The organism is Pseudomonas sp. PB105, assembly GCF_009764655.1.
GTDB classification, from domain to species: domain Bacteria; phylum Pseudomonadota; class Gammaproteobacteria; order Pseudomonadales; family Pseudomonadaceae; genus Aquipseudomonas; species Aquipseudomonas cyclaminis.
In genome coordinates, this window is the sequence record NZ_RWIO01000093.1 from 53578 (window position 1) to 109892 (window position 56315).

The 56315-nt window shown below is 57.6% G+C and carries 55 protein-coding genes, 2 pseudogenes and 1 riboswitch (2 of these 58 only partly in view); of the genes and pseudogenes, 22 read left to right on the top strand and 35 right to left on the bottom strand.

The window, feature by feature from the left end; genetic code table 11:
- From EJD88_RS23380 to EJD88_RS27635, 3 genes are all read right to left on the bottom strand, one after another.
- Positions 1-267 carry the beginning of an IS66 family transposase gene (locus EJD88_RS23380; RefSeq protein ID WP_083376068.1) on the bottom strand. The gene continues 1269 nt to the left of window position 1, outside the view, so the window shows 267 of its 1536 coding nt (coding positions 1-267); it begins with the start codon at positions 265-267; the stop codon falls past the left edge of the window.
- 61 nt (positions 268-328) lie between these two features.
- A complete protein-coding gene (gene tnpB, locus EJD88_RS27330) occupies positions 329-664 on the bottom strand; it encodes an IS66 family insertion sequence element accessory protein TnpB (RefSeq protein WP_009684097.1) in 336 nt (111 codons plus the stop codon).
- Positions 661-993 carry a transposase gene (locus EJD88_RS27635; protein WP_083376067.1) on the bottom strand — a complete coding sequence of 111 codons (333 nt, stop codon included), beginning with the start codon at positions 991-993 and terminating at the stop codon, positions 661-663. Before EJD88_RS27635 ends, tnpB begins: the two co-directional genes overlap by 4 nt.
- A gap of 689 nt (positions 994-1682) precedes the next feature.
- On the opposite strand from EJD88_RS27635, the gene EJD88_RS23395 reads away from it, so the two are divergent.
- The 4 genes from EJD88_RS23395 to EJD88_RS23410 are packed head-to-tail and all read left to right on the top strand — an operon-like array spanning position 1683 to position 4316.
- A complete protein-coding gene (locus EJD88_RS23395; RefSeq protein ID WP_032894820.1) occupies positions 1683-1982 on the top strand; it encodes a metal-sensing transcriptional repressor in 300 nt (99 codons plus the stop codon).
- A gap of 7 nt (positions 1983-1989) precedes the next feature.
- Complete coding sequence (locus EJD88_RS23400; protein WP_158879135.1) at positions 1990-3126, top strand: nickel/cobalt efflux protein RcnA; 1137 nt, start codon at positions 1990-1992, stop codon at positions 3124-3126.
- Positions 3127-3138: 12 nt separating this feature from the next.
- Positions 3139-3576 (top strand): YqaA family protein, encoded by a 438-nt coding sequence (locus EJD88_RS23405; protein WP_158832388.1) that lies wholly within the window; start codon positions 3139-3141, stop codon positions 3574-3576.
- On the top strand, positions 3573-4316 hold the full coding sequence (locus tag EJD88_RS23410; protein ID WP_158879136.1) for a TraX family protein: 744 nt from the start codon (positions 3573-3575) through the stop codon (positions 4314-4316). Before EJD88_RS23405 ends, EJD88_RS23410 begins: the two co-directional genes overlap by 4 nt.
- A 40-nt stretch (positions 4317-4356) precedes the next feature.
- On the opposite strand, the gene EJD88_RS23415 is transcribed toward EJD88_RS23410, so the two are convergent.
- Entirely contained in the window at positions 4357-5667 is a 1311-nt protein-coding gene (locus EJD88_RS23415; protein ID WP_158879137.1) for an MFS transporter, read from the bottom strand.
- A 254-nt stretch (positions 5668-5921) separates the two neighbouring features.
- Between EJD88_RS23415 and EJD88_RS23420 the strand changes: the two genes are divergently transcribed.
- Positions 5922-6074: a YHYH domain-containing protein gene (locus EJD88_RS23420; RefSeq protein ID WP_223656464.1), complete on the top strand. Its 153-nt coding sequence runs from the start codon at positions 5922-5924 to the stop codon at positions 6072-6074.
- 96 nt (positions 6075-6170) lie between these two features.
- Here the strand turns inward: EJD88_RS23420 and chrA are convergent, their stop codons facing one another.
- The 5 genes from chrA to EJD88_RS23445 form a co-directional block, all read right to left on the bottom strand.
- Complete coding sequence (chrA, locus tag EJD88_RS23425) at positions 6171-7529, bottom strand: chromate efflux transporter (RefSeq protein WP_032894815.1); 1359 nt, start codon at positions 7527-7529, stop codon at positions 6171-6173.
- The gene (locus EJD88_RS23430; protein WP_032894813.1) at positions 7522-8466 is read right to left on the bottom strand and encodes a chromate resistance protein ChrB domain-containing protein; all 945 of its coding nucleotides are present in this window, start codon (positions 8464-8466) and stop codon (positions 7522-7524) included. The genes chrA and EJD88_RS23430 overlap by 8 nt, the downstream gene beginning before the upstream one ends.
- Positions 8467-8598: 132 nt before the next feature.
- Positions 8599-9075, bottom strand: coding sequence for a hypothetical protein (locus EJD88_RS23435; RefSeq protein WP_032894812.1), 477 nt, complete (start codon positions 9073-9075; stop codon positions 8599-8601).
- On the bottom strand, positions 9072-9281 hold the full coding sequence (locus EJD88_RS23440) for a hypothetical protein (protein WP_033898334.1): 210 nt from the start codon (positions 9279-9281) through the stop codon (positions 9072-9074). The genes EJD88_RS23435 and EJD88_RS23440 overlap by 4 nt, the downstream gene beginning before the upstream one ends.
- Before the next feature lie 191 nt (positions 9282-9472).
- Positions 9473-10153 (bottom strand): competence protein CoiA, encoded by a 681-nt coding sequence (locus EJD88_RS23445; RefSeq protein WP_033898335.1) that lies wholly within the window; start codon positions 10151-10153, stop codon positions 9473-9475.
- Between the two features lie 547 nt (positions 10154-10700).
- Here EJD88_RS23445 and EJD88_RS23450 point away from each other — a divergent pair.
- The 4 genes from EJD88_RS23450 to EJD88_RS23455 all read left to right on the top strand — a co-directional run bounded on the left by EJD88_RS23450 (position 10701) and on the right by EJD88_RS23455 (position 14336).
- Entirely contained in the window at positions 10701-11108 is a 408-nt protein-coding gene (locus tag EJD88_RS23450; RefSeq protein ID WP_038448081.1) for a hypothetical protein, read from the top strand.
- 18 nt (positions 11109-11126) lie between these two features.
- On the top strand, positions 11127-11342 hold the full coding sequence (locus EJD88_RS27335) for a hypothetical protein (RefSeq protein ID WP_007246723.1): 216 nt from the start codon (positions 11127-11129) through the stop codon (positions 11340-11342).
- A 518-nt stretch (positions 11343-11860) separates the two neighbouring features.
- A complete protein-coding gene (locus EJD88_RS27050) occupies positions 11861-12028 on the top strand; it encodes a hypothetical protein (RefSeq protein ID WP_010203399.1) in 168 nt (55 codons plus the stop codon).
- 94 nt (positions 12029-12122) lie between these two features.
- The gene (locus EJD88_RS23455; protein WP_010203400.1) at positions 12123-14336 is read left to right on the top strand and encodes a hypothetical protein; all 2214 of its coding nucleotides are present in this window, start codon (positions 12123-12125) and stop codon (positions 14334-14336) included.
- Positions 14337-15309: 973 nt separating this feature from the next.
- Here EJD88_RS23455 and EJD88_RS23460 read toward each other — a convergent pair.
- From EJD88_RS23460 to EJD88_RS23475, 4 genes are read right to left on the bottom strand one after another with little or no spacing between them, the layout of a single operon-like run.
- Positions 15310-16770 carry a site-specific integrase gene (locus EJD88_RS23460; protein WP_064361038.1) on the bottom strand — a complete coding sequence of 487 codons (1461 nt, stop codon included), beginning with the start codon at positions 16768-16770 and terminating at the stop codon, positions 15310-15312.
- Complete coding sequence (locus EJD88_RS23465; RefSeq protein WP_064361037.1) at positions 16763-17368, bottom strand: hypothetical protein; 606 nt, start codon at positions 17366-17368, stop codon at positions 16763-16765. The genes EJD88_RS23460 and EJD88_RS23465 overlap by 8 nt, the downstream gene beginning before the upstream one ends.
- A gap of 2 nt (positions 17369-17370) precedes the next feature.
- The gene (locus EJD88_RS23470; RefSeq protein ID WP_064361036.1) at positions 17371-19458 is read right to left on the bottom strand and encodes a hypothetical protein; all 2088 of its coding nucleotides are present in this window, start codon (positions 19456-19458) and stop codon (positions 17371-17373) included.
- Positions 19442-21730: a hypothetical protein gene (locus EJD88_RS23475; protein WP_064361035.1), complete on the bottom strand. Its 2289-nt coding sequence runs from the start codon at positions 21728-21730 to the stop codon at positions 19442-19444. Before EJD88_RS23475 ends, EJD88_RS23470 begins: the two co-directional genes overlap by 17 nt.
- A gap of 78 nt (positions 21731-21808) precedes the next feature.
- Between EJD88_RS23475 and EJD88_RS23480 the strand changes: the two are divergent.
- Positions 21809-22216, top strand: a pseudogene (locus EJD88_RS23480) (cation:proton antiporter); the annotation flags it as partial.
- Here EJD88_RS23480 and EJD88_RS23485 read toward each other — a convergent pair.
- From EJD88_RS23485 to EJD88_RS23495, 3 genes are all read right to left on the bottom strand, one after another.
- The gene (locus tag EJD88_RS23485; protein ID WP_158879138.1) at positions 22210-23097 is read right to left on the bottom strand and encodes a formate/nitrite transporter family protein; all 888 of its coding nucleotides are present in this window, start codon (positions 23095-23097) and stop codon (positions 22210-22212) included. The pseudogene EJD88_RS23480 and the gene EJD88_RS23485 overlap by 7 nt on opposite strands.
- A 71-nt stretch (positions 23098-23168) precedes the next feature.
- The gene (locus tag EJD88_RS23490) at positions 23169-25085 is read right to left on the bottom strand and encodes a patatin-like phospholipase family protein (protein WP_158879139.1); all 1917 of its coding nucleotides are present in this window, start codon (positions 25083-25085) and stop codon (positions 23169-23171) included.
- Positions 25086-25185: 100 nt separating this feature from the next.
- Positions 25186-25590 carry an acyl-CoA thioesterase gene (locus EJD88_RS23495; protein WP_099585803.1) on the bottom strand — a complete coding sequence of 135 codons (405 nt, stop codon included), beginning with the start codon at positions 25588-25590 and terminating at the stop codon, positions 25186-25188.
- 198 nt (positions 25591-25788) lie between these two features.
- Positions 25789-25895, top strand: a riboswitch (S-adenosyl-L-homocysteine riboswitch).
- 21 nt (positions 25896-25916) lie between these two features.
- Here EJD88_RS23495 and ahcY point away from each other — a divergent pair.
- The 5 genes from ahcY to EJD88_RS23520 all read left to right on the top strand — a co-directional run bounded on the left by ahcY (position 25917) and on the right by EJD88_RS23520 (position 32480).
- Positions 25917-27326 carry an adenosylhomocysteinase gene (ahcY, locus tag EJD88_RS23500; RefSeq protein WP_017735703.1) on the top strand — a complete coding sequence of 470 codons (1410 nt, stop codon included), beginning with the start codon at positions 25917-25919 and terminating at the stop codon, positions 27324-27326.
- Between the two features lie 178 nt (positions 27327-27504).
- Entirely contained in the window at positions 27505-28350 is an 846-nt protein-coding gene (metF, locus tag EJD88_RS23505) for a methylenetetrahydrofolate reductase [NAD(P)H] (RefSeq protein ID WP_099586237.1), read from the top strand.
- Positions 28351-28433: 83 nt separating this feature from the next.
- Positions 28434-29516, top strand: a complete 1083-nt coding sequence (locus EJD88_RS23510; protein WP_099585804.1) for a hypothetical protein — start codon at positions 28434-28436, stop codon at positions 29514-29516.
- Positions 29517-29579: 63 nt separating this feature from the next.
- On the top strand, positions 29580-30371 hold the full coding sequence (locus EJD88_RS23515) for an ABC transporter substrate-binding protein (protein ID WP_099585805.1): 792 nt from the start codon (positions 29580-29582) through the stop codon (positions 30369-30371).
- A 222-nt stretch (positions 30372-30593) separates the two neighbouring features.
- Positions 30594-32480, top strand: coding sequence for a DEAD/DEAH box helicase (locus EJD88_RS23520; protein WP_099585806.1), 1887 nt, complete (start codon positions 30594-30596; stop codon positions 32478-32480).
- A gap of 94 nt (positions 32481-32574) precedes the next feature.
- Here EJD88_RS23520 and EJD88_RS23525 read toward each other — a convergent pair whose 3' ends face one another.
- Together EJD88_RS23525 and EJD88_RS23530 are read right to left on the bottom strand one after the other, a co-directional pair.
- Positions 32575-33153, bottom strand: coding sequence for a YceI family protein (locus EJD88_RS23525; RefSeq protein ID WP_099585807.1), 579 nt, complete (start codon positions 33151-33153; stop codon positions 32575-32577).
- Positions 33154-33185: 32 nt separating this feature from the next.
- A complete protein-coding gene (locus tag EJD88_RS23530; protein ID WP_112192650.1) occupies positions 33186-33737 on the bottom strand; it encodes a cytochrome b in 552 nt (183 codons plus the stop codon).
- Between the two features lie 272 nt (positions 33738-34009).
- Between EJD88_RS23530 and EJD88_RS23535 the strand changes: the two genes are divergently transcribed.
- Together EJD88_RS23535 and EJD88_RS23540 are read left to right on the top strand one after the other, a co-directional pair.
- Entirely contained in the window at positions 34010-35416 is a 1407-nt protein-coding gene (locus tag EJD88_RS23535; RefSeq protein WP_112192651.1) for an adenosylmethionine--8-amino-7-oxononanoate transaminase, read from the top strand.
- Positions 35417-35448: 32 nt separating this feature from the next.
- Positions 35449-36168: a 16S rRNA (uracil(1498)-N(3))-methyltransferase gene (locus tag EJD88_RS23540; protein ID WP_158879140.1), complete on the top strand. Its 720-nt coding sequence runs from the start codon at positions 35449-35451 to the stop codon at positions 36166-36168.
- 73 nt (positions 36169-36241) lie between these two features.
- Here EJD88_RS23540 and EJD88_RS23545 read toward each other — a convergent pair whose 3' ends face one another.
- The 3 genes from EJD88_RS23545 to EJD88_RS23555 are packed head-to-tail and all read right to left on the bottom strand — an operon-like array spanning position 36242 to position 38769.
- Positions 36242-37144, bottom strand: coding sequence for a transporter substrate-binding domain-containing protein (locus EJD88_RS23545; protein WP_158879141.1), 903 nt, complete (start codon positions 37142-37144; stop codon positions 36242-36244).
- 16 nt (positions 37145-37160) lie between these two features.
- Positions 37161-37511: a RidA family protein gene (locus EJD88_RS23550; RefSeq protein ID WP_158879142.1), complete on the bottom strand. Its 351-nt coding sequence runs from the start codon at positions 37509-37511 to the stop codon at positions 37161-37163.
- 10 nt (positions 37512-37521) lie between these two features.
- Positions 37522-38769, bottom strand: a complete 1248-nt coding sequence (locus EJD88_RS23555) for a D-amino acid dehydrogenase (protein WP_158879143.1) — start codon at positions 38767-38769, stop codon at positions 37522-37524.
- A gap of 97 nt (positions 38770-38866) precedes the next feature.
- On the opposite strand from EJD88_RS23555, the gene EJD88_RS23560 reads away from it, so the two are divergent.
- Positions 38867-39769: a LysR family transcriptional regulator gene (locus EJD88_RS23560; protein ID WP_112192656.1), complete on the top strand. Its 903-nt coding sequence runs from the start codon at positions 38867-38869 to the stop codon at positions 39767-39769.
- Here the strand turns inward: EJD88_RS23560 and EJD88_RS23565 are convergent.
- Positions 39764-40381 carry a hemolysin III family protein gene (locus EJD88_RS23565; protein WP_150674393.1) on the bottom strand — a complete coding sequence of 206 codons (618 nt, stop codon included), beginning with the start codon at positions 40379-40381 and terminating at the stop codon, positions 39764-39766. The two genes, EJD88_RS23560 and EJD88_RS23565, sit on opposite strands and share 6 nt — an antisense overlap.
- Before the next feature lie 144 nt (positions 40382-40525).
- On the opposite strand from EJD88_RS23565, the gene EJD88_RS23570 reads away from it, so the two are divergent.
- The gene (locus tag EJD88_RS23570; RefSeq protein WP_099585816.1) at positions 40526-41440 is read left to right on the top strand and encodes a LysR substrate-binding domain-containing protein; all 915 of its coding nucleotides are present in this window, start codon (positions 40526-40528) and stop codon (positions 41438-41440) included.
- A gap of 110 nt (positions 41441-41550) precedes the next feature.
- On the opposite strand, the gene madM is transcribed toward EJD88_RS23570, so the two are convergent.
- The 10 genes and pseudogenes from madM to EJD88_RS27640 form a co-directional block, all read right to left on the bottom strand.
- Positions 41551-42315 carry a malonate transporter subunit MadM gene (gene madM / locus EJD88_RS23575; protein ID WP_099585817.1) on the bottom strand — a complete coding sequence of 255 codons (765 nt, stop codon included), beginning with the start codon at positions 42313-42315 and terminating at the stop codon, positions 41551-41553.
- A 5-nt stretch (positions 42316-42320) separates the two neighbouring features.
- Positions 42321-42713 carry a malonate transporter subunit MadL gene (gene madL, locus EJD88_RS23580; protein WP_112192657.1) on the bottom strand — a complete coding sequence of 131 codons (393 nt, stop codon included), beginning with the start codon at positions 42711-42713 and terminating at the stop codon, positions 42321-42323.
- Between the two features lie 67 nt (positions 42714-42780).
- Positions 42781-43680 carry a malonate decarboxylase subunit epsilon gene (gene mdcH / locus EJD88_RS23585; protein ID WP_099585819.1) on the bottom strand — a complete coding sequence of 300 codons (900 nt, stop codon included), beginning with the start codon at positions 43678-43680 and terminating at the stop codon, positions 42781-42783.
- Positions 43677-44273, bottom strand: a complete 597-nt coding sequence (locus tag EJD88_RS23590; RefSeq protein WP_158879144.1) for a malonate decarboxylase holo-ACP synthase — start codon at positions 44271-44273, stop codon at positions 43677-43679. The genes mdcH and EJD88_RS23590 overlap by 4 nt, the downstream gene beginning before the upstream one ends.
- The gene (gene mdcE / locus EJD88_RS23595; RefSeq protein WP_099585821.1) at positions 44267-45025 is read right to left on the bottom strand and encodes a biotin-independent malonate decarboxylase subunit gamma; all 759 of its coding nucleotides are present in this window, start codon (positions 45023-45025) and stop codon (positions 44267-44269) included. Before mdcE ends, EJD88_RS23590 begins: the two co-directional genes overlap by 7 nt.
- Positions 45022-45861, bottom strand: a complete 840-nt coding sequence (locus tag EJD88_RS23600; protein WP_158879145.1) for a biotin-independent malonate decarboxylase subunit beta — start codon at positions 45859-45861, stop codon at positions 45022-45024. The genes mdcE and EJD88_RS23600 overlap by 4 nt, the downstream gene beginning before the upstream one ends.
- Positions 45854-46153 (bottom strand): malonate decarboxylase subunit delta, encoded by a 300-nt coding sequence (locus EJD88_RS23605; RefSeq protein ID WP_099585823.1) that lies wholly within the window; start codon positions 46151-46153, stop codon positions 45854-45856. Before EJD88_RS23605 ends, EJD88_RS23600 begins: the two co-directional genes overlap by 8 nt.
- The gene (locus tag EJD88_RS23610; RefSeq protein ID WP_099585824.1) at positions 46153-46986 is read right to left on the bottom strand and encodes a triphosphoribosyl-dephospho-CoA synthase; all 834 of its coding nucleotides are present in this window, start codon (positions 46984-46986) and stop codon (positions 46153-46155) included. The genes EJD88_RS23605 and EJD88_RS23610 overlap by 1 nt, the downstream gene beginning before the upstream one ends.
- On the bottom strand, positions 46987-48657 hold the full coding sequence (gene mdcA / locus EJD88_RS23615) for a malonate decarboxylase subunit alpha (RefSeq protein WP_158879146.1): 1671 nt from the start codon (positions 48655-48657) through the stop codon (positions 46987-46989).
- Between the two features lie 258 nt (positions 48658-48915).
- Positions 48916-49047: pseudogene (locus tag EJD88_RS27640) on the bottom strand (DUF6124 family protein); the annotation flags it as partial.
- A 41-nt stretch (positions 49048-49088) separates the two neighbouring features.
- On the opposite strand from EJD88_RS27640, the gene EJD88_RS23620 reads away from it, so the two are divergent.
- Positions 49089-49376 carry a HigA family addiction module antitoxin gene (locus tag EJD88_RS23620; protein ID WP_020301914.1) on the top strand — a complete coding sequence of 96 codons (288 nt, stop codon included), beginning with the start codon at positions 49089-49091 and terminating at the stop codon, positions 49374-49376.
- A gap of 19 nt (positions 49377-49395) precedes the next feature.
- On the opposite strand, the gene EJD88_RS23625 is transcribed toward EJD88_RS23620, so the two are convergent.
- The gene (locus EJD88_RS23625; RefSeq protein WP_158879147.1) at positions 49396-50088 is read right to left on the bottom strand and encodes an NBR1-Ig-like domain-containing protein; all 693 of its coding nucleotides are present in this window, start codon (positions 50086-50088) and stop codon (positions 49396-49398) included.
- Between the two features lie 230 nt (positions 50089-50318).
- On the opposite strand from EJD88_RS23625, the gene EJD88_RS23630 reads away from it, so the two are divergent.
- Positions 50319-51125, top strand: a complete 807-nt coding sequence (locus tag EJD88_RS23630) for a 2OG-Fe(II) oxygenase (protein WP_158879148.1) — start codon at positions 50319-50321, stop codon at positions 51123-51125.
- A gap of 22 nt (positions 51126-51147) precedes the next feature.
- The gene (locus EJD88_RS23635) at positions 51148-51774 is read left to right on the top strand and encodes a LysE/ArgO family amino acid transporter (protein ID WP_158879149.1); all 627 of its coding nucleotides are present in this window, start codon (positions 51148-51150) and stop codon (positions 51772-51774) included.
- 64 nt (positions 51775-51838) lie between these two features.
- On the opposite strand, the gene EJD88_RS23640 is transcribed toward EJD88_RS23635, so the two are convergent.
- Together EJD88_RS23640 and EJD88_RS23645 are read right to left on the bottom strand one after the other, a co-directional pair.
- Entirely contained in the window at positions 51839-52294 is a 456-nt protein-coding gene (locus EJD88_RS23640; protein WP_099585829.1) for a chemotaxis protein CheW, read from the bottom strand.
- Positions 52287-56315: the 3' portion of an Hpt domain-containing protein gene (locus EJD88_RS23645; RefSeq protein ID WP_158879150.1), read on the bottom strand. 1791 nt of this gene lie beyond the right edge of the window; the window shows 4029 of its 5820 coding nt (coding positions 1792-5820); the start codon falls outside the window, past its right edge; its stop codon occupies positions 52287-52289. Before EJD88_RS23645 ends, EJD88_RS23640 begins: the two co-directional genes overlap by 8 nt.

The following is a 56315-nucleotide window of genomic DNA, read 5'->3' on the forward strand; positions in this document are numbered from 1 at the left end:
CTTCAGCTCGGCTTCGATAGCTGCGATATCGGTATCGAGCAGATCATCGAGCAGACTGCCTTGGTCGGGGCTCAGTTGCTCGCTGCGCTTGGCGAACTTGTGTCGCTTGAGGATGGCGATTTCATGAGCCAGTTGCTCGTTGACCGTTTCGAGGCGTTGGATTTTCTGGCTCATGGAGTCGACCTGGGACAGCAACTGCATAGCCTGTTCGGCCAAGCCGCGCAGCTGTTCCGGTGTCATCTGGTCGAGATTGGGCGAGGAAGTCATGCCGCTGATTGTGTCAGAGCAGGTCGTCAACAGCGATAAACCGATGGGCTAATGGCAGGGGCTAAAGCACTGTGATCGCGCTGCCTGCGCCGACCCGCTGCCACGGCAAACCCAGTACCAAGGCTTGAAGTTGCTCGTTATCGAGTTCGACTTCCGATCCGTGACGGATGCCGGGCCAATGAAACTTGCCTTGGTTCAATCGTCGCGCTGCCAGCCAAATGCCCACACCGTCATGCACCAAGACTTTCATTCGGTTGGCACGGCGATTAGCGAAGAGGTATGCGCAGTGCGGCTTCGCCACACCGAACACCGCGATCACCCTGGCCAGCGCGGTCTCGGTACCGGCGCGCATGTCCATAGGCTCGGTGGCAAGCCAGATGGCATCGATCCGAATCATACCAATAGGTCTCGCAGAAAGGTGGCACAGGCGACAGCGCTTTCGGTCGGCCAGTTCACTTTGACGGTGCCACGCGGGTGCTGGATTTCAATGCAGATACTCGATGAAGCTGCCTGCGAATGTCCTCCGGCTAGCGGCAAGGGCACTGGAATGAAAGCAGGTTGCAGCGCCATGGTTTTGTTCGTGAGTACCCTAATCCATTTATGGACGAGGTTCGCGTTAAGGCTGTGCTTCTGCGCGACGCTGGCAATCGATGCGCCGGGCTGGGCGCACTCTTGGACAACTTGGGCCTTGAAGGATTTTGAATAGGAACGGCGTTGTGACTGCATGGAAAGACCCGCTTAAAAGGCTAGAAATGGTGTCCACTTAAATTAGGTGGACACCATCGCCTTTGGCGTCGGGGTCAGGAAGGTGAGTTGGCCGGACGGTTACAAAACAACAGCAATACGGGGCGGTGCAAAGGCGCAGTAATCGCGCCGACGCCGCTCATCAAGTACGAATGCATATATCAATCCTATGTTGCAGAGATCGAAGGCCGTAGTGCGGCCAAGGTCAAGATGCGAACGAAGGACGGGGTGGACGCTCGATCAAGAATATCGGCGGCAGGGGAACAGAGTGTCGAAGCGCATCGACCCGGATGGATAGCATCGGGGATGTCGCCAGCATCAACGCCGCTGTGAGTTGCGGTGTTTCGTGCTGGTGATCAGGGGTCAATGGCGAATGGTAGTGATCTGAAAGACTCGAATAGCTTGATGAAGCCTCTTCGCCGTGGGAGTGATGGGCGTCTTGCGTGATCTCCCAGGCTGGCTGTTTCGACGCCACTGATAACGAATAGGTATGCCCGGCCCAAGCCACCAATATGGCGAGAGCAAGCGCGATTACCACCGTAGTTGTCAGTGTTCTGCTGAACATGGCGTTAGGGTTTCAACTCGGTTTATAGGGCTTTTACGCGTTTGACCGGATCCCCCTAGGGGGGATAGGATGCCAGCGTAATTCATTGAGGCCTGAGGCTCAAGTCATGAGTGAGCACGAACACGAACACAGCCATCCCCACACCCACCAAAGTCATGAGGCGATCATCAAACGTCTCAAACGGGCGGATGGGCATTTACGCGGCATCATCACCATGATCGAAGAGGGTCGTGAGTGCGTGGACATCGCCCAGCAGCTGCATGCGGTTGAAAAAGCAGTGTGCCAGGCCAAACGTACGCTCATCCAGGATCACATTGATCACTGCCTGGAGGACACCGTTTCGGCGCTAGGCAATGGCGAACGCGCACCACTGGAAGCTTTCAAGCAAATCACCAAGTACCTCTAGGTCTGTCATGCCCAATTTTGCTGAACTGCTGCAACAAGGCGGGGCTCACGCCTGGCTGTATTTCCCGAGCGCGATCCTGCTCGGCGCCTTGCATGGCCTGGAGCCGGGACATTCCAAAACCATGATGGCGGCCTTCATCGTGGCCATCCGTGGCTCGGTCAAACAGGCTGTTTTGTTAGGTTTGGCCGCGACGTTGTCGCATACCGCAGTGGTGTGGTTGGTCGCCATCGGCGGCATGTACCTGGGCAAAGGCCTGGATGCGCAAACCACTGAGCCGTACTTCCAGCTTGCCTCTTCTGCACTGATTATCGTGATTGCGCTATGGATGCTCTGGCGTACTTGGCGCGGCGAGCAGATGTTCAAGTTCGAGCAAGGTGATGATCATCACCACGGCGAGCACGACCATGGTCATCATGACGAGACCCATCGAATCGATACCGGCCATGGCCGCATCGAGCTGTCGATCTTCGAGGAAGGCATGCCACCGCACTGGCGCCTGAAGACACTGACCGGGCACGCTTGGGCTGCCTCAGATGTTCGCCTGATGACTACTCGTCCCGACGGTAGCAGCCAATCGTTCTCTTTCGTTGAGCGCGACGGCTTCCTGGAGTCGACGGTCGATATTCCGGAACCACATGAGTTCAGTGCTCGCTTGAGTCTTGGACATGCAGATCACTCCCATGATTACGATCTCCAGTATCAGGAACACGATCACGGGCATGCTCATTCCGAATTGGAAGGCTTAGAGTTGTCGAATGATGGCTACCAGGATGCGCATGAACGTGCGCATGCCAGCGATATCCGCAAGCGCTTCACCAATCGCGAGGTCACTACGGGCCAGATCGTTATGTTCGGCCTGACTGGCGGTCTGATTCCTTGTCCGGCAGCCATCACCGTTCTGTTGCTATGTCTTCAGGTTAAAGAAGTTGCGCTGGGAGGCATGCTTGTCCTGTGTTTCAGCATCGGATTGGCGCTCACCTTGGTCACTGTAGGTGCTGCGGCGGCAATTGGTGCTAAGCAGGCCTCCAACCGTTGGCCTTGGCTGGGCACCGTGGCTCGTCGTGCTCCGTACCTGTCCAGCGTGCTGATCATTTGTGTTGGTCTGTACGTGGGTTTCCATGGCTGGATCGGCCTGAACGCTTGAGGCAAGTCTTTCGTGCTTGAACTTACGAGCTACATTGGTCTGTTCGTGGCGGCATTCGGTGCCGCGACGTTATTGCCAATGCAGTCTGAAGCCGTGCTGGTCGGGATGTTGCTCTCCGACCGGTACGTCGTTTCTACGCTATTGGCGGTAGCCACTGTTGGCAATGTGCTTGGCTCCGCACTGAACTGGCTTCTGGGCCGTTCCGTTGAGCGATTCCGCCACAAGCGCTGGTTCCCCGTGAGCGAGAGCAAGTTAGAAAAAGCCCAGCAGTCCTATCTGCGCTACGGGCGCTGGTCACTGTTATTGAGCTGGGTGCCCATCATTGGCGACCCGCTGACAGTCGTCGCTGGAGTCATGCGCGAGCCGCTCTGGAGTTTCCTGTTGATTGTCACCCTGGCCAAGGGGATGCGTTATCTCGTGCTGACCGCCGTCACTTTGGGATGGACATGACGACTGCTCATACAAATCCGCCTTCTTCACTCAAGAGCCGAAACGCCAGCCTGGATCTGATCAAATGGCTGGCAATGCTCACCATGGTTATCGATCACTTACGATTGGTCTGGCCGGAAATGAGCAACCTGTTCATTCCAGGAAGGCTTTCATTCCCGCTGTTCTGTGTCGCCATTGCGGCAAACGTGGCACGCTCTAAACAGGGGGAATTGCTGACTACTGCGAACGTTCGATACCTTGCGTTGATGCTCTTGTTCGCCGTCATATCAGAAGTGCCTTACCGCTACATCAGCACCTCAGGATCATTCAATGTGTTGGTGACGCTGGCATTGGGGCTGGTGATTGCCTGGGGATGGCAACATCGCACCCTATTGAGCAGCGCTATGGCATTATTGGCCGCCGCGATTGCCTACGTGCTGGATGATCCACTTATGTACGGATTCTACGGTGCACTTGTTCCAGCGGCTGTCTTAATAGCAATCAAAGGCCCCGGTGTTCTTTGGCTGCTGCCAGCGGCTCTATGCCTGATGAGCAATACTCGAAGTAGCATCGTAACCAGGGCGCTGGACTTGGAAGTCTATTCAATGGTGGCGTTGAGCACCGCGTTCGCGGCGCCGCTGATAGGACTCTGGCTACTGCGTCAGACCTTCACCTTCAAGGTCTGGCCGGTGCGGCAATGGGGATATTGGTTCTATCCGGGCCACCTTGCCGCTTTGCAAGCGCTACGGTTGCTGGTCTGAATACCGGTCACCAGCTTTAGCAAGCCCTAGGAACTCACGATCATCTGTTGGGCCATCGGCGATGCTGATCATCGATCACGTATGGATGTTCGTGATCCACACCGTCCTGGCCGTCGATGTGTGCGTGATCGCCCGGCAGATTCTCATGGGTGTGTTTGATCGACTCCTGATCATGAGCTGGGCGCCAGATCACGATGCTGACCAGTAGTGCACTGCCTGCCACCACGGCGAGGCCAACAAACGACGCCGTGAGGCTGATGTTGGCTCCCAGCCATCCCGCCAGTGGATAAGTAATCAACCAGCAAGCATGGGACAGCGCAAATTGGGCGGCAAACAACGCCGGGCGATCTTCGGCATGTGCCGAGCGACGCAACAGGCGACCGCTCGGAGTCTGGGCCAGCGAATAGCCCACCCCGAGCACCATCCACAGCGGCAGCAGGAAGTTGTAGGTGGTCAGGTTGATGCCGACGGCCAAGCCTACGACCAGTATTCCTCCGCCAAACAACATGGCCGTTCGGTCTTTGATGTTTTTCAGCAGGCGAGGCAAGACCAGGGCCGAGATCATGGAACCACCACCAAACGCAGCCAGCGCCAATGCCGTTGAGCTTTGAGGCAGAGCGAAGCGCGACTGAACCATCACCACGGTATTGACGATGACCATGGCACTGGCAGCCGCTACCGTCAGGTTGAGAGCCAGCAGCCCTCGCAGGCGGGGCGTCGCTAGGAATATGCGCATGCCACGAGTAGTTCGTTCATAGATGCTGCGTCGTGGTACTTGCTTCGCCTTTGGCAACAACACCGTGGCGACTAGGGCGGCAGAAGCGAGGAAGCCGATGACCGTGCCGGCGAAAAGGCTGTGGAAGCTGATCACCGTCAGGAGCGCGGCAGCGAGCATCGGGCTCGCGACACTTTCGAGATCGTAAGCCAGACGCGATAGCGACAAGGCACGGGTGTAGTCGTCTTCATCCGGCAGGATGTCTGGAATGGTCGCTTGGAACGTTGGAGTGAACGCTGCCGATGCGGACTGAAGGACGAAAATCAGCACGTAGATTTGCCAAACCTCGGTCACAAACGGGAGAGCAAGCGCGACCAGCGCCCGCACCAGATCCAGCGAGACCAGCATGGCTCTGCGAGGCAGGCGCTCTGCAAAAGCCGCTGCAATGGGCGCTACGCCAATATAGGCCGTCATTTTTATAGCCAACGCCGTGCCGAGAACGGCACCTGCTTGGGCGCCTGCTAGATCGAACGCCAGTAAACCGAGCGCGACGGTGGCAAGGCCAGTCCCTAAGAGTGCAATCACCTGAGCCAGGAAAAGATGGCGATAGGTTCGGTTGGCTAGGATTTTCAGCATGAGAAATCTCAAAAGGAAGCGCGTACGACTATCTGGTTACTGAGATTTCCCGAAGATAAAAGAACTACGAGTTTCTCGTTTTCAGATGAATTCATATCCCCCCTAGGGGGATATGAATTCATCCTAAACCAGAGCCAGAAGTAGCTCAAGAAATAAGCATTCGACCTTTGATCGAGTCTCCGGAGAAGTAGCTTGCTCAGTGAAGGCACTTAGCCATACGCTGCCGGGCGTGAGACCTCTCACGGATATAAAATATGAGCAAGGAGCAAGCCCTGATGAAACTGTCCGCCATTTTGATCGCCGCTTTACTTTCGATTACGTCCGTTGCTGCCTTCGCACACAGCGGCGGTACTGATTCAAAAGGTTGCCATCGCAACCATAAAACCAACGACTACCACTGCCATTAAATGGCCAAAGCCCAGCGTCAGGCTGGGCTTTGGTGTGAGCTGGTCACTTCAGATCTCTGGGTGTCTGACGGACGCTGTTTAATCCGCTCGTGATCGCTAGCGCAACAGATGTACTGCCAGACCAGCGAGCGCACAGGCCATCAGTACCTGAATGACGCCGCGCTTGAAGCGGAACAATGCTATTGCGGCTGCGATGGCGATCAATGCAGAGGGCCAGTCGAGGTTACCGCTGAAGCCTTTCGGCCAAAGCACGTGATACCCGAAGAAGCACGCCAGATTGAGGATCACCCCAACTACGGCGGCGGTGATGGCGGTAAGCGGTGCAGTGAACTTGAGTTCGTTGTGGGTCGACTCAACCAGAGGGCCACCCGCAAGGATGAACAGGAACGAAGGTAAGAAGGTGAACCAGGTCACCAGGGCAGCTGCGACAGCTCCGGCCAGAAACACCTGATCAGCCCCGAACACTTGCGAGACATAGGCCCCGACGAAGCCGACGAAAGCCACCACCATGATCAGCGGCCCTGGCGTGGTTTCCCCCAGCGCAAGGCCGTCGATCATCTGTGTCGGGGTTAGCCAGCCATAGTGACCGACTGCGCCTTGATAGACATACGGCAGTACGGCATAAGCCCCGCCGAAGGTCAGCAATGCAGCTTTGGTAAAGAACCAGCTCATCTGGGTCAGGGTTCCTTCCCACCCAAAGAGCGCGGTCAAAACACCCATCGGCAAAGCCCATAGCACGGCACTAATCAGTGCGAGTGAGGCCAATTTCAACCAGCTGAACCGAGCATGTTCGGGGGACGGCGTGTCGTCATCGATTAAGGCCGGGCCGAAGGATTTTTTGGCGGCGCTATGGCCACCGGCTCTGAATTTTTCGGGTGCCATTCGCCCCCCGAAATAGCCAATCAACGCTGCCCCTAAGACGATCAGCGGGAACGGAACATTGAATGCAAAGATGGCGGCAAATGAAGCCGCTGCTATCGCCCACAGCCAATTATTCTTCAGTGCCCGAGAGCCGATTCTATGCGCCGCCTGCACCACGATGGCCGTCACGGCGGGCTTGATGCCGTAGAAAAGTCCGGCTACCACGGGTACTTCGCCGAACGCGATGTACATCCACGACAGCGCGATCAGGATGAATAGTGAGGGCAGTACAAACAGCGCGCCGGCGATCACGCCTCCCCACGTTCGATGCATCAGCCAACCAATGTAAGTCGCCAATTGCTGAGCCTCGGGCCCTGGCAACAACATGCAGTAATTGAGGGCATGTAGAAATCTGCGTTCTGAAATCCAGCGTCGCCGCTCCACCAACTCCTGATGCATGATCGAGATCTGGCCCGCAGGCCCGCCGAAGCTAATGAAACCGAGCTTCAACCAGAACCAGAACGCCTCACGCAGACTAATCTGTTCAGGCCTCAACGGATTCGCTTCAACCTCTGGTGCCATAACTTTACTCATTGGGTTGCTCCTCTTTCACAAACCCGGCGAGCAGGCCGTCGAAGATGGCGCTCGCGGCAGCCAGAAGTTGGTCGTCGTCGGAAATGGTCTCTCGCAGCCCAGCAAGCACCCGCTCAATCCCGGCAGCCTCCACCGGCTGAATACCGCCAACATCGAGGTAATGCACAAGGGCAGCAATGCGACCTAGACCTTGTATCTGGATTTGAAAACTGGCCTGTAGGGTTTCAAAGGTGACGCGGTTACCAACATGGCTGAAGGTTGCGTCATCAAAATCAAACCCCAAGGCGTTGACTGGGCAGTCCTGTGGAGTGTTCAGCCAGACGATCTGAGCTTGCGGGTCGATGAAGCGGCGGATCAACCAGGCACAGGCGAGCCGGTCGACCCAGGGACGTTTACGCGTTGCCCAGATACGGCCCTGATAATCGCTGAGATTGAGTACCGATATCGGTTGATTACTGCTGTGCGGCTCATCCGGCGACAGGGCTCTACTGACTGCCGTCTCTAACTCCTGTAGAGCCGCATCAATCTGGTGCTTTGGTTCACCTGGGAAGTAATCGATGCTCGCTATCTGATCGTAGGCTTTGCGCAGCTTGCGGATTTGTTTGGTCGTCGCCAGCGCATTTTCAGCATTCAACTGCTCACGGCAGCCTTCGATCTCTCCACCAAGTTTGGTGTAGTCATCCTTGCGGTCGAAAAACTCGATAAAGCGCTCACCGTTGGGATCAACTACAGGCAGGAGGTAGGCGGTGCCATTGATGGCCAATATGTCTCGTTCGACAGAAGTCAGAGCTTCGCGGCAAGCGCTGGTATCAGGGAGCAGGTAAACACCGTCACGGAGTACAGCGGCACCTGAAGCTTTCAAGGCACGCCAGGCTCGCATGCGCTCGGTGGCGTTGGCGGTGGGTAAGCCAAGGATCAATGCGAGCCAATTTTTCATGTAGGAATATCTACTCGATATGTAGTAATCGCTACGCTACTCCTTGCTGCAAGGCTTGGGAAGCGGTGCTCAACAAAAGCAGTTGTTCAGAGGGCATTCGGAAGAAGGAACAGACACGCAGACTTGCGGTGGTCATTGCGAGCGAAGCCAAGCTTCCATTTTTTGCAACCTTCCTCTACGTAAAAGCACCGGTTTCCCTAAATCCAACATCACCAACAATCCCTGCCTTTCGCATGTTGAAGGGAACCAATCAGCGATTTCGACGTTGCAGCGTTTGGCGTCACCTACCGCCCACTTAATAATCATGTCTGCTGCGGCACGGTAGTGATCCGCCATGAACAGCCTTTTGCCGTCTTCTGACCAGCCTCTCATCGCAAGCTCGTCGGTTACGTCGATGAGTCCAGCGTCTCCAAAGAAATCGGTCGTATCTGGATAATGAATACCTGCCAAGGACACCTTGGCCACGCCGGATTTTCGGTCGAAGTAAGACAGGAAATGCCATCCTCCCGTTGTACTACCTGGATCTGGAAAATTGATCGCAGCTTTGCCAGTGATGTAGTGCGTGCGGGAAACGCGTTTGAGATCAAAATCGAAAAGCGGCTGGTTCATGGGAGTGTTTTGAGCCGGGCCAGCCCCTGTTTGATATGACCAGCGTTCTCACCAATTGTGTAAAGCGCACCACGGACGTTGTCGCCGACTTCCGCATGTCCCTGGGCTTCCACCTGGAGGGTCAGCTCCATGAGCGCAGCCTCAAGGGCCAGCTGGTTTTGGTACATCCTTTCCAGCACATCTGATAGCGAGTATTCACTGGGCATCTACATGGACTCCTTGATGTCGACCCAGCATAGCTCGATGATGAGTCAGCAAGTGTCTTGCGGGTATAGGCATACCCTGAGAGCACCTTATGAGCGTCCCGTCCCTAAGTAGTCTCAAGGTGTTTGATTTGCAAGCTAGAACAGCAAGAAGCCCGAAGGACAGAGATGCCCGCTAGACACTTGGTCGGTTTTTATTGACCCGCCGTACCGGATTTATCAGAGGCCGGGCCTCCATTGAAGCTAAAATCGGTGGTGCCGTTGGTGATCCATTCGACCAGCTTTTCCTTGTGAGTGTAAGCCACCACTCCACGTTTTTGAGTCGGATCGAATCTTAAGACGCGCCATATACCGAAATCGGGGCCGAAGTCGATGAACACGGGTTTGGAAACCCACCAGCGAGCAAAAAGCTTGCTGCGGGAATGCCAGCTAAATGAAGCCAGTCCATTCTCCGACACTTTCGACAAACCCATTCTGAAGTTGTACCTGTCGAACTCAGTCCGCGTGCCATCGATCACCCAGATCATATTTTGATAGTAGTTTTGCCTCGCGATTACCTCTTCAGGATGTATCGTCGATCTCTGAAACTCAATAACCATCCCTGAAGGCGTTCGGACATCTGCTATATGTCTCTCCCCTGAGGACGCTTGCAACACAACTTCCTGCCACTCGGTTGGGAACATATTCTTCCAATCGCGATGCCATGCCGTTTCCGTTTCCCACCACGGATCGCAATTGTCCAAACGTTTATGAGCCCAATGCCAGACGACATGGTTCCCGCATTTAGCGACAGTCTGGGAACCACAAAAACTGCAAACACCACGTGCTTTTGGAGTGGCCTCTACACGAGCGCCTTCAAGCAATGAGTATTTCATTTTCTTCCTTGATGATAAAAATGAGGGGCGGTAGCTCTTAACTTCCTAGTTGTCAGTACCTTGTGACCCACAGGACGAAAGACAAATATCTGAACACGGTAGTCGTCGTGTCGCTCTGGCCTCTTTCAACAATTGCTCAGCGTACATAGCCGGATCATCATCTGGCAGCGGGTAGCCTGCAGCAGATAGAGCTTCGGCGCGCTCTTCAATGAGCAGACGCTCGGGATCGCGAACCGTTTGGTAGGCTCTGCCTGGTACGCGTCGAGTCGTGTCCATTCTCGGCTCCCCAGAAGGCTGATGGCTAAGAGCGACTAAATTACTTTTAGAACGATAACAGAACGCTCTGAATAGCGATGCTCCGCTGCGAGTCACGAGGGAGGGTGCGTTACGATCTATGTTTCACAGAGACGCAAACACCAAGCAAGCGGAGCGCGCAGGCGTGAGGGATGCGAGCCCGCAGGGTCGAGACACGCCTTGGCGGGGCTCGATTTACGGCAGCCTGACGCCGCAGGCGGCACGCCATCAACGCCAACAAGAGGTAACTCAAATGCCCGACGATGAACTGCGCGAACTGGAGGCCAAGAGACGAAAGGCTTTGTGGATACTTGCGCACATATCTCCAGGCGATTCGAAGGCGTTCGATGCCTTATCCATCCTTGATGACCTTGACCTTCAAGAACGGAAATACTCCCCCAATGCTGACAAGGCACTTGATCTCAACCAGCTTCGGGATTGTGTCACGCTGCAGCATCACAACTCCGGAATCGACATCATTTTGGAGCAGACTATCCCCCAGCCCTGGAGGGAGCGCTTCAATCAGGCGAGTATCGGGTCGACCAGATTGTTAGATGGGCCTTACGCTGCGGACTGGTATAAATTCCTGGCTTGTTGGGAATCAGAGATGCAGCACCTCGAGGCACACAGAACTGCCAGAAGTAAGCCCAAGCTGGATTGATGCAGACGGAGAATAGACGTGGAACGAGACAGCGATGACACCGTGTATTGCGACATCCAAATGCCGGTGGCTCAAGGGCGTGAGCTATTGGCGTTAGTGAATGCCCTGCGAGAGTCGAAAGCTCATCCAAGTCTCGACAGAGTTTTTGAACACATGCAGGACGAGCTCAGCACCTCAATCGACATCGTTAAGAATCCGCCATCGTGGGGCCCATGGGGGCCGACGCATAACTGAGCCTTTAGTCGGCTATCCTTTCCATTCAGACGAGCAAACGCTGACTGGGAGCATGGAAGACTCAAAAAACGTCGCTCCGGCGCCCTATAACGGGGCGAAAATAACGGCAAAATACACTTTAAGTGGGTGATTGCCATATGCCATACTCGGTTATCAACGATTTTTCGCCCAGCTTGGCCACCTCCCTGATGGAGGTTTTAGTCGCTATGGTAACGACTAGCAGGAGAAGAGCCTTAATGGCGTTCCTGAGAAGCGGAGCTGTGACGGGGCTGCCGTTTGCCGAGTTCTGAGGCTGCTTGTTTATTGAACCTTGGGGGCTTTCGCCAAGTCTGAACTATAGTCGTAAAGCCGCTTGTCGGCTGACGGCAGGTACTGCTTGTGAAGCTTGGTGAACGAGCTCGATAATCCGCACCGCTTTTGCTAGCGAGGCAGTATTACGTTTTTTTCCATTGAAAGCAGTGGTCGCGCATTGGAATTCGTTGATGCACCGTGGAACAAAATTCTTAGAGGATGGAGCTATGACTCTTGAGCGTATGATCGAAGAGGCCCGTAACCGTAACGGTTCTCATGAAGCCAGCCTAAAGGCGGCTCGTGATCGCATGGCCGCGACTAACCACCGTCTGGCACGTGAATTCGCTAAACAAGAAGTCACTGCGACGCTGCTTGCCAAGACCTGCAGCCTCTAATAAATCCCTTCATCCGAAAGCAGCCTAATGGGCTGCTTTTTTTTGCGCGATCACAATGACTCCATACCTCATCACCAGCTTCGAAGAGGCGACGATGGCAGCGTTGATTCATGAGCCATACGGCTATGATCACGCTGACATCTTCAAAAAACCTCAGATCAAGTACATCTATAACTACTTGAAGTCCTTCATGCCCGAGATTCCGAAGGGTAAGAAGACGGTAGGAAGCATCCTGCTTGAGCACGAATACATCGACCGAGACTTCCTCGAGGACTACTCGCGTTTTTACCTGGGGCGTTTCGGCAACGATGGCTACAAGTGCGCTCGGCTTCACTTCTTCAGTTGCGATCTGACTCACAAGCGGCTCGACGCTCTACTGGCGGGTGACGTGGGAGAAATGTTAGATGATGCTGAGGATGACAATGCTGTAAAAACTCTAGAGCAACTCCAGTCGCACTACCTCGGTTTCATGGTTATCAAACCTCTCACCAGGACATTCGTGGGGAAAACCTGCCTTCGTGTCAGTGGTGACCGAGGTGTGGGCAAGAAGAAAATTGACAAGCCTTATGATGTGAATCTCTTTGGCATCAAGCTGACAATCGACTCAATTGCATTCCAAGAACAGGACAAGGTGGTTGCCGCGTGTGCTACCACCGCCATTTGGACAGCGTTGCACAGTTCGCCTGGTCGTAGTGTTAAGGACATTAAATCCTGCAGTGAGATCACCACCGCCGCCCTGAATTTTGTGGACGGTTCCAGTAATGGATTCCCAAATAAAGAGCTTACCAATAAGCAGATCCAGCGAACGCTTGATATTGAGGGGCTGCGATATCACAACAATAGCCTTGAGGAATCAACTCCTGAATCTTTCCGAGAGTCCCTCGTTGCTCACATTAATAGCAACCTGCCCGTCATTTTGACGGGAAAAGTATACGGCGTGGAACCCAACGAAGCTGGTGAGTACGTCAAAGCTGGGCACGCAATTACCGCCCTTGGTTATGACTTCCGGGGTGATTCGAAATGGGTATACGTTCATGACGACCGACTCGGGCCGTACGCACGAGCAGAAATGGTCATGCTTGACGAATTTTTCGGGGAATCCACTCCTGAGGCCGTAAAAGGTCGTTGGGGGCTGGCGATGTCCATTCGAGAACCGGATGCCACTAACTGGGTGGCTCCCCATGAGATTATTGTTCCAGATATCTCGATCATCCCGGCAGATAGAAAGACGCGCATCGACTTCAAGTTCGCTCATGGCACAGCAGAGCGTATTCGTGATCAGGTATTGGGATACCTGGAAGATGAAATGTGTCCTCTGCTTGAGATCCCGGTTCCTTCGGTCAGGTACGAGATCAAACTGGCATCGATTGCTCAAGCGCGAGACGATGTCCGTAAACATTACACCCACCGCAAGGTCAATGACGTGTTGGGTACTTACACCCTCGATGAAGAGAGAATGATTCGCTGGCGTAAGGAAAAACTCAGTTTCTTGACTGGCAGCCTCGCACGCTTACAGTGGCAAATTGATGTCTACTGGGATTCCGAGTGTGCTTTCCAGGTGTTCTTGGATGCGACTGACATTCCCTTGGGCAACGCTGTATCTGGCATTTACATTCATGACCCAATTTATGCAGATGCGATGCTGGCCGGCTTCAAGGGGCAGGAGAGCCAGATCGCCGGTCTAGATGATCAGCACTTCTTCCCGGCGTTCACCAGGGCTGTGAAGCAGCGCCGAGATGACTACGAAAGTCATCTCAATAGCATGTATGGGACATTGCGTGCGCCCAACCACATTAAAGAGAACGAGGTCTCGCGGAACGGAAAAGGCACCAACAAGACCGCGAAAAAATTCTGGGATCCGCAACAAATCCGTTTGGTTGATGTTCACGAGGCCTACAAGAAAGTGGCCGATTCAGTGGCTAACGACCCATCCTCTGAGAGTAAGCTTATCTGGGCCATAGGTAAGGACGGCGTGTTATTCGTCGCTGAGGACATTCCAAAACCTGATGAGCTCGGTCACCCAAGTATGACTGGGATGCAGGCCGCTCGGATTGCGGGAGAAATACGGCCAAAGGCTGGCTATTGGGAGGTCAACTTCTTCTCTGGAAGGTACAGCGGTGATTACGCCGATATAGAGAAGACTCAGTTTCTTACAAACGCCGTGTACAAAATTCAGTCACTCTTCCCGTATGACAAGTTTGAAGCTTTTTACCCTTATGCCCCTTCCTCCCAAGGTCTGGTTTCGCCTGATCTAGCGGCACAGGGAGGCGGTGACGATACGGCGGAACCCGCTGCTGTGCTCGCTTAATCCGAATAAACCCGGCTTCAGGGCATCGCCCTCGGTCGGGTTCACTCCTATCAAGCTGTTCACCGCACTGGTGAATGCCCTTTTCTCAGCCTGCATCCAATCTGGGCGTTTATCCCTTCAGAAAGCCAGTGCCAGACTCACGTTTGACTTTTCAATGGATCAGAATGTGCGAGCTACAGGCACTGTCCAGGGAGGAACTGATCTCTGCATACCGCAAGCGGAGCGCGCAGGCGTGCGGGATGAAAGCCCGAAGGGCCGAGACGCAGGCTTTGCCAAGGCTCGGTTCACGACAGCCGCTACCCGCAGGGGCACGCCGTGACCGAAAACTCAGGGTCATCAGAGCTCCGCATTCCATGCATCCATAGCCTCGCTCACAGTCGCGTACCAGTGGAGCTTACCGAGCTGTAGGGCATTCGCGATTTGCCTGTTGGTATTGCCGTCGACCCAAGTCGGGAGACTCTCTATCGCTTCTGTGAACAGACTGGCTGTAGCGACAGCGAATCGCCCCGTACTTGTAGACTGGAGGCACACGTAGCGCACAGCAGCGCCACTAGAGAGCCGACGCCAAACTACCACCTCCATACAGTCCAATGCGCTCACCGGAGCCTCTAAGGTAGGACTCTCTTCCTGATCCACCGTGACGTGTACCGCTGCTTTTAATGACCTGCCAGGCGCACCAGGTGTGTGGACGAGATGCTTGAGTTGCTCACGTGAGGCGATTATCTGATCGCGGAGTTCTTCAGGATCGATGGACATTCCGCCCTCTGGTGTCACCTTGAGGGTGTTCAAGGAGTTCGCCACCCGGATGAACTCGCGTTCACGCGCTTTCTCCCACTCTGGGCGGCGGTCGGGGCTGATAAGGTTCCAGAGGCGTGAAAGCAGCAGCAAAACGTTCTCCTGACCTACAGCCTAAGGCTTGAATCCATTGGTAATGAACAATGGTATCTCAACACTCGTCCCAGAATTCATCGAATCATTCGTGGCCAGGCAGAATCGGAGCGATTCCTTTGACCGTTTTCTCTCTCGCAAGCTCACGTGCAAAGTCATCATCCCTTAAAGTCTCAAGCTTCTCCATCTCTACGTTATACTCTTGAATTGTAAGGGTAGAGCCGAGCTGAGCCCGGAGTTTGCGAGAGTATTTATCGAACTGCTCCATGGCTCGCATTAGGAAAACATTGCTAACTGTAGTGCTATATCCCTCAATCTGCTTGAATGCCGCATGCACATAGCCCATGACAGTCGCAACTGATTTCTGACCGGTATACATCTTAACTTCCTCAAGATAGCTCTCATCAGAAAGCAACCTGACTTCAAAATCTCCGGCACGCCTATATCTATCCCGCTGCACGAACTCCATTACTAAATTCGTGATAAACGAGTGGCGAAACATGTGTGCGCAGGCCTGCTCCTCGATACCAGCAAACCTGCGCACTGAACCGATCTCGTTGCCCAGGGAGGTTTCTGAAATCGGAGTTCCGGTTGATGATGATACAAAGACGAAACCATGATCTTTAAAACTGGAAAATTTATTTCTTACAATTTTATCCCTGTGAAACTCAATGTATGATACCAGCTCATTGAGAAACATCTTATTTACGGGTACTTCTCTTTCCTCATTATCGTCACCCTTTAGCGTGATAAACCTTAGCATAGGATGTTTCATTTTATACGCGGCCAGGACATCTACTACTTTAAGACTCGCCACCTCTGACAGCCTAGCTCCAGAGTTTTCCAAAGTTGAGATAAATGCATGCCGTCGAATCTTGATGAAACGCGAGCCACCCATTTCATCAACAGCTTTCCTGAGCTGGTCGATATGAACAGCTGGAATTGCATTCCGCTCGTGCCTCCTACCACCAGGTGGAAATGCGTGATGCCACACGCTATGCACAGCATAATCACGACCACGCTTATCTTTCTTCACCGTAACATTTTCAGTAACTTTTATTCGCCCTCCAGTCGCGACGAAATTGGGCTGCTCATAAAGCCCGCCAATGTACTTCAGGAAGTCTATGCATACAGTCCCAACGTCTACAACCGTGAGTGTGGCTTTCCTCTTCTCACGAAGATTTTTGGGGTCAACTTCCGTCCCTAGATGATGAATAAAACGCGTAAAATCATTATCTGATAGATCTATAAAATCAATATTTGAAGCATAACAGAATCTCACCAGTTGACTGATTTTCTGAGCGTATTCACCAATCGTCCCACCTTTTCTGCCCGCACGGGCTAACCCCTTACGCTTCATCCTATTGGGCCGAACCGTAAGGGACAGCATGTACAGATTCGCGCTAAAACAGGGCGCCCCGTTTGGCCAATTGATGAATGTCAGGTTGCTCGCATCCCTAGTCACAAGCTTCCCCAGTGCGTTGTGGTCAAACAACTCAAGCTCAGGAATCACTGAATAAAGCTTACGCTCAGGGAAATTACTCACCCCGCACCACCTTTAAAGATTGGATATTCTCGTGAGACGGGATCACATCAAAAGGAGACTCATTAAGCGAGACTATTGCCAGCAGTGCATTTATAGCTTCGCTGGCGCTTTTATTTCTAACAGCCTCACTAGAACCATCCCTGGTTTCTTTGATGCCTGAGATAGCAGCGGAAAGCCCTTGGAGCAACCTGAAATTAGAGCGGCGTAGTGCGACCACTGCGCATTCCAACTCGCTATTAATCTGCTCCAACCCGTACTTGGTCTTTTTGGTGGGTTTGCTGTCCTTTCCGGCATACGCAGCAACTGCATCTTTAGCCACCCCCCTAAGACGCTCTAGCCCTGCAAAACCGTGATGACCAAGCAGTTCATCAGATTTCTTTTTGAGAGTGTTCAGACTTGTAGAGTCAATCGCGTATTGCTGTCCAGCCAGATCGAATTTATAAGAAAGGGAAGCCAAAGCGCCCTGATTTTTTAGAGCAGCAATGACAATCTCATTTAAGGCGTATTTTTTTATATCGGAAAGTACATCTTCCAACAGAACCTGCCGCGCCTTGATTGATTCATTATGAACTTGAATTTCTGATCTAGGCTTACCCATGACTATGCGCCCTTTACGTGAACAAGAACCTGCATTTCTTTGCCATTAGTTCCAATAACAAATACGGGTTCAAATCTTACAATACCTTTACTCATCAAGTGTTCCAAGCGCTCTGAAAAGGACTCTTGATCTACAAGGCGAAGATCATCCGTTCCAAACTGCTCCTTCATCAACGCACGTAATGACTTATAATTATGCACATCACCAGAAAAGAATTTCTCAGCAATTATTTGAGCTTCCGCACCACGGAGGGATGCTCCATCTGTAGCAGATGTAATGTACCTCCATGCGTGCTCGATATCGTTATGCCCGAGAATCCAACGCAGTGTATCTATGCGTCCTTTCCCATACGCGTGAAAAAACAACAAAGCTGCTACACGTCGCAACTGGTGTTGTCTGATGTAATACCGAAGACCGACCTCATTAACTTCGCTCTCGAAATAATCACAAAAGAAGTCGAAGCAGGTACTCATGCTTGTTTTCGTGGCCGAATATAGTACCTTTCTTCCATGCAGAGAAGGAACAGAGAAAATAGTAGGAGCTTCAGCCGAGAAACCCGCATTAATCAGCTCCTCTTGGAGCCGCACTAATTGCGCAAGCATCTGTACAGCAAGAGGATCTATAGGCCTAGCATCATACTTACGGAGACCATACGTATTTACTGTGCTCTTTTCTCTCTTAAACATCAGCCATGTATTCGTGGAGTCGAATGCTTGTGCTGATGGGATCTGCAAAAGCTCGTCGATTCGCCGAGCCATAAGTAAACCAACAACGAATTGAATAACTCCAATATAAACATAGACAAGTTCTAGCAAGCCTACATTGGATCTGAGCCGCTCAAAATAGTCCTCTTTCGCTCCCTTGCGATTTTCAAGACCACTGCCATCGACATCACTTGTATTTCTACAACCAAGCCCCAGCTTCGTTACGCCGTGACGCTCCAAATCACTTCCTACAATTGAAACAACCTGTTCATCTGTTAGGCTTGTAAGCGACTTGTCATGCTCATCACAGTATCGAGCCAACCTGCAAAATCCCTCAACCACGAGCGGGCCCAGCTCGTAATGAAACTCGACAGCACCTTTGAATAACTTAAAAATGGTGCCAGACGGGATTGTCACAAAACGACCAGGCTTGGCGAGCTCTGGCGTGTAACCTTTAATTCGATCCAAGACTCGCTCACTAGGCCCTGGCATACCAAGATCTTTAAGCAGCCCCATTCCATATAAGAAATTGTAAAATAGCCTGTACTGGGACTCAGCCATAAGACTCCCCGAACTAGAAACAACCTTGACCCCCTCCATCTCACGCTTATAGGATTCTCCAAGCGGATAAAAACTAAGGATTTCATGCCTCGGTTTGGCCAAGCTGCCACGGATAGTATTTTTGTAAATTTCGTTTGAGATACGTACAGAGTTTACCGTATAGCCAGCACCTCTATGTCCGTCGTAGTGGCCTTTATAGTATAAAGCGGCCCGAATACGTGGAACATTATCAACCGTAATATCAAGCTCGTTAGACTCGAGCTGAGTAGAACTTATCTCTGACATCGACGGATTCGCTTCCAATAGGGAAGCAATCGTCTCGCTCGGGATCTCATTCAACAGTGCTAGAGCATACTCACACAATTTGCCTGACCAATCATACAGCGCTTCGGCCACGGAAGATTCTGAAGACAGCTTATTTAGTATCCATTTTATATCGCCTTCAGACAAACCTGCCAACCCTGCACTTGAAAGTTTAAGCGCACGTGAATGTATTAGCAGACAGTCAATAACACCTACAGCTGCGTGAAACTTCCGCCTTAATGTCTCAACACATTGAGAGTTAGCCATTTCAACCAGGCTATTTCGCGTGGCGCCAATGAGCGAATATTTGAGACCATTCAATAGATCTAGATTCTCGTCATCAGTCAGGTATGAATTGTTGTCTAGAGCGACCTTCCAGTTGAGTGGGATGGGATCACCGCTGAAATTCACATGCCAGACGGAAGCATTAAAATCAGTGGTCAGCCAGGAAGCTTTGCGAAAAGCTTCTGCCGGCGCCAAGCGAGGCTCACTTAGGAAGCCAAGTTTAGAGGGCGCATTCATAAACAAATCTCTCCATAGACTCTGCGTTTGCTATTAATGACGCCCTGTAGAGTTCGCTCCGATAAGTTGCATCTCGATGCTTACTGATCTCCCTCTCAAGAAAGCCTGTGTAGGTCGCCCAGTACACGGCCTTAGCATTAACTTTCTGATTGGTTGGCGCTTGCTCAACAGCCTGTTTTATCGAAAGCAGCACGCTCAAAATATCTGCAGACACTAACGCATATACAGTCCCGTCGTTCTCAAGCTTTTCATGGCGGCCCTCTGGATCTTGAAGATATGCAGGGACATCCCCAAAAGCATGATTCACTAGGAAAGTATCTAATTCAGCCACGCTTGAAAAATTACTCGCCCGAAATAAAAACGGGCTATCTTGAAGGCTATGACAAATTAATATTTTATTGAATACTCGCATGCGCCTCTCATGAAGGAAATCGATGATCACTTTGGGGAGGTAGTGATCCATGAGATTAGGATCGTAGCTCTCATGACCTAAAGCCTGAGAGGTAGTTTCAGCGCTGTGCGTCTTAATAAATATCTCGGCGACTCGGGATGCGCGCACTGAAGATGCACTCACCATCTCCAAAAACTTAACGAGGTCATCTTCGGGCATTTCTGTGTGAGGACGAAACTGAGTTAAAAGATTAGTTCTCAAGTATGTACCAGGTCTGAGTGTTGACCTCGACCACGGTGCTAGGGTGCTCTTGACTGGCGGAGAAAATGCGTTACCGCATGTGATGAACAATTTTCTCCATATGGGATTACCCTGCGACTTCAGATACTCACGTAGGGGCGCAGTAATCTCAATAATTTGGTCGACCAAAGCTTTAGTTTCTGGGGTTAGCGTAATTTTCTGCTCAGACCTTCCTGCCCCCTTACGATCTTTGTACCCCACCAGCTTATATACCGCCCCATCCAATACATATCCTGATCTCTGCCCCAGCTTATTCCAGAGATCGAAATCAACCAGAAACTCTGACGTAATTATCGGATGCCTTAGGATAAGTAGGAGCTGAAATGGCATGAGGCTTCCGGCCAGTGGCATCCCCATGTAACTAGCCAAATCATAAGCAGGCGTCTGAGAATCTTTTGTATCCACTGATAAAGAAGCGTAGTGACTGTAAGGCTCTCCGTAGCCGTACGTCTCAAAAATGCAGCAAATATTGGGAATTATTAATAGGTGTCCCTTCTTACGCTTAGTCGTGTCTACTAATTCGCCCTGCGCAGCGAGCTGTTTACGACGAAGAACCCTACCATATAGATCAGCAATCTGCGCTGTGGCCCAGCTCTCAATAATCTTCAGCCGCTTAGATATGGAAATGAATAAAACTTCAATAGCTTCAGACTCAGTAAGATGTAACGGTATTTCCAGTACGAGCTTTACCTTTACATCAGCACCATCATCATTCGTTCGAATGTTAGTCGACTGACCATCAATTCGCTTCGCAGGTGCCAAAGGCAGTTTTCCGCCCAAGGGCTCGACCCATACACCTGGAAGAATAAATATCTTCTCGACGAACCCAATATATTTATTCCAGGTTTTCATTTGTGCGTCGATATCCAGCCCTAGGGCCTCGCCACTCATGAAAAAACTCTTTCTGAAATCCCAGAAGAAATTATAAATCATTGTCGAATCGTTAAACGTGTCCTCAGGCCAGGAATCACTATTCTCACTCAGGAAGTCAGCCATCTTATTGGGCATAGTCAACTGTGTCGTCCCATACCCGGAAATATGGAATCGCAACTGCTCATACAGACCATATGTAAAATCATGACCATGGCTGTTATACATATTGGCAAAGTGACAATACAAAGTGGTGCCTTTACGGTTCTCTACAGGCCATCCAGTCCAATATTTGACTTTACCCAGGTCAACACCAAGAAGTATTTTTCTCCACTTCGGATTATATTTTTTTCTTAGCCCGCTCCCAAATTCAGTCGGCGGCATGGAAGGGACGTAATTACGTGCTTCGAGCAGAATATCTTGTAGATAAACGGAAATCTTCGCGCGCGTCACGTCAGACGTACCGACCAAATCCTGTTCAAACAACGCTCCTTGAAAACCCGCAACGATGTCAGTCAGCGCTGATGATGAGAGCTTCAAAAAAGACAAGGTCTGGTTGGTGATGTCACAAAAGCATTCGAGAAGCTTCAGTGTCGTTGTTGACGGCACCTTCCTAAGCTCAGCGCAGCGCTGAAACAACTCCACCACCTCAGGCGCCAGGGCTCGGAAGGGATAGGTTTCGATGGGTGACCCTTTTTTGACGATTGTCACTTACGAAATCCGTGCTCAGCTGGCTAAGATGCCTAGTCTACAGGCAACACAGGCAACTGACAAAAAAATGCGAATGGCAAAATTTGGGAGTTGCTCGACGACATGCTCAACGCCTTGCTGTTTGCACTGATCGGCATGGAACTGCTGCTGTTGCCGTTCAATTGGCTGCACGTATTTGCGGCCAGTTTGCTGGCAGTGGCGATCCTGCTTTCGCGCTTGCTGACCGTAGCCCCGGCGATCCTGCTGCTGCGCCGCTGGCGCGCGGTGCCGCGCGGGACCATCCGCATCCTGACCTGGGGCGGCTTGCGCGGCGGGGTTTCGGTGGCATTGGCGTTGGCCCTGCCGCTGGGCCCGGAGCGCGACTTGCTGCTGAGCATCACCTACATCGTGGTGCTGTCCTCGATCCTGTTGCAGGGGTTGAGCATCGGCAAGCTGGTCAAGCGCGTGACCCGGGACGAGCCCCAAGCCACGCCTGACGCTCACTGATCCTGGTCGATACGCTGCGGATGCCTTGGGTCCGCAGCCTTCTTGCCCGGCAGGCTGCCTTCGCTGCGAATCTGCGCATGGCTGATCAAGGCAAAGATAAAGCTGCCCCCGATGATGTTGCCGGCCAGTGTCGGGCCGGCAAACACCAGCCAGAAATCCTTCCACGGCAGCTCGCCGGCAAACACCAGATAAGACACTTCTGCCGAACCCACCACGATATGGGTGAAATCCCCCAGCGCCATCAGGTAGGTGATCAGGATGATGATCCACATCTTGGCGCTTTCCATCGATGGAATCATCCACACCATGGTGGCGATCATCCAGCCGGAGATGATGCCCTTGGCGAACATCTGACCGGGGTCGTTTTCCATGATCTTGCGCCCGATCTCCAGGAAGGCCATGTCGGTCTTGGTATCGAAGATCGGCAGGTGCAGCATCACATAGGCCACCAACAGGGTGCCGCAGAGGTTGCCGACCAGCACTACTGACCACAGCCGAAGCAGACGCCCGGCATTGGCCAGAGTTGGCTTGCTCATGACCGGCAGCACGGCGGTAAGAGTGTTTTCAGTGAACAGTTGCTGGCGCGCAAGAATCACCGCCAGAAAGCCCGCACAGTAGCCGAAGCTGGCAATCACCTTGAATGCTTCACCCTCGGGCAGGCGTGAATTGAGCAGCCCCATGGCCATCAGCGACAGGCCCATGGTCAACCCGGCGGCCAATGCCGACCACCACAAGGCGGCCACGTTGCGCTCCAGTTCCTGGTCACCCTGGGTGCGGATGATTTCATGCAGCACCGCTGCACGGGGTGGCTGGTTATCGTCCACATCCTGCTGCTCTTCCTGCGAAAGGTTGGGAGTTTTGCCGTCTTCGTGTTTGGCCATGATGGTCCAGAGTCCAAGGGGTGCCTGTAGCTACGACACGCCCCAGCGATGGCTGTTCAGTGGCCAGGTCACTAAACCGGAATACGCCAGGCCCTGGCCTGTTCCACAGTCGTGGAATTGACCGGCTTACCCCAGGGTTTATTGCGTGCTCCGTAATTTTGAACAATGCCGTCAAGCACGCGGTTGAATGCTGCCGGCGTGGTCGCTTTGGCCAAGTCACGCGCCGCCGCTTGCAACAACTCGACATTGGCATCTGGCTGGCCCGGGCGGTACTGCGATGGGTAAATGACCTCACGGGTGAAGTTCTCAGCCCTCACCGCGAGATCACGCCTCTGCATTTCGGCGACAGCACTGGTCATGACCTTGGAGATTGGCGTTTTAACCAATGCCTGCATGGCGCCCATCTGCAAAAGCTGCTGGAAGTTACGCTGCCCACCGGCATTAAGGCGCTGCCCCAGCCACTCGACTTGTTCGGGCCGACGAGCAAGTGCGTCCAGGTTACGTAGCGCCGATGCCAACTTCGGCGTGAGCGCAAGCGCTCCTGCAGATTGATTGGCATCCGTAATCGCACCGTCCAGCACCCCCAACGCCTCGTAAGCATCCTCGCGAAACTTCAGTACGGCTCCGGCAGCCGGATCATTCTCCAAGTGACCCTGAACACGGGTGATGTGTTCATCATCCATCGCCAACAGCGCGCTTTCCAATGAGGCGAACGGATGATGCTCACGTGTTGTGTCACGCCTTTCCAGATGGGCCGCTACCGCTTGACGCGCCAGCGCCTGCAGATAATTTTTCTGTTCAGGGGTCATGGTGAAGTTGACGGTGCCATTGAGCAGGCCGCGGAAGTCACCTTTTGTGGTGTTCAGCGGCAACGTCACGGTCTGATCAGCGAGTGTTTTGAGCCGATCATCTTGATAAGCCTCGGCCGCCGTGTGCGGAGTATCGGTAAAGGTGTCGACCAGATGACTGAAAAAACCACCGCTTTTTTGCGGCGTTGCAGGCTTTTCGGATTCGAATTGGACGATCAGCGGCTCGTCTCTGCTCCAGATGCTCTCTGGCGCCGAACGGTCAATGACATTGGGAGCCGGGGTATTGAGGAGCAGCCCACCATCGCGAAAGGCCGTAACTTCTGAACCCTCCTGAAATCCTTGGCCCTGCTCGACCGGGCTCTTGAACAGCATCGGCAACGAACCCGAAATATGGGCAGCGCGGGCGATGTCCATGTCTGGGGTCAGGTTGGCGTTGAACACCACCAACTGCGGGCGACCGTCGAACATAGCTGTGCCGGTGATATTGAGTTGCTTGATTGCAGGGATAACGCGATTCAACACCTCAAGATCGCGAAAGGTGGGCGCCCCTCCGGCACTGAGCCGGTCGGCAATCTTCATGAGTTCTGCTGGCCGGGTGGCCCTGGGCGTGTCGGCGATATGGGCGAGAATTGATTTGCGCGACTCATTGCGCATCATCTCTACCAATAGGGGTGCCTCGCTTTGCAGGCGCGGCATCATGGTCAATAAGAGCTGGGAAATATTACCAACCGGACCAGGCAGTCGCTTGGCGAGCTTGCCAAGGGTCGAACTTGCATCTTGCAACCAGGCTGTTACCGGGTCTTGGCTGTTGAGCAAACCGGGCAGGTCGATACGATCCAGCAGGCTATCGAACGCCTTGCCGCCTATTCCGCTGGCAAGCAATACGCCAGAAATCGCCCCCGCGGATGAGCCGGACACCACCTTGATACCCTGCATTTTCCCGACATCTTCAAGCGCCTGCGTCATCCCGGAAAAGGCCACACCTTTGGCACCGCCACCGCTGAGCACCAGGTGTCCAGGCGCAGGCGGTGACAAAACCACCTCCACTGCGCCACTACTGTCGCGATAGAGGCTCAACTTACGGGGCCCTAGACCCTCGACCAACGAGGTGCTACTGCTTGGGTCCAAAGGACAAGGCAACGGCGGCTGAACCTGATGAACGGAACCGGACACTTTCATACGCAAGCCTCTCACTGCAGGGTGTGAGACTGAGTGATGAGCACGCTACAAAAAGATCCACGCAGAATGACCCGGTAACTAAAATCCAAGCGCTGCCGTGTTATTCACGAAGGCTGTCATCCTGGAACTGGTCTTTCACGTATTTGATCTCTGTACGGCCGTGAGGGGCCGGCAGGCCGTCTTCGCCGAGGTTGACGAAGACCATTTTTTCCACGGTGAGGATGCTTTTGCGGGTGATCTTGTTGCGCACTTCACAGGTCAGCGTGATGGAGGTGCGGCCGAACTCGGTGGCGGTGATACCCAACTCGATAATGTCGCCCTGGCGCGACGCGCTGACGAAGTTGATTTCGGAAATGTATTTGGTCACCACCCGTTGGTTGCCCAGTTGGACGATGGCGTAGATAGCTGCCTCTTCGTCGATCCAGCGCAGCAGGCTACCGCCGAACAGGGTGCCGTTGGGGTTGAGGTCTTCGGGCTTTACCCATTTGCGGGTGTGGAAGTTCATGGTCACTCCAAAGCGTCTTGCCGAATGATGGGCAACATCATGGCAGAGCCCAGGCCCAAGCTCTATGAGCCATTGCCTATCAAGCCCATGAACGATCTTCATGCCGCCGACAGAAAGGCTTGGGAAGTCTGGCGCACACGGCTATAATCGCCCCCGTTTCAAAACGGTCATTTTCAATTGATACCGTTCTCCCGCCACCTGTCCGAGGGGCGCTGCAGCAGGTTCAACCTGTCAGGCTCGGATGGGGCGTTGTCCGGCCTGATTCCCCTGGCCTGATACTAAACGCACAACGGCGCCCATTCGCACACTACGAATGGAGGCTCTTCATGAGCGCTGTCAACACGCCTGCAGATTTCACCGACTACAAAGTCGCCGACATGTCCCTCGCCGCCTGGGGCCGTCGCGAAACCTTTATCGCCGAATCCGAGATGCCAGCCCTGATGGGCCTGCGTCGCAAGTATGCCGGCGAGCAACCGCTCAAGGGCGCGAAGATTCTCGGCTGTATCCACATGACCATTCAGACTGCCGTACTGATCGAAACCCTGGTTGCCCTGGGTGCCGAAGTGCGTTGGTCGTCCTGCAACATCTTCTCGACTCAAGACCAGGCCGCCGCTGCGATCGCTGCTGCCGGTATCGCGGTTTACGCCTGGAAAGGCGAAACCGAAGAAGAGTACGAGTGGTGCCTGGAGCAAACCATCCTCAAAGATGGCGCGCCTTGGGATGCCAACATGATCCTCGATGACGGCGGCGACCTGACCGAGTTGCTGCACAAGAAATACCCGGCGATCCTGGACCGCGTCCACGGCGTCACCGAAGAAACCACCACTGGCGTACACCGCCTGCTGGACATGCTGGCCAAGGGCGAGCTGAAAATCCCGGCCATCAACGTCAATGACTCGGTGACCAAGAGCAAGAACGACAACAAGTACGGCTGCCGTCACAGCCTGAACGACGCCATCAAGCGCGGCACCGACCACCTGCTGTCGGGCAAGCAAGCCCTGGTGATCGGCTACGGTGACGTGGGCAAGGGTTCGTCCCAGTCCCTGCGTCAGGAAGGCATGATCGTCAAGGTCTCCGAAGTTGACCCGATCTGCGCCATGCAAGCCTGCATGGACGGTTTCGAAGTGGTTTCGCCGTTCATCGACGGCCAGAACGACGGCACCGAAGCGAGCATCGACAAGGCCCTGCTGGGCAAGATCGACCTGATCGTGACCACCACCGGCAACGTGAATGTTTGCGACGCAAACATGCTCAAAGCCCTGAAGAAGCGCGCCGTTGTCTGCAATATCGGCCACTTTGACAATGAAATCGACACCGCTTTCATGCGCAAGAACTGGGCATGGGAAGAAGTGAAGCCACAGGTGCACAAGGTTCACCGTACCGGTGCTGGCGATTTCGACCCGCAGAACGACGACTACCTGATCCTGCTGGCTGAAGGCCGTCTGGTTAACCTGGGTAACGCCACTGGCCACCCAAGCCGCATCATGGATGGCTCGTTCGCCAACCAGGTACTGGCCCAGATCTTCCTGTTCGGCCAGAAATACGCCGACCTGTCGCCTGCCCAGAAAGCAGAGCGCCTGACCGTGGAAGTACTGCCGAAGAAACTCGACGAAGAAGTGGCCCTGGAAATGGTCCGCGGCTTCGGCGGCGTAGTGACTCAACTGACCAAGACTCAGGCCGACTACATCGGCGTGACCGTTGAAGGTCCGTTCAAGCCGCACGCTTACCGCTACTGATATGCCTGCTGCCTGCTCTCCTAGTGGGGGCGGGCTTCTAATGTGGGAGGGGGCTTGCCCCCGATGGCGGTGGGTCAGTCGATATATTTACTAACTGACACTCCGCTATCGGGGGCAAGCCCCCTCCCACATCGACGGTGTGCATATTGCGCAATTATGAGCTTCCAAGGGTATGACCATGTCCCAAGACCGTCGCTACAGCTTCGAGTTCTTCCCGACCAAGACCGATGCTGGGCATGAAAAACTGATGGCGACTGCCAAGCAGTTGGCCAGCTACAACCCTGATTTCTTCTCCTGCACCTACGGCGCCGGCGGTTCGACACGTGATCGCACGATCAACACCGTGTTGCAGCTCGAAAGCGAAGTCAAAGTTCCCGCCGCTCCGCACTTGTCGTGCGTGGGCGACAGCAAGGACGACCTGCGCGGCCTGCTGACCCAATACAAGGCTGCCGGCATCCAGCGCATTGTCGCCCTGCGTGGCGACCTGCCCTCCGGCATGGGCATGGCCAGCGGTGAGCTGCGCTACGCCAATGACCTGGTGAGCTTCATCCGCGAAGAAAGCGGCGATCACTTCCATATCGAAGTGGCGGCTTACCCGGAGATGCATCCTCAAGCGCGCAATTTCGAAGACGATCTGCAAAACTTCGTGCGCAAGGCCAACGCTGGCGCCAATAGCGCGATCACCCAGTACTTCTTCAACGCCGACAGCTACTTCTACTTCGTCGAACGTGTACGGGCGATGGGTGTGAACATCCCAATCGTGCCGGGCATCATGCCGATCACCAACTACAGCAAGCTGGCGCGCTTCTCCGACGCTTGCGGTGCCGAGATCCCACGCTGGGTACGCAAGCAACTGGAAGCCTACGGCGACGACGTCAAGAGCATCCAGGCGTTCGGTGAGCAGGTCATCAGCGAAATGTGTGAGCGTTTGTTACAAGGTGGCGCACCAGGGTTGCACTTCTATACCCTGAACCAGGCTGAGCCGAGCCTTGCTATCTGGAACAACCTTAAACTGCCACGCTAGGCCAGTTTAATAGCAGTATCCGGCCCTCGTTATCACGGGGGCTTTTTTTGCCTGTATATCCTCGGAAAGGAAACCAGCAGTAAATGAATACAGCGTCCCCGACTCCCCGCCCGCAGCTGATCTACCTGGTATTCGGCGCCGAGACCTACCATCAGGAAGCCGTATTCAGTATCGCCAGTGCCCTTTCTCACCTGGGCGGCCCCCAGGACATGCCATTGGATATCCAGGTCTTCAGCGACAATCCGGCGCCCTACCGTGGCCTGCCGGTGCAGGTCCATGTATTGGACGACGCGACGCGCCAGCGCTGGAGCGAGCCCCACGGCTACCACTTCCGCACCAAACATGTGCTGTTGCGCCAGGTGCTGCAAACGGCTGAACGGGCGCTGCTGATCGACACCGACACGTTTTTCCACGATTCGCCCATGGCGCTGTTCGAACGCGTCGCACCTGGCGCCGTGCTGTGCAATGCCTTCCACGCCAAGTACGGCGATAACCACGAAAGCGTGCTGTATGAAGCCCTGGCCAAACACTTGGCCGACAAAGGCCTGGCCGACGACGAAATGTGGCTGCTCAACTCCGGCGTCATGGGCCTGACCCGGCAAGACGCGCACATTCTGGATCGCTCGATCGAGCTGATGGACGAACTGTTCCCCATGGCCCGCGGCGCCTACACCCTGGAAGAGTTCTGCCTGTCGGTGGCCGCGTACCGCACACTCGACGTCCGCCAGTGCCCCGACCTCATCCATCACTACTGGAGCCGCAAGCAGTTGTTCCGGGCCAAGGTCAAGGCGTGGGTGACCAAGCACGCCGCCGACCCGCTCTGCGCCCAGGCCCTGGCCGATACACGCAAGGTCTCCGCGCACCTGCCCCGTCCGCCACGCCTGCAACGCTTGATGTACAAGCTGATCACCCTGGCGCTGCCCAAGCGCAAGCAGCAGTTCATCCGCGAGATTCTCTACGGCTGCTACGAGCACGAAAATGAATTCGACCAAGCCTGTGGCCCGGTTTGGTGGGACAAGGCGCTGCAGAACCAGGAAGAACGCCAGAAATCCCCCGTCGACGCGCACCAACTCGAACATTGGTTCGCCAACCCTGTGGTGCGGCTGATTCTCGGCGAGCGACGTGCAGCCATCTACGAACACCTGATGACCTCGCCCACAAAATAGCAGCGCCCGCAGAAGCTTGCGCCAGAGCTTCTCTTTAGCTCACGGGCGTCGTAACCTCAGGGTATGCCCGTCATTCTGAAGCTGTTGACCGCTGCATTTTTTACTTGCCTGAGCCTGGCCGCTTACGGCGAGAAATTGCGTATTGTCACCGAGCCGTGGGCGCCTTATGTCTATGAGGAACACGGCGCCATGCACGGGCTGGACTACGAAACCACGGTGATCGTATTCCAGCGCCTGGGGGTCGAGGTGCAATGGCAGTTCCTGCCCTGGAAGCGCTGCCTGGCCATGCTTGATCAAGGTCATGCTGACGGTGCGCTGGATATTTTCCACAGTCACGACCGCGACGCGCTGTTGCTGTACCCCAGCGAACCCCTGTCGCAGGTGGAGTTCGTAATGTTCTACGCCAACGAACGTCCGCATCCGATCCAAAGCCTTGACGAGCTGCGCGGCCTCACGGTCGGCACGTCGCCAGGCTACCTGTACGGTTCGCCCTTTATCGACTCCACCGAATTCAACCGCGAGCCGGCCCCCAGCCATGAAGCCAACTTCGGCAAATTGCTGCTGGGGCGCATCGACCTGTTGATCACCGACCGCCGGGTGGGCCAGCACGTGATCAAGGCACTGGGCCTGGAAAACAAAGTCAGCCAGGCCCCCGTGGTGGTCAGCCGCCAGCAACAATACCTCGCCGTACGCCGTGGCGCGGGCATGGACCTGTTGGTGCAACGTTTTGCCGCCGAGCTCAAACGCTTCAAACAGGAGCCGGCCTACACGCAATTGAGCGTCAAATATGGTGGAATCCAAGCGTTTACAGCGTTCGGACACGCCGTTGAGCAGCAGGAAAGCGGCGCGCCGTGATTGCTCTGTTATACTCCGGCCTTCCCGCCAGGCTTACGCCCGGCCGCTGAGGTCTTGAAAAAGGCACCCAACCCCGCTACTGCGCAGCTTTGAAGCCCGCGCGAGCCGGTGGAGTGCCCGCCAGACGCAGCAGGACCGGACGGGATTGCGCTCCCCTAAGCGCCATTCACGCCCGGCAAGATTATCCCTTTGGGCCAAGCCCTAACTAAAACAGGATTACTCATGTCCTTTGCTTCCCTCGGTCTCTCCGAGGCTTTAGTCCGCGCCATCGAGGCAGCGGGCTATACCGAGCCTACTCCGGTGCAACAGCGGGCCATTCCCGCCGTGTTGCAAGGTCGCGACCTGATGGTTGCGGCTCAGACAGGTACTGGTAAAACCGGCGGCTTCGCCCTCCCGATTCTGGAGCGGTTGTTTCCCAATGGTCACCCGGACAAATCCCAGCGTCACGGCCCGCGCCAACCGCGCGTACTGGTCCTGACCCCTACCCGCGAACTCGCCGCCCAGGTGCACGACAGCTTCAAGCTGTATGCCCGCGACTTGAAGTTCGTCAGCGCCTGCATCTTCGGCGGCGTCGGCATGAACCCACAAGTTCAGGCCATGTCCCGTGGTGTTGACGTGCTGGTGGCATGCCCTGGTCGCTTGCTCGACCTGTGCGGCCAAGGCAGCGTCGACTTGTCCCACGTGGAAATCCTCGTGCTGGACGAAGCCGACCGCATGCTCGACATGGGTTTTGTCCATGACGTGAAAAAAGTCCTCGCCCGCCTGCCGGCCAAACGTCAGAACCTGCTGTTCTCGGCAACGTTCTCCCAGGACATCACCGCCCTGGCCGGCAAGCTGCTGCACAACCCGGAACGCATCGAAGTCACGCCACCGAACACCACGGTCGAGCGTATCGAGCAACGCGTGTTCCGCCTGGCCGCCAGTCACAAGCGCTCGCTGCTGGCCCACCTGATCACCCACGGCGCGTGGGAACAGGTGCTGGTGTTCACCCGTACCAAGCACGGTGCCAACCGTCTGGCTGAATACCTGGACAAGCACGGCCTCACCGCCGTCGCCATCCACGGTAACAAGAGCCAGAACGCGCGCACCAAGGCTCTGGCTGACTTCAAGGCCGGCAGCGTACGTATCCTGGTAGCAACCGATATCGCCGCACGCGGCCTGGATATCGACCAGTTGCCACATGTGGTCAACTTCGAACTGCCAAACGTCGACGAAGACTATGTACACCGTATCGGCCGTACTGGCCGTGCCGGTCGTTCGGGCGAGGCCATTTCCCTGGTCGCACCGGACGAAGAGAAACTGCTGAAAAGCATCGAGCGCATGACCAAGCAGAAAATCGCCGACGGCGACCTGATGGGCTTCGATGCCAGCGCCGTAGAGGCCGAGAAGCCTGAAGTGCGCGAACGTCCGGACGTGCGTAACCCACGCAACCCACGCGGTCCGAAGGGCGATGGCCCGAACGGCGGCGGTGGCGGCGGTGGTCGTCGTGACAAAGGCAAAGACAAAGGCGGCAAGGAAAAAGCGCCCGCCAACGGCCGTGGCGAACGCCCTGCCCGCGAGCAGAAACCCCGTGAAGGGACCCCGGCCCGCGAACAGCGTCAGCCAAGCCAGCCGCCCCGCGCTACCGCCGACCGTGCCCCGGACGAGTTCCTCGACGACGACGTGGATAACTTCGGTAACCGCGTTGACTACGTACCCCAGGCCAAACCGGCCCAAGGCCGTGGTCGTCGTCCAGGTGCGCCAGCACAGGGCGCAGGCACGGGCGCACCCCGTGGCGGCCAGCCACAGGGCGCTCGCCAAAACGGTCCGCGCAACAGCAGCGGCGGCACCACCGGCACTCCACCTGCCAAGCGCAGCGGCCCGCGTAGCGGTGCACCGCGTGACGGCCAGGCCCGTCGTGAAGACTCGCGCAGCAACAACCGCCGACCGGCCCGTGACGACCAACCTCGTTCGTCCGAGCCAGCCGTGCAAAACCCGCGCGGTGGCCCGGCGCCGAAGATCATCCACAAGGAGTCGAAAGCTGACCGCTTCCCGACACCTGAGCAGTTGGATCAACTGCCAGGCCGCCCTCGTGGTGAAAAACCAGCGCTGCTGACCCGCAACCGCTGAGTTTTAAAGCCCCATAAAAAATGCCCCGCCTCTTTCGAGACGGGGCATTTTTTTGGACTCAGCAAAAACGAATGAGCCCTGCTGTGGGCAGAAATTACTTCTGCTTGACGCCTTCCAGCGAGATGTCCAGGTCAACAGTCTGCGACGACGGGCCTGGGCCTTTGATGCCGAAGTCATTCAGGTTCAGCGTGGTCTTGGCGTTGAAGCCAGCACGCTCGCCACCCCATGGATCCTTGCCTTCACCGTTGAAGGTAGCCTTGAAGGTCACAGGCTTGGTCACGCCGTGGAAGGTCAGGTCGCCGGTCACGTCAGCGGTTTTGTCGCCGGTGGATTTAACAGCGGTAGACACGAACTTGGCGTCAGCAAACTTGGCAACGTCCAGGAAGTCCTTGCTGGCGATGTGCTTGTCACGTTCAGCGTGGTTGGACCACAGGCTGGCGGTTTTCACGTCGACGGCGATTTTGCTGGCTTCAGGCTTGGCGGCATCCCAGCTGAACGAGCCATCCCAGTCCTTGAAGGTACCGTGGATGAAGCTGTAGCCCAGGTGGCTGATTTTCCAGTCGATGAAGGCGTGCTGGCCTTCCTTGTCGATTTTGTAGTCAGCGGCCATCACCTGACCGGCAGACAGCAGAGCAGTACCGAGTGCCAGAGCAGCGAGTGTCTTTTTCAACATGCTTTATATTCCTTGTGAGTCGAGGTTGAACATCAGGCTTTGCGCCCCAGCATTCGCGTGAGGGTCGCATCACGATCGATAAAGTGGTGTTTCAACGCAGCCACGCCATGTAGGCCAGCGAAGACCACGAGCACCCAGGCCAGGTACAGATGCACCAGGCCTGCGTTGTCTGCCTGGTCCGGTAGACCGGAAACCACGGCAGGAATTTCAAACAAGCCAAACACCGGGATACCGACACCGTCTGCGGTGGAAATCAGGTAACCGGCAATCATCACGGCAAACAGGCCGAAATAGAGGAACCCGTGGCCAAACGCAGCACCGAGGCGGGTCAGGCGGCTGTAGCTGGCCAACGGTGGCGGTGGCGGGCTGAGCAGGCGCCAGACGATACGCACCAGCATGATGGCGAACAGCGTGATACCGATGCTCTTGTGCAGGTCCGGCGCATCTTTGCGCCAGGCGCTGTAGTAGTCGAGCCCGACCATCCACAAGCCCAGGGCGAACAGACCGAATACAACCAGGGCCACGCCCCAGTGCAAAATCATACTGACCCAGCCGTAACGGGCTGGAGAGTTACGTAGCTGCATGTACTTAATCCCGTAAGAGCCGCGCCCAAGATTAGCGTTTTACCTATCGAATTAAAGCGGAAAATTTCGCTTTGAAATATCGAGAAATACGATCTGGAGCGTATGCACAATAAGTTAACCAAGGATTAAGGACTATTCCTAAGAAACGTGACAGTCCGTCCTGTGTTTACTCCGAATTCCCGACAATGGCTTGTGACCCAGGCCACCATTGCATAGGCTTGCGCGATTGTTTCGCCTGCGCCGCTCGCAGGACCGCTTCGAGGAGATCACCGATGGGCTTGAACAACCAGTGGATGCAACGCGACCTCGCCGTGCTGTGGCATCCCTGCACCCAGATGAAAGACCACCAGCAACTGCCGCTCATCCCGATCAAGCGCGGTGAAGGCGTCTGGCTGGAAGACTTCGAAGGCAAGCGCTACCTCGACGCCGTCAGTTCCTGGTGGGTCAACGTGTTCGGCCACGCCAACCCGCGCATCAACCAGCGCATCAAGGACCAGGTCGATCAGTTGGAACACGTGATCCTCGCCGGTTTCAGCCATCAGCCGGTGATTGAACTCTCCGAGCGCCTGGTGGCGATGACGCCCGAAGGCCTGACCCGCTGCTTCTACGCTGACAACGGTTCGTCGTGCATTGAAGTCGCCCTGAAGATGAGCTTCCACTACTGGCTCAACCGCGGCCTGCCGGACAAAAAGCGCTTCGTCACCCTGACCAACAGCTACCACGGCGAAACCATCGCGGCGATGTCGGTGGGCGACGTGCCGTTGTTTACCGAGACCTACAAGGCGCTGCTGCTCGACACCCTCAAGGTGCCAAGCCCGGACTGCTACCTGCGGCCCGAAGGCATGAGCTGGGAAGAGCACTCGCGCAACATGTTCCTGGCCATGGAACAGACCCTGGCAGAAAACCACGCCACCGTCGCCGCCGTGATCGTCGAGCCGCTGATCCAGGGCGCAGGCGGCATGCGCATGTACCACCCGGTGTACCTCAAGCTGCTGCGCGAAGCCTGCGACCGCTATGGTGTGCACCTGATCCACGATGAAATCGCCGTAGGCTTCGGCCGTACCGGCACGATGTTCGCCTGTGAGCAGGCCGGCATCCGCCCGGACTTCCTGTGCCTGTCCAAGGCCCTGACGGGTGGCTACCTGCCGCTGGCGGCCGTGGTCACCACGGACGACGTCTACGACGCGTTCTACGATGACTACCCAACCCTGCGCGCCTTCCTGCATTCCCACAGCTACACCGGCAACCCGCTGGCGTGCGCGGCGGCTCTGGCAACCCTGGATATTTTCGAAGAAGACAACGTCATCGAAAACAACAAGGCCCTGGCCCAGCGCATGGCTACCGCCACTGCCCACCTGGTCGATCACCCCCATGTGTCGGAAGTGCGCCAGACCGGCATGGTATTGGCCATCGAAATGGTCCAGGACAAGGCCACCAAGACCGCCTACCCGTGGCAGGAACGCCGTGGCTTGAAGGTGTTCGAACACGCCCTGGAACGTGGCGCGCTGCTGCGGCCATTGGGTAGCGTGGTGTATTTCCTGCCGCCGTATGTGATTACGCCGGAGCAGATCGACTTCCTCGCCACCGTCGCCAGCGAAGGCATCGATATCGCGACCAACAGCAAGGTCAGCGTCGCCGTGCCAACAGACTTCCACCCAGGCTTTCGCGACCCGGGCTGATGGCTCCTACCTAAATTCTTCAGAGAACAGACATGAGACTGTCCCGCTTTTTCACCGACACCCCGCTGAGCCTCGGTGACCATGAACTGCCCGAAGCCCAGGCGCACTACATCAGCCGCGTGCTGCGCATGGTCGACGGCGACGCCGTGCAATTGTTCGACGGCTCCGGCCAGGAGTTTCGCGGCACCTTGCTGGAGGTCGGGAAAAAACGTGTCACCGTAAACCTCACCGAAAGCTTCAACGGCCAGGCTGAATCGCCGCTGCACATCCACCTCGGCCAGGGCCTGTCCCGAGGCGAGCGCATGGATTGGGCGATCCAGAAAGCCACTGAATTGGGGGTCAACCAAATCACGCCGATTTTCAGCGACCGCTGCGAAGTGCGCCTCAAGGACGAACGCGCCGACAAGCGCCTGCTGCACTGGCGCCAAGTGGCGATCAGTGCGTGTGAGCAATGCGGACGCTCCACGGTGCCGCTGATTCACCCACCGCTGTTGCTGGCGGACTGGCTGAAACAGGCCGAAGCCGACCTCAAGCTGGTGCTGCACCCGGTGGCCGAGCCGATGATCAGCCATGTCAAGCCGTCGAGCCTGGCCTTCCTGATCGGGCCGGAAGGCGGCTTGACCGACCATGAAGTCGACACTGCCCAAAGTGCCGGCTTCCATGCAGCGCGCCTGGGTCCGCGGGTGTTGCGCACCGAGACCGCGCCCGTCGTCGCATTGGCCGTCGCCCAACAACTCTGGGGCGACTTCTAACCGTCTTTGCCAACCCAGTCAAAAATGTGAGAGGGAGCTTGCCCCTCCCACATTTGGATTGGGTTACCCCGTCTTACTCGACAGGGTCGCTGACCGGTTTGGCAATGATCGCCTTCAACTCACTGGTCATCGGGAACTCCAGGTTCAGGCCCTTGGGCGGAATCGGCTGTTCAAACCAGCGCTGGTAGATCCCGTTGATCTCGCCGCTGCGGTACAACTCACCCAAGGTGTCGTTGACCACCGCGAGAAACTGCGGATCGTCCTTGCGCACCATGCAGCTGTAGATCTCCCGCGACTGCTCCTCGCCCACCACGACCCAATTGTGCGGGTCCCTGGCTTTGGCGCGTTCGCCATAGAGCAGCGCGTCGTCCATGTAGAACGCCACTGCGCGGCCCGTCTCCAGCATCTTGAACGCCTCGCCGTGATCCTTGGCGCTGATCACGAACATATTGGTTTTGTGCTCGGCGTTGTAGCTCTTGAGAAAACGTTCGTTGGTGGTGCCGGCGGTGGTCACCACGTTCTTGCCCGCAAGATCGCTGAAGCCTTTGATGCCACTGTCTTTGGCCGTCAGCAACTGGCCTTTCACGTAGATAAACCCATAGGAAAACGCCACCTGCTTCTGCCGCTCGGCGGTCACGCCGGTGGAGCCGCACTCCAGGTCGACGGTGCCGTTCTGCACCAGCGGAATTCGGGTCTGGGACGTCACCAGGTTGTACTTCACCTTGAGGTCAGACAACCCGGTTTTCTGCTGGACGCGCTCGACAATCCTGCTCGCCAGGTCCACCGAATAGCCCATGGGCTTGCCGCTGTGATCCCCCACATAGGAAAACGGCACCGACGCATCGCGATAGCCCAGGGTGATGGACTTGGCGTTGGCGATCTTGCTCAACGTGCCGTTCAGCGCCGGTTCATTGGCCTGAACCTGAGCCCCGAACAACAGCCCCAATGTACAGCCGGTCAACAGGATTTTTTTCATTGTTATGCTCCGTTGGTTATTTACGTACAGCAATGACGCTGATTTCCACCAGCACGCTCGGCCGTGCCAGCTCCGCCTGCAAGGTGGTGCGAGTGGGCGCCATCCCCGGCGACAGCCACGCCGACCACTCCTCGTTCATCGGTGCAAAGCCGGTGCCGATGTCTTTCAGGTAAATGGTTGCATTGAGCAGGTGATCCTTGTCACTGCCCGCATGGGCCAGCAGCCCGTCGATCTTGGCCAACACTTCGCGGGTTTGTGTCGCTACATCCTGACCGTCACCCGGCACCTGGCCGGATAGGAACACCAAGTCCTTATAGGTCACGGCACCCGAAAGACGCTCGTTGCTGCTGATTCGGTTGATGGTCATGTGTGCATCCTCAAGCGGCGCGGGGCGCCAGGCCCTGCATATCAATGGACGGTGTGCGCTGGCCGATCAGTTCGGCCAACAGGTGGCCGCTGCCGCACGCCAGGGTGAAGCCCAGCGCGCCATGGCCCAGGTTCAGCCACAGATTGCGATAGACGCTGGCGCCGATCAGCGGCACACCGGTAGGCGTGGCGGGGCGCATGCCGGCCCATTCCACCCCATGGTCGTAGTCACCCGCTGTAGGAAATGTCTCGACAGCCTGACGTTTCATCAGCGCCAGTCGTTTGGGCTCAAGGCCGGCATCGAAGCCGACGATATCCACCATCGCCGCGACCCGCAGTTGTTCGCCGATGCGTGCGTAGACGATCTTGCGGTCGTAGTCGGTGATGCTCACATTCGGCGCCTGATGCTGCGGGCCAATCGGCACGCTCAGGCTGTAGCCCTTGAGCGGATACAGCGGCAGCGACACCCCAGGCAATCCCAGTTCCGCGCTGCGATGCCCGGCAGCCAGCACCAGTTGCTCGACCGGCATCACGTCATCGCCCAACTCGATGGCCGTGACTGCACCGTCGGCGTGACGAACCCCAGTCACCTTGCGCCCCAGCATAAAGGTACAGCGCCCCGAAGCTTCAAGCCGCTGCGCCAGCCGTTGGCAAAAGGCATGACAGTCCGCCACTTCCTCATTCGGCGTGTAGATACCGCCGACAAAACCCTGCGCCGCGTGGGCCAGTGCAGGTTCCAGGCGGACGCAATCCAGCGTGGAAAGAACCTGTTGCTGCAGGACATCGGTGACCTTATTGCGCGCTCGCTCAAACGTGTCGGCAGTGCGAAACGTCACCAGCTTGCCGTTGCGCCGCCAATCGAAGTCGCCCAGGCGGTCGTCGATACGCCATTGTTGCAGGGTGCTCTGGCTCAGGGAGGCCAGACGCAGTAGGTGGGCCGCGTTACGCGTGTTCACCGAGCCACGGCAGGCGCCAATGAATGCGGCCATCCAGCGCCACTGTTGCGGGTCCAGGCGCGGGCGCAGCTTCAACGGCGAATCACCGCGCAACAGCCAGCCAATCGCTTGCAGCGGCACACCGGCGTCGGCCAGCGGCGCCACATAGCGGTAGGACAACTGCCCGCCGTTGGCGTAACTGGTCTCGCTGCCCAGGCTGTCGCGGGCGTCGATCACTGTCACCTCATGGCCTGCGCGTACCAACGCGTAGGCGCTGGCCAAACCGATCACCCCACCGCCAATGATGCACACCATCGCTGCCACCCGCCCGAATCAAGAGGTTTCAAGCGTAGGCGCAGGTGACAGGCCACCGACAATGAATAAAGATGGGCCACCTATAAACAAAGGTTATGGACTTGCCATGCGCTTGCGTCATATCGAGATCTTCCAGGCGATCCGCCAGACCGGCTCCGTCAGCGCCGCCGCGCAACTGCTGCACGTGTCGCAACCCGCAGTGACCAAAGTGTTGCAGCACGCCGAATTGCAGCTGGGTTTCCCCTTGTTCCTGCGCGTGCGCGGCAAGTTGCAACCCACACCGGAAGCCCTGGCGCTGGAAAGCGAAGTCGAGAAAGTCACCGCGAGCCTGCAAGGGGTGCGGCGCCTGGCCAAGAGCTTGCGCCGTGCACCGGGACAAAGCGTGCGCATCGGTGCAATCCCCGCGCTGGCGCTATCGCTGCTGCCACCGGCGATTCTGGAATGGAAGCGCGACTACCCGGACATGGCCTGTGAACTGTCCAGCGACCATAGCCGCGAACTGGTGCAAAAGCTGTTGATGCGCGAGATTGACCTGGCGCTGACGCTCAACTTCTCAGGCCATCCGGGGTTGACCACCCAAGTGCTGGCCAACGGCGTGCTGGTGGCGTTGGCGTCCAAAGGCTATTGGCCGGATGCTGAACTGCATCAGCCGTTGCCGTTGGCCGACCTGGCCGGCGCGCCGCTGATTGGGTTATCCAGCGCCGACCCGCTGGCCGCCAAACTCGACAGCTACCTGGAGAGTGTCGAACCGGCGCCACGGGTGACGATCTCGGTGCAAACCTATTCATTGGCGCGCGCGATGGTCGAGTCCGGCGCGGGGTTGACCGTGATCGACCCCTTCACCGCACTGGGCGCCTCGACGGCCACTACCTGCATCCGCCCTCTCACGCCGCCGCTGCCGATCACCCTGTACGCCCTGACACGCGCCAATGAGCCGCCACCGCATATGTTGGCCAAGCTGTTGGAGATCTTCGGCAACCGCGCCTGTGAGTTGCTGGAACGCCTATAGCACGTAGCGCATGATCGCCACGAAATGCAGCAGGCTGCCGCCGATCACAAACAGATGCCAGATCCCATGGGAGTGCCGCAGGCGGTCCTCCAGGGCAAAAAAGATAATGCCGACGGTGTACAACACCCCGCCCGACGCCAGCCAGGTAAACCCAGCGGTGCCCAATGCGGCGATCAGCGGCTTGACCGCCACCAGGACAATCCAGCCCATCACTGCGTAGATGACGATCGACAAAATGCGCGCCTCGGAGCGCGGCTTGATCTCCTGCAAAATGCCAATCACCGCCAACCCCCACACGATGCCGAACAGCGTCCAGCCCCACGGGCCTCTTAGCGTCACCAGGCAAAACGGCGTGTAACTGCCGGCGATCAACAGGTAGATCGAAAAGTGATCGACCTTCTGCATGATCTCTTTTCGCCGCCCGCGCACGCTGTGGTACACGGTCGACGCGCTGTACAGCACCATCAGCGTAAAACCATAAATCGCCACGCTGACGATCTTCCAGGGGCTGCCATCGAGGCTTGCCACCACCAACATCCACACGGCGCCAATACACGCCGCGACTGCACCGAGCAAATGGCTCCAGGCGTTGAATCGTTCCCCGTGATACATGTGTTACCGACCTCCTGTAACCATTAACGGCTGGCGGCAAGCCTCCCGCCTTGGGCTTAAGAGTGCAAGTGCCGCATGACGTTCCAGCGACGCCGCGCAGTTTTGCGGGCACAATCGGGAACATTCGAACAAGAGCCTGCGGCCATGCTGATCGACGAAGAATTCACCCTCAAAAAGCTCGAAATCTTCCTGGCGTTCATGCGTACCGGCAACCTGGCCCGCGCCGCGGCCGAGTTGCAAACCAGCAACGTCAGCGTGCACCGCGCCATCCACTCCCTGGAAAACGCCCTGCGCTGCCCGCTGTTCAAACACGAAGGGCGCAACCTCACACCGCTGGAAAGCGCCTACGTGCTCGAAGAACGCGCACAGAAACTGGTGGCCGATGTGGTCGACAGCGTGCGCCTGACCCGCGAAGCCGCGGGTTTTTCCGCCGAGCGTTTCAAGCTGGGCTCGCTGTATTCGCTGACGGTCAAAACCGTGCCGCAGCTGATCATGGGCCTGAAGATCCGCCGCAGCGAGCTCAACATCGACCTGATCCTGGGCTCCAACTTCGACCTGCTCTACAAGCTCAAGAACATGGAAGTGGACGCGATCCTGATCTCCCTCGACGAACACGCCAACGACCCCGATTGCGAGCAGATTGCGCTGTTCTCCGACGACATCTTCCTCGCCACACCGGCCGATTCACCCTTCGACCGTGAACGCGAAATCGACCTGGCCGACGTGCGCGACGCTACTTTCATCACCCTCACCCAAGGCTTCGCCACTCACCAGGATGGCAACCGGGTGTTCAAGCAAGCGGGGTTCGAGCCGAAAGTGGCGATGCAGGTCAATGACATCTTCACCCTGTTGAGCATGGTCAGTTCGGGGGTGGGTTATGCGCTGCTGCCGGGGCGGATTGCGGCGGTGTATGAGAACCGCGTGAAGCTGATACCGCTGCAACCCAGGTATCGGTTGCAGCAGCAGATTGGCGTGGTGTTCTTGAAGGCCAAGGAACGTGACCCGAATTTACTGGCGCTGTTGGCGGAGTGTCGGATGTATGCCAATCGGCAGGCCTGAGACCGCTATCGGGGGCAAGCCCTCTCCCACACTTGAATGTATCCGCAATTAAAAATGTGGGAGGGGGCTTGCCCCCGATAGCACCACACCAGACAGCACAAATCCCGAAATCAGCCCACCAACCCCCGCATCAGCAAAAACAGCAACGACGGCCCCAGCAGACACCCCAGCGCCGTATAGAACGCTGCGGTCAAACAGCCGTAAGGCACCAGCTTCGGATCAGTCGCCGCCAACCCGCCCGCCACGCCGCTGGACGTGCCCATCAACCCACCAAAAATCACCGCACTGCGCGGATTGTTCAAACCGATCAGCGGTGCCACGAACGGCGTCATCACCATCACCAGAATGGCCTTGATCAACCCCGCCGCAATCGACAACGCCATCACCTCGGAGCTGGCACCAATCGCCGCGCCAGTCACCGGGCCGACGATGTAGGTCACGGCGCCCGCGCCAATGGTGGTGAGGCTCACCGCATCGGTGTAACCGAACGCCATGGCCACGCCGACGCCGGCGACAAACGACGAGCCCACCCCGACAAACAGCGCAAGCACACCCACGTATCCAGCGCGCTTGAGCTCATCGACACTCACACCAAACGCCGTGGCGACAATCGCGAAGTCGCGCAGCATCGCCCCGCCCAACAGGCCGATGCCCGACAACAACGGAATATCCACCACACCCTTGGCGCCACCCGTGAAGGCACCACCGACGTACGACAGCACCAGCCCGAGCAGGATGGCGATGGCTGAGCCGTGCAGGCGGCCTTTGGTAAAGGTGTCGGAGATCCAGTAGGACACCCACATGGTCAGGCCGATCACCGCGAAACCGCTGATCAGGCCGTAGCCGGTGATCACTTTCATCAAAGATTCGTACATGGCGATCACCCCGCCTCTTTGGTGGGAACGGCCGCGCTCGGCTCACGATTGCCGATGCGCACCAACACCGGCACCAGGGCAAAGCCCAGCACCACGGCCAGGGTCCCGGCCAGTATCGCCATGGGCCCGCCACTGATGGCGCCATACACGTTCTGCTGGGCCGCCATGGCCACCACGATAGGGATATAGATCGCCGCCCAGAAACTCACGCCCTGCTCCGACTTGCCGGTAAACAAGCCCCGCTTGCCGAGGTAACTGCCCAGGCCAATCAACAGCAACATGGCGATGCCCACCCCGCCGACGTTGGCAGGAATACCCATCCACTTACCCAGCAGTTCACCGACAAACAGGCCAGCCAACGTGCAGAGCGCCAGAAACGCCACACCGTAGATAATCATTGTTGTTGTCCTCAAAGTGCTCGATCGAAATTGTTGTTTTTGTGCTTCGAAAGCCTTGGGTGGTGCTTTATCGGTGGCGGCGCTCCTCCTCTTGCAGCAGGGCCTGCAACGTGTCCAGGCGCGCGCCTTCGCAGGCGATCACCGTACCTTGTTCGAATACGCGGCGTGACAGACCGGTGAGCACGGCGCCCGGCGGCAATTCGATTTGCAGGCGCACGCCGCGCTCATAGGCGCTTTGCACGGTGCCGCGCCAGTCGACCACGCGGCACATGTTGAAGGCCAGGTCGTCACGCAGTTGCTCGGGATTGTGGATCGGCCGCGCACGGGTGCTGCTCAAATAGGTGATACGCGGTGCCTTCAGTGCAACGAACGCTTGCGCCAGCGCCTGGGCCGGTTGCTCCAGCAATGCGCAATGGGACGGCACGCTGACCGCCAGGCGCTTGGCGACGCCATTGCCTTTGATGCGCTCGGCAACGCGCTTCATGGCGGCATCACTGCCGGCGATGACGGTCTGGTTGTCGGCATTGATATTGGCCAGGTACACCGGGGTTTGCGGGCTGTGGACCTCAGCCAGCAAGGTTTCGACGGTGGATAACTGCGGGCCTATCAAAGCAGTCATGCCATAGCCCTGTGGATAAGCCTGTTGCATCAGCTCACCACGCAGGCTGACCAACCTGACCGCATCGGCAAACGCCAGCGCGCCGGCGATTACCGCTGCCGGGTAGGCACCGATGGACAGACCAGCCACGTAATCCGGGGTGTGTTGCAGGAGGCGAGCGTGCGCCACGCCGGCGATCAACAGGCACAGTTGCACGGCGCGGGTACTGGCCAAGGCTTGCGCGCAGTCGAGCCGGCGCACGTCTTCGCCCAAGGCATCGCTGGCCTCGGCCAGGATGTCGGCCGGCAACGCCTGAAGCATGCCCGTGCGCTGGGCGCCCTGCCCCGGAAACACCAGCAGACTGCTCATGCCACGGCCTGCCAGGGGTCGAGTACAAGGTGCGCACCGCTGACGGTTTTGAGCAATACGCGGCGTGACGGCCCGGCCCATTCGCGCAAGGCGACGGCGCCGAACGGGGTTTGCAGCTGCAGGTCAACGCTGCACGCCGCCTTATCCAATTGTTCCAAAAGCGCCCGCGCATCGTTGCGATCCAGCGGCTCAGGTGCGCGCAGGATCAAATCCAGGTCACTCATCGCATGCAGCGCTTCAATACCGCTCGCCAACTCAAAACCCGCACTGCCACTGACGCCCCAGCTTGCCTGGCCCAGCACCGGTCGCACCTGCTGCAATGCCTGCAACGCGGGCAAATCCCGGGTCGAGATCACGGCGCGCAACGCCTCCGGCACCACGCGCCGACGCACCGCCGCCATCGGCATCACGGCGGCAAAACGCTGTTCGCGCAAACGCCCACGCACACCGATCGCCACCTCGCCCGGCTCGGCGAGGGCGCGACGCACCACCACCGGGTGACCGGCGCTGATCGCGTCCACCGCCCAGGCCGGTGCGTCGGCGGGCAGATGCGCCGGGGTCATGCCCCAGAGCAGGTCGTGGGCGTTCACCATTGCTCGCGCAACAGTTGGCGCACGTGGCTGGAAGCGGCACGATTGGTGGCGCCGAGGCGTCCGCTCAAATCGGACGTGCCAATGTCCTTGATCGCACTCACCAGACAATCACTGACCCGCGCCACATCGTCCGCCGTAGGCTGTTCAATCTGGCTGACCGTCAAGGTTTCCCACAGCAAACCAAGGCTGGCGTAACTGTCGATGTCATAGGCCATGGGCGGCACGCTGGCGGCCAATGCTTCCAGCTCTTCGACGCTGCGCAGGGTCACCCGCGCCGCCGACGCCTTGCCCATGGCGTGCACCATCACACCAGGATCGCGCAGGGCGATCAGGCGATTGGCCTGGTAGCCATGAGCGAGGAAAGCACCGGACATGGCCTTGCCCACCAGCAGCGCGATCACCGGATGCCCGGCCAATCGGGCGCGGGCGTAGCTGTCGGCGGCGGCGGCCAGGGCTTGATGGATGCCCAGGGCTTCTTCACGACGGCCATAGGCTTGGCTCGGCACATCGACGATAGCAATGATGGGACGCTTGTCGCCGCGAGCGATGGCTTCATCCACGGCCTTGGCCAACCCCCAGCCTTCCAGCAGGCCGACTTCGCCATTGCGGGCACGAGGGAAGCGGTTTTGCTCATCCGTGACCACGGCGATAAAACGACCTAATGGGCCATCGGCGACTTTCAGCGAAGCCGGCAACCCGTCAACAGGTGCGGCGCCGGCGCTCAATGCGTTGAACCACTGCAAACCTCTCATGAGCGTTCTCCCTGATACAGATCGCGAACCGTCGCCGGGTCGATTTGCGCTGCCGCGTCCAATTCGGCCAGGCGTGCAAGATACAGATCAGCCTGCTGGCTGCGCTGTTGAGCGGGCATGCCTTGATGCAGCAACGCGGTGACGGTCTGTTGGATCTGCGCCACATCGTCGGCCACATAACGGTCGGCGAGACCGCTGTTGAAGCGCTGCTCGCCGCCGGTAAGGCTCCAGATAAACGGGCGGTCACGGGAGTCGTACTCCTCCAGCCCGGCTTCCTGCTCGATCACTTGCGGGCCGTTGAGGCCCAGGCGCGCTTCGCGGGTCACCACCAGATAGCTGCACAATCCGGCGGCAATGGACATGCCGCCAAAACAGCCAACGCTGCCCGCCACCACACCGATCACCGGTTGGTATTGGCGCAGGTCGACAATCGCCGCGTGGATATCAGCAATCGCAGCCAGGCCCAGGTTGGCTTCCTGCAAGCGCACGCCGCCGGTTTCCAGCAGCAGCACGGCGCGGGTCGCAATGCCTTTGCGGTTGTCCTCGGCGGCCAGTTCCAGCGCGCCGGCGATTTTTGCGCCGCCGACCTCACCCAGGCTGCCGCCCTGGAAATTGCCTTCGATGGCGGCGATCACCACCGGTAAGCCATCGATGCTGCCCTTGGCGATGATCACGCCGTCGTCAGCCTGGGGCACCACGCCCTGGCGGCTGAGCCAGGGCGACATGACCCGTTGGAACGGGTCGATCAATTCGCGGAACGTGCCGGCGTCCAGCAAGGCCTTGGCCCGCTGCCGAGCGCCCAGCTCAACGAAGCTGTGTCTGGAGAAATCAATCATGGCCGAGCTCCTCGAAACCTTGCTCCAGGCGCAAGCGCACCACGCCGGGGGTGGCACCGAAATCGTGGATATCAATCTTCAGGGCAGGCGGCGTCTGCTCCTGGAAGATGCGTTCGAACACATGCTGCCAGCGTTGCTGAGCGCCATTCACCGAGGTCTGTACCTGAATGGTCAGCGTGCCGGGCGTGCCCGGTTCCAGCAGGACTTCCAGGTCGCCGGAGCCGACGCAACCCACCAGCGCACGACCTTTCGGCGGCTGCCCGGCGGGGAACTCAAAGGATAAGGTTTCCATCACAACGCTCCGTCGAGGCGGTCGATAAACAGGCAGGCGGCCAACAGGTCGGCGGCGCCGCCAGGGGAGGCATTCAGGGCCAGCAATTGGTGGTCGAGCTCATGCAGCTGGCGGCGCCCGGCGAGGCTTGCGCTGCCGCCCGCGTCGAGCACTGCCTGGGCGCCACGCTGCATCGCGTGCAAGCCTTCGGTGCCGGCGCGGTAAAGCACGCAGGTGTCGGCCAGCTCGGTCATGATCGCCAGCAAGGCGTCGAGGCGTGCGTTCTGTTCGCCGGCGTTCTGGCTGCGGCTTTTGTGCAGTTGCACCAGGCCGCGTTGCATCACCGAGGGGAAGCCAAGTTGTGCTTCTTCACGGGCCCCACGGGCGCCGTAGCGTTGCGCGACCTCAGCACCGTGGCTCCGCGATTGTGGGGCGTAGCGGTCGTTGAGCAGGGCCAATCGGGCGGCATTCAGCGTTACTGCGCGAGGTTCCAGGGCTGCCGCAGCAGTGAGCAAGCCGAGCGCCCAGATCGCGCCGCGATGGGTGTTTACACCGTTGGTGGTGATCAGCATCACTTGCTCACCTTCACGGCCGATCCGCCCGAGGGCTTCGCGCAGGGGCAAGCCGACCTCACCGATTTCAAGCGCAGCTTCGGCCATTTCCTTGAACATCGGCCACAACGACAGCGCCGAGGCGTGCATCAGCCCCAGGTGCAAATCGCTGTGGGCGCCATTGCCGCGACGGTCCACCAGGGCAGGTTTGGGCGACAGGTCGGCTTCATCGATCAATGCATCAACGGCCATGTCCGCCAGGCGATCCGCGAGGCTGAGTTCGTGCAGTTTAAGAGCGCGCATTTACCAGCTCCTGAATTTGGCGGGCGGGTTGTACAGGCCACCGGACCAGTCCACCAGATCGGCCACGCTCTTGGCGGCCAACAGCTCGCGGGTGGCGTCGGTACGACGGATGCCCAGATCTTCGGGCAAGGCGATCAGGCCCTCGCGGCGCATGCGCGCGGTGTCCTTGGGGTTGTGGCGCAGGCCGATGGCGGTCACGCCGGCAACGGCGGCAATCATCGCCTGGCGCTCTTCCAGGGAGCGCGCCTTGTACAGGTAGGCGATGCCTTCTTCGGTAAGCAGGTGGGTGACGTCGTCGCCGTAGATCATGATCGGCGCCAGGGGCATGCCGCTTTTACGTGCCACTTCCACCGCGTCGAGGGTGTCGACGAAGGTCGGCTTGCCGCCCTCCTGGAACGTCTCGACCATTTGCACCACGAGTTTTTTGCCGCGCTCCAACAAGGCCTCAGGCGCATCGTCGTGACGCATATCCAACCACGCCGGGGTACCGTGGCGACGGCCACGTGGGTCGTGGCCCATGTTCGGCGCGCCGCCAAAGCCGGCGAGGCGGCCACGGGTCACGGTGCTGGAGTGGCCGTCGCCATCCACTTGCAGGGTGGCGCCGATAAACAGGTCTACCGCGTATTGGCCGGCGAGTTGGCAGAACATGCGGTTGGAGCGCATCGAGCCATCACGGCCGGTGAAGAACACATCCGGGCGGGCGGCGATGTAGTTCTCCATGCCCAGTTCGGTGCCGAAGCAATGCACGCTTTGCACCCAACCGCTTTCGATCGCGGGGATCAGTGTCGGGTGCGGGTTGAGGGTCCAGTTGCGGCAGATCTTGCCCTTCAGGCCGAGGGATTCGCCGTAGGTGGGCAGGATCAGCTCGATGGCGGCGGTGTTGAAACCGATGCCATGGTTGAGCGACTGCACATTGTGTTTTTCGTAGATGCCACGGATCGCCATCATCGCCATCAGCACGTGGACTGGCTTGATGTGGCGCGGGTCGCGGGTGAACAGCGGCTCGATGTAGAACGGCTTGTCGGCCACCACCACAAAATCCACCCAGCTCGCCGGGATGTCGACGCGGGGCAAGTCGGTGACATCGTCCACCAACTGGTTGACCTGCACGATCACGATGCCATCGCTGAAGGCGGCGGGTTCGATCAGCGCTGGCGTGTCTTCGGTACTGGCGCCGGTGTAGATATTGCCGGCACGGTCGGCCATGAAACCGGCAGAGAGCACCACGTTGGGGATCAGGTCCACCACCAGCCGTGCGTAGAGTTCGATGTAAGTGTGGATCGCACCGATTTCCAGCAGGCCGTCTTCGAGCAACTGGCTGATGCGCAGGGATTGGGTGCCGGCAAAGGAGAAATCGAGCTTGCGGGCGATGCCTTTTTCAAACAGGTCCAAGTGCTCGGAACGGCCGACACTGGGCATGATCATGTGCAAATCGTGGAGCTTGGCGGGGTCGACCTTGGCCAGGGAGCGCGAGAGGAAATCGGCTTGTTTCTGGTTGTTGCCCTCCAATACAACGCGGTCGCCCGGCAGGATCAAGGCTTCAAGCGCTTCGACGATCCTGTCACTGGGCAGCACGGCCCCGTCTGCGTACTTCTTGACCAGCCCGAGCCGCCGCTGCTTCTCATCGCGCCGCCGCGTCCAGCGCGAGTCGGGGGTAGTTATTGTTGTCATGGTCGCTCCACGAGGGTTGCTGTCGTGGGCTTACCTTAGGAGTGATTCAGGGGGCCATCAATCAAGCCCGGCGGTGGATCGTTACGGCTGGAGTAATGGACCGTCAGCAAACGCTGACCCGAGCCAGCTGAAGGTCAAGATGTGGTGTCTGTGTGTCAGCTAAGTGATGTATCAACTGACACTCAGCCATCGGGGGCAAGCCCCCTCCCACATTTGCTCAGTGGTGTCTGTGAGATAGCGGTCCCAAACAGGGACTGATCAGTCCCTGTTTGGGACCGCTTGCGCAGAAGGGCTGACCTGCTCCAGCGCTCTATCCACCAATAATTGCCCCAACTCGGCCATTTGCTGAATCCCGAGCATAATGGCGCGCTGGGAAGTGTCCAGGTCGAACTGGTCGATTATCTTGACTACCACTGAGTAGAGGTATCGATATGGGCATGCACAACCCACCTCACCCCGGTGAAATCTTGCTTGAAGATGTAATCCCTGCCCTGGGCATCACCATTACCGAAATGGCGCGACGTCTTGGCTTCGCCCGCGAGACTTTTTCAAGGATCTTGCATGGCCACGCCCCGGTCAGCCCGGACCTTGCCGTTCGGTTGGAACGGGCCGGTGTGAGTACCGCGCAGCTATGGTTGTCGATGCAAAGTGCCTACGATTTATGGCAGGCCGAGCACCGGGAGCAGCCGGTGATTGAGCGGTTTGCGCGGATTGACTAAGTAAAATCCGAGCGGACGCTCAACGTGCCATGACGTTAACCACCACATGCAAAATGAACGCAGGCCCGTAACAAGGCGTCCCCTGCTCATCCTCGATTCGCCAGACTGAAGCCACCGTACAAGTCTCCTTGGGTGCAGCAAATTCCACAGTGATATGCACCGGCTGGCCCGGCAGGGTATCGGCAATAGGGAGTTCGCTGTGCAAGCTACGCAGATGAATGTCCATCACTACCTCCAACTGGCCTTGTGGATCCGCGCGGCGGGCAATCACATATTCCCCATCAACACGTACCAGTCGTCGCCCGCGCCAGGGTCGTGTGCCCAGGTTCTGAATCTCCCAGGTTTTCTGAAAAACTTCCCCCGGCAACACGACGGCTTGATCAGGCGTCGTGACATCGGCATTGAACACCGCAACGTCCTCCGGATCATCAATACCTGCGGCCCGATTGGTGGTAGCCATCGAGCACACATTATCGGGCGCGCCTGTCAGATCAGCGAAGTAGCGAAATAGAAGCAAGGGAGAAACCTGCAATGCCTTCGCCAGCTTGATCAGCGTGCGCACCGACGGGTCCCTCGACGCCCCAGCCGCTAGACCGTACAAGTAGGTTCTGGAGATTCCCGCCTCCTTGGCCAGCACAGTCAGGGGTTTGCCCAGCTCTCGGCTGCGGCGTGCAACCAGTGACCTGAGGGTATCTTTCGTTCTTATATTCATATGAAGTTTACGGTTCCCATTTTTAGGTGAACGTCATTTCTTTGTCCGCCAAAAAAGACAACCTGTCCGCCGCCACGTGTCTTGAACCATGCACACTAGCCCCCTGCTGGCGATGTTGTGAAGGACATGGATGAGGCCCTTTTAGTCAGTCATATCCAGTGTCGTAGTTTCTCGCATGCTTGCGAACCTAGTGTTTGTTGCATTCCTTTACATCTACCCTGGATATAGCCATGAACCACATCAAAGCGTGCTGTGAATCCGTTGCTCAAACAGGCTTTGGCACCCTGCAAATATCAGAAGCGATGCTGCTGGATTACAAAAAAATCGTCGATGGATACTCCGCAATATCGCCAGCCACCAAGGCCTCGTTTTCCTTCGCGAAAGACACCGATGGATTTTTCCCCTTTGGCGCTGAGTACTCGAGCCTTGAGGATCAGCCAGACCTGTGTGAGCGATTTTGTTACTGGCCTGCGCATTCATCAAAACGAAGAACCTTTGAATTCACACGAAGTGATTTTTTTGCCGCCGTTAGCGCTTTTGAACAACAGATCAGCGAGCTTGCCCAGGAATTGATGGATGGGATTTGCGCGGAGTTTGGAGCCACTTCGTTGAGCTCTTTGCGCGCAGCGTCCTATCTGCAACTGTGTGTCTATGGAGCTAATTCCGCGTCGGATCAGCGGCAGTTTGCTCAGGACCCTCACGAGGATGGTCATCTGTTGTCATTTATCAAGCCTACTCATGATGGCCTCGTCCTGGTTCGAGGCAGCTCGCTGGAGCCGGTACGCCTCTTGGAGAACGAGGTTGCAATTTTGGCCGGATCGTTACTGACCGACCTCTCAGACTGTGCGATTCCCGCTGCATACCACGCGGTTCTGGCTCCTCGGAGACCAATGCCACGCAGCTCTCTCATTTACTTCGTCAACCCTGATGTGGAGCAGGAACTGACAGGCTTTTTCCGCCACCAGCCGATCGACTTGAAAAGTACCGTCAACGCACGCCATACCGGTTTCGGTAATCAACCCCTTCAATTGAACTGATACCCAGGCGGTCGAGTACTCCATGACTCCAGACTTCAACGCCTTTTATCTCGAAGGTCTTCTACTGGGCATCGGACTGTTCGCCGCTCCTGGACCGAAGGACACCCTGGTTATTCGCCAGGGTGTCAGTCGCAGCCCTGTCTGGGGTGTGGTGGCGGTATGCGTGTTCGCCGATATCATCCTCATCGCTCTTGGGGTGATGGGATTGGGCTCGTTGCTCGGCAGCAAGCCAGGTTTGGTGGCATTCCTACTGTTGTCGGGAGCGGCCTATCTGTTGTGGTTTGGCTGGCAGCGGTTATTGGTTTGTGTGCGTAACCAGTCGATGCCAGATACTCAAAGCAACCTCACCTCACGACGGGGATTGCTACGCACGGCATTGATACTTGGATTTGCCAATCCGTATGCCTGGCTGGATACCGTGGTGCTGATTGGCTCTATTGGTGCGGCAAAGCCCGTCAGCCAACAAGCGTTCTTTGCCGGCGGCGCAATGACCGCGTCGCTGGTATGGTTTGTGGTTTTGACGTTGGGATGCCAAAGGTTGACGGGGCTATTTCGTTCGGCAAAGGTCTGGCGTTTATTGGACGCGGGCGTGGTCATTTTGATGGTGTACCTGGCGGGTATGCTGATTGCCGACTTTCATCTGCTGTAGCGTCACCGAACGGCAAAGCGCCCTCACCACAGGTGCCTTTCATTTCTCATGGAGAATGCGCCACTCAGGCCAACCCGGACTCAACCAATAAAGCCTCCAACCCCATCAAATCCGGCACCTTCGCCACCTGTTCCCCCACCTGCACCGCCGCCAGTTCCAACGGGCACAGCGGCACGTCCACGTAGCTCAACTCGCTGTCGAGCTTGTACGACCGGGGAATCCCCTGGATCACCAACGCAATGAACTTCAACGTCGGTCGCCCGCCCAGCGCGTTCAACACCACGATCCGTGAGCGTTCGCCAGTCACGCTGGCCTCGCCGCACGCGGCTTCGAAACTGATCAACGGAATCTGCCGATCCCGCCACGTGACTTGCCGCAGATACCACGGCGGCGCATCGCTGGCCGGTTCGCCGCGTTGGAAGTCGATCAACTCGGCCACGGCGACGTTGGGCAGCACCAGGTGACGGTCAGCCAGGGGTAGCAGCAGGCCGGTGAGTTGGCTGGTGCGGTGGTCAAGCATGGGACTTGCTCCAGTAGGCGATGCTTTCCAGCAGCACCGACTCTTGATACGGCTTGCCGAGGTAGTCGTTGACGCCAATGGCCATGGCGCGGTCGCGATGTTTCTGGCCGGTGCGGGAGGTGATCATGATGATCGGCAGGCGCATCAGGCGTGGGTCGTTGCGCACTTGCGTGGCCACTTCAAAACCGTCCATGCGCGGCATTTCGATGTCGAGCAGCATCAGGTCCGGGGTGTGTTCTTCGAGCAACGCGAGGGCGTCGATGCCATCTTTGGCGGTGAGCACGTTCATGCCGTTGCGTTCCAGCAGGCGGCTGGTGACTTTACGCACGGTGACCGAGTCGTCCACCACCAGCACCAGCAGCGGGCGCTTTTTCAGTGGGTCGTTGAGGATCAGCGGCGCATCCACCGACTGGGCCGGCAACGCCGGTTGCCGTTCGCGGATATGCGCAAGCAAGTCGATGATCAGCACCACGCGGCCGTCGCCCAGGATGGTCGCGCCGGACAACCCCTGCACCCCGGCAAACTGCGGCCCCAGGCCCTTGACCACGATCTCCCGGGTACCGGCCATGGCGTCCACATGCACCGCCACGCGGCGCTCATTGCACTGCACCAGCAACACCGGCACCGGTTGGTACTGGCCCAATAATTTGGGCCGGCCGACGGTGTGCAGCAGGTCGCCCAGGTAGAACAACTCGTAGCTCTGCCCGGCATATTCATAGCGTGGCGGATCTTGCTGATAGTGCCCCGCCAGCTCATGGGGCAGCACCCGCACCAACGCTTCGATGGTATTGAGCGGGATCGCGTATTGATCGTCCGCGCACTGCACCATCAGCGCACGGTTGACCGACACGGTGAACGGCAAACGAATGCGAAAATGCACGCCCTCGCCCGGCGTCGACTCAATGAACATCGAGCCGCCAAGCTGGCGTACTTCTTCATGCACCACGTCCATGCCCACGCCACGTCCGGAAATCTGGGTGATTTTCTCGGCAGTGGAGAACCCCGGCTGCAAGATAAACTGCAACACGTCGCGGTCGCTGATCTCTTGATGAGGGCCGAGCAAACCACGCTTGATCGCCTTGCGCCGCACCGCGTCCAGGGGCACGCCAGCGCCGTCGTCGCGCATGTCGAACACGATGTCGCCGCCTTCGTGGGTCAGGTCCAGGGTGATGCGGCCCTTTTTCGGCTTGCCGGCCAGCAGGCGCGCCTCACTGGATTCCAGGCCATGATCGACGGCGTTGCGCAGCATGTGTTCCAAAGGCGCCGCCATGCGTTCCAGCACGTTGCGGTCCATCTCACCTTCGGCGTTGCCGACGATGAATTCCACGTCCTTGCCCAACTCGCCCGCCACCTGGCGCACGATGCGTTTGAGGCGTGGCAGCATGCGTTCGAACGGCACCATGCGCGTGCGCATCAGGCCTTCCTGCAATTCGGTGTTGATGCGTGCCTGTTGCTGCAACAGGGCGTGCGCGTCCTCGTTGCGACGGTCGAGGGTGTCCTTCAGATCGAGCAAATCGGAGGCGGATTCGGACAACGCACGTGACAGTTGCTGCAACTGCGAATGGCGGTCCATTTCCAACGGGTCGAAGTCTTCATAGCCCAGGCGCTCCGCCTCGGCCTGTTGGCGGCTGAGGATGCGGCCCTGGGTTTCGGTGTCGAGGCGGCGCAGTTGATCGCGCATGCGCTCGATGGTGGTTTCCACCTCGGTCAGGGCGATGCGTGCGTCATTGACTTGCTGTTCAATACGACCACGGAAGATCGAGGTTTCGCCGGCCAGATTGACCAGGTCATCCAGCAGATCAGCGGAGATCTTCACCATGTCGGCGGCGGGATCAACGACCGCCTCGGTCTTGCCTGCGGGCAATGCGACCGGTGCCACTGCTTCTACACTTGGGTGCACCAGGCTTCTGATGCGTCCGATAAGCTTGTCCACCGCGCCCACGGGCAAGCCGTCTGCCACGGCGTCGATCATCTGCGCCAGGCGGTCATGGCAGCCTTGCAGCAGCGCGAACAGTTCGGCGGACGGTGCGAGCAAGCCGGCCGATAGCCCTTCGTAGAGAAACTCAAGCTCATGGGCCAGGTCACCAATCGGCCCGATCTCGACCATGCGCGCGCCGCCCTTGAGGGTGTGCAGGTCGCGCAGCAGGGTCTCGACTTCCTGGCGATTGTTCGGCTCGGCCTGCCAGCGCAGCAGTGCGCTGCCGGAGCTGTCGAGAATATCGGCGGCTTCTTCGAGGAAGATATCCAGCAATTCCGGGTCGGCGCCCGCCGTTTCAGGCGCAGGAGCCTGTGCGGCGGGGGTACTGCTCTGGCGCAGTTCGCGCAGCTTGGCAACCAGCTCGGCGCTGTCGCTCAAGGGCTGGTGGCGGTGCAGTTCGTCCAGCTGTAAAGCCAGGCGTTCATGGCTGGCCATGAGCACCTGGGACAGCTCGGTGCTGTAGCTGTAGCGCCGGTCCACCAGGCCTTCGTAAAGGCATTCCAATTCGTAGGCCAGATCGCCCACCGGGCCGATTTCGGCCATGCGCGCGCCGCCCTTGAGGGTGTGCAGGTCGCGCTGCAACGAGGACAACGGTGCTGCGCTTTCAGGTTCCAGCAACCAGCGTTTGAGGGACTGCCCGGCGCTGTCGAGAATGTCCACGGCTTCTTCGAGGAAGATCTCGACGATCTCATCGTCCATCGGCGTTTCATGCTCCAACTGCGCGGTGGCAGCGCCCAGTTCAGCAATACTCAGCGCACGGTTGCCGTCGGTTTTGATCAGGCCGGTGGCGGACGGGTCGAGGGCATCGTCCAGCAGGTCGCGCAGGGCCTGCACCCGGGCCGGCACCGGGCTGATTTCCTGGCCGGCGGCCAACTGGTCAAGCATGTTGATCAGTGCTTCATGGGCCTGTTCGGCCTCATGGAAAAACCGCTCGCTGACCGCCAGGCTGCTCTCTTCCACCGCCCCATAGAGGTCGAGCAAGGCTTCGCACAACTCGTCGATGGGATGCAGGTCGGCGGTGTGTGCGCCCTCTCCCAGGGTGGTCAGTTCATCCAGCAGAGCGGTGAGTTCCTGGCGCTCGCCGGGGTGCTGTTGCCAGCGCCGCAGCAGGCTTTCGGCGTCGAGCAGGATGTCCATGCCCTGGGCCAGGAAGTTGGTGATCAGTTGCGGGTCGCGTTTGATGCGCAAGCCGGTGTTGGGCGCGTCGAGCAGCGCGGCCAACTGATGGTCGAGCAGGGTTTGGGTGCGGCCAATCAGGTCGGCCGCGCCCTTGATCGGCACCAGAGGGTCGCGGTCCAGTTGGCGTAAGCCACGCTGGAACAGGGCTTCGGCTTCCAGCAGCAACTCCACTTCGTCCAGGTCCAGCGGCAGGCGATGGGCCTTGTATTCGCGGGTCAGGTGATCCAGCGGTCGCACCAGTTCGGCGATCGGTAATACGCCGGCCATGTAGGCACTGCCCTTGAGGGTGTGCAGGGCGCGTTGCAGCTCATCGCTGACTTGCAGTGGCACATGCTCGGCGGCCTGTTGCAGGAAGTGGTTGAGGCTGTCCAGGTGGCTCTGGGCTTCATTGCGGAAGATCTCCAGCAGCATCGGGTCATGGGGCTCGGCAGCGGATACAGCGCCGCCACCGGCCAAGGCGTGGGCGCGAGCGGCCAGTGCGTCGACTTCGTCGCGTTGGTGTTGGTCGTCCGTCGCAAAGTCGGCGATCAATTCCGGCAGCAAAGCCACGGCATCATCCAGCACCTGCTGGATTCCGGGGCCGAGGGCCACGCTGCGTTCGAGCACACGGTTCAGCAGGTTTTCCACGGCCCATGCCAGTTCGGCCAGCACCAGGGCGCGCACCATGCGACCACTGCCTTTCAAGGTATGGAAGGCGCGGCGCATTTCGCCTTGGGCGGTTTTGTCCGCGCTGTTGGGCAGGTGACGGTGCAGCACGTCGAGGACTTCGTCGGTTTCTTCGAGGAAGACTTCGCGCAGTTCATCGTCGATGGGCGCTTCATCAGCCGGGGGTGGCAACAGGCTACCGGGGCGTTGCAAGGCCGG

What these genes read in the sequence shown, in the direction of transcription:
- EJD88_RS23410 (WP_158879136.1), top strand. Translation starts at nt 3,573, where the DNA reads ATGACGACTGCTCATACAAATCCGCCTTCTTCACTCAAGAGCCGAAAC.
- EJD88_RS23430 (WP_032894813.1), bottom strand. Translation starts at nt 8,466, where the DNA reads ATGAAAAATTGGCTCGCATTGATCCTTGGCTTACCCACCGCCAACGCC.
- mdcH (WP_099585819.1), bottom strand. Translation starts at nt 43,680, where the DNA reads ATGAGCAGTCTGCTGGTGTTTCCGGGGCAGGGCGCCCAGCGCACGGGC.
- EJD88_RS23490 (WP_158879139.1), bottom strand. Translation starts at nt 25,085, where the DNA reads ATGAAAGTGTCCGGTTCCGTTCATCAGGTTCAGCCGCCGTTGCCTTGT.
- EJD88_RS23450 (WP_038448081.1), top strand. Translation starts at nt 10,701, where the DNA reads ATGCCCGACGATGAACTGCGCGAACTGGAGGCCAAGAGACGAAAGGCT.
- EJD88_RS23520 (WP_099585806.1), top strand. Translation starts at nt 30,594, where the DNA reads ATGTCCTTTGCTTCCCTCGGTCTCTCCGAGGCTTTAGTCCGCGCCATC.
- EJD88_RS23625 (WP_158879147.1), bottom strand. Translation starts at nt 50,088, where the DNA reads ATGAATATAAGAACGAAAGATACCCTCAGGTCACTGGTTGCACGCCGC.
- EJD88_RS23395 (WP_032894820.1), top strand. Translation starts at nt 1,683, where the DNA reads ATGAGTGAGCACGAACACGAACACAGCCATCCCCACACCCACCAAAGT.
- mdcA (WP_158879146.1), bottom strand. Translation starts at nt 48,657, where the DNA reads ATGACAACAATAACTACCCCCGACTCGCGCTGGACGCGGCGGCGCGAT.
- EJD88_RS27050 (WP_010203399.1), top strand. Translation starts at nt 11,861, where the DNA reads ATGACTCTTGAGCGTATGATCGAAGAGGCCCGTAACCGTAACGGTTCT.
- EJD88_RS23485 (WP_158879138.1), bottom strand. Translation starts at nt 23,097, where the DNA reads ATGGCCAAACACGAAGACGGCAAAACTCCCAACCTTTCGCAGGAAGAG.
- EJD88_RS23620 (WP_020301914.1), top strand. Translation starts at nt 49,089, where the DNA reads ATGGGCATGCACAACCCACCTCACCCCGGTGAAATCTTGCTTGAAGAT.
- EJD88_RS23435 (WP_032894812.1), bottom strand. Translation starts at nt 9,075, where the DNA reads ATGAACCAGCCGCTTTTCGATTTTGATCTCAAACGCGTTTCCCGCACG.
- madL (WP_112192657.1), bottom strand. Translation starts at nt 42,713, where the DNA reads ATGATTATCTACGGTGTGGCGTTTCTGGCGCTCTGCACGTTGGCTGGC.
- EJD88_RS23420 (WP_223656464.1), top strand. Translation starts at nt 5,922, where the DNA reads ATGAGCAAGGAGCAAGCCCTGATGAAACTGTCCGCCATTTTGATCGCC.
- mdcE (WP_099585821.1), bottom strand. Translation starts at nt 45,025, where the DNA reads ATGAGAGGTTTGCAGTGGTTCAACGCATTGAGCGCCGGCGCCGCACCT.
- tnpB (WP_009684097.1), bottom strand. Translation starts at nt 664, where the DNA reads ATGATTCGGATCGATGCCATCTGGCTTGCCACCGAGCCTATGGACATG.
- EJD88_RS23550 (WP_158879142.1), bottom strand. Translation starts at nt 37,511, where the DNA reads ATGACCATCAACCGAATCAGCAGCAACGAGCGTCTTTCGGGTGCCGTG.
- EJD88_RS23610 (WP_099585824.1), bottom strand. Translation starts at nt 46,986, where the DNA reads ATGCGCGCTCTTAAACTGCACGAACTCAGCCTCGCGGATCGCCTGGCG.
- EJD88_RS23510 (WP_099585804.1), top strand. Translation starts at nt 28,434, where the DNA reads ATGAATACAGCGTCCCCGACTCCCCGCCCGCAGCTGATCTACCTGGTA.
- EJD88_RS23495 (WP_099585803.1), bottom strand. Translation starts at nt 25,590, where the DNA reads ATGAACTTCCACACCCGCAAATGGGTAAAGCCCGAAGACCTCAACCCC.
- EJD88_RS23470 (WP_064361036.1), bottom strand. Translation starts at nt 19,458, where the DNA reads ATGAATGCGCCCTCTAAACTTGGCTTCCTAAGTGAGCCTCGCTTGGCG.
- EJD88_RS23415 (WP_158879137.1), bottom strand. Translation starts at nt 5,667, where the DNA reads ATGCTGAAAATCCTAGCCAACCGAACCTATCGCCATCTTTTCCTGGCT.
- EJD88_RS23465 (WP_064361037.1), bottom strand. Translation starts at nt 17,368, where the DNA reads ATGGGTAAGCCTAGATCAGAAATTCAAGTTCATAATGAATCAATCAAG.
- EJD88_RS23400 (WP_158879135.1), top strand. Translation starts at nt 1,990, where the DNA reads ATGCCCAATTTTGCTGAACTGCTGCAACAAGGCGGGGCTCACGCCTGG.
- EJD88_RS23455 (WP_010203400.1), top strand. Translation starts at nt 12,123, where the DNA reads ATGGCAGCGTTGATTCATGAGCCATACGGCTATGATCACGCTGACATC.
- EJD88_RS23590 (WP_158879144.1), bottom strand. Translation starts at nt 44,273, where the DNA reads ATGGTGAACGCCCACGACCTGCTCTGGGGCATGACCCCGGCGCATCTG.
- EJD88_RS23600 (WP_158879145.1), bottom strand. Translation starts at nt 45,861, where the DNA reads ATGATTGATTTCTCCAGACACAGCTTCGTTGAGCTGGGCGCTCGGCAG.
- EJD88_RS23605 (WP_099585823.1), bottom strand. Translation starts at nt 46,153, where the DNA reads ATGGAAACCTTATCCTTTGAGTTCCCCGCCGGGCAGCCGCCGAAAGGT.
- metF (WP_099586237.1), top strand. Translation starts at nt 27,505, where the DNA reads ATGTCCCAAGACCGTCGCTACAGCTTCGAGTTCTTCCCGACCAAGACC.
- EJD88_RS23540 (WP_158879140.1), top strand. Translation starts at nt 35,449, where the DNA reads ATGAGACTGTCCCGCTTTTTCACCGACACCCCGCTGAGCCTCGGTGAC.
- EJD88_RS23545 (WP_158879141.1), bottom strand. Translation starts at nt 37,144, where the DNA reads ATGAAAAAAATCCTGTTGACCGGCTGTACATTGGGGCTGTTGTTCGGG.
- EJD88_RS23630 (WP_158879148.1), top strand. Translation starts at nt 50,319, where the DNA reads ATGAACCACATCAAAGCGTGCTGTGAATCCGTTGCTCAAACAGGCTTT.
- chrA (WP_032894815.1), bottom strand. Translation starts at nt 7,529, where the DNA reads ATGAGTAAAGTTATGGCACCAGAGGTTGAAGCGAATCCGTTGAGGCCT.
- EJD88_RS23565 (WP_150674393.1), bottom strand. Translation starts at nt 40,381, where the DNA reads ATGTATCACGGGGAACGATTCAACGCCTGGAGCCATTTGCTCGGTGCA.
- EJD88_RS23640 (WP_099585829.1), bottom strand. Translation starts at nt 52,294, where the DNA reads ATGCTTGACCACCGCACCAGCCAACTCACCGGCCTGCTGCTACCCCTG.
- EJD88_RS23445 (WP_033898335.1), bottom strand. Translation starts at nt 10,153, where the DNA reads ATGAAATACTCATTGCTTGAAGGCGCTCGTGTAGAGGCCACTCCAAAA.
- EJD88_RS23530 (WP_112192650.1), bottom strand. Translation starts at nt 33,737, where the DNA reads ATGCAGCTACGTAACTCTCCAGCCCGTTACGGCTGGGTCAGTATGATT.
- EJD88_RS23535 (WP_112192651.1), top strand. Translation starts at nt 34,010, where the DNA reads ATGGGCTTGAACAACCAGTGGATGCAACGCGACCTCGCCGTGCTGTGG.
- EJD88_RS23560 (WP_112192656.1), top strand. Translation starts at nt 38,867, where the DNA reads ATGCGCTTGCGTCATATCGAGATCTTCCAGGCGATCCGCCAGACCGGC.
- EJD88_RS23515 (WP_099585805.1), top strand. Translation starts at nt 29,580, where the DNA reads ATGCCCGTCATTCTGAAGCTGTTGACCGCTGCATTTTTTACTTGCCTG.
- madM (WP_099585817.1), bottom strand. Translation starts at nt 42,315, where the DNA reads ATGTACGAATCTTTGATGAAAGTGATCACCGGCTACGGCCTGATCAGC.
- ahcY (WP_017735703.1), top strand. Translation starts at nt 25,917, where the DNA reads ATGAGCGCTGTCAACACGCCTGCAGATTTCACCGACTACAAAGTCGCC.
- EJD88_RS23635 (WP_158879149.1), top strand. Translation starts at nt 51,148, where the DNA reads ATGACTCCAGACTTCAACGCCTTTTATCTCGAAGGTCTTCTACTGGGC.
- EJD88_RS27635 (WP_083376067.1), bottom strand. Translation starts at nt 993, where the DNA reads ATGCAGTCACAACGCCGTTCCTATTCAAAATCCTTCAAGGCCCAAGTT.
- EJD88_RS23440 (WP_033898334.1), bottom strand. Translation starts at nt 9,281, where the DNA reads ATGCCCAGTGAATACTCGCTATCAGATGTGCTGGAAAGGATGTACCAA.
- EJD88_RS23525 (WP_099585807.1), bottom strand. Translation starts at nt 33,153, where the DNA reads ATGTTGAAAAAGACACTCGCTGCTCTGGCACTCGGTACTGCTCTGCTG.
- EJD88_RS23570 (WP_099585816.1), top strand. Translation starts at nt 40,526, where the DNA reads ATGCTGATCGACGAAGAATTCACCCTCAAAAAGCTCGAAATCTTCCTG.